Genomic DNA, 56,489 nt, shown 5'->3' on the forward strand with positions numbered 1-56,489 from the left:
GAAAAGCTTAATGCCTGAAATGCCGCACGTCCGTTACCACCATGGCGATGTCGTGTTCGTCCGCCGCATCGAAGACTTCCTGATCGCGCATCGAGCCTGCGGGATGGATGATGGCTTTGATGCCCTGTTCGGCAATCACGTCCACGCCGTCGCGGAAGGGGAAGAAGGCGTCGGAGGCGGCGCATGCGCCGTTTAAGTCTAGGCCTGCGTCCTGCGCTTTGCGGGCGGCGATGCGGGTGCTGTCCACGCGGCTCATTTGGCCTGCACCAATGCCGTAGGTTTGACCGCCTTTGCCGAATACAATGGCGTTGGATTTGACGTATTTGGCGACGTTCCAGACGAACAGCAAATCGTTCCATTCCTGCTCGGTCGGTTGGCGTTTGGAGACGACTTTCAAATCGGTGCGGCTGATGCGGTGAATGTCGGGCGTTTGTACCAGCAGTCCGCCGCCGACGCGTTTGAGTTCGAAGCGGTTCGCGCCTGCTTCGAGCGGGGTTGTTAGAGAAATTTGCAATACGCGCACGTTTTTCTTGGCGGCGGCGATTTCGAGGGCTTCGGCGGTGAACTTCGGCGCCATGAGGACTTCCATAAACTGGTTGTCGGTAATCTGTTTCACGGTTGCGCCGTCCACTTCGCGGTTGAAGGCGATGATGCCGCCGAACGCGCTGGTGGTGTCGGTGGCGTAGGCGAGTTTGTAGGCGGTCAATGTATCGGCTGCAACGGCAACACCGCACGGATTGGCGTGTTTCACAATCACGCAGGCGGGTGCGTCGAAGGATTTGACGGCTTCCCAAGCGGCATCGGCATCGGCGATGTTGTTATACGACAATTCTTTGCCTTGCAGTTGTTTGTAGGCGGCGAGGCTGCCTGCGGCGGGGTACACATCGCGGTAAAACGCGGCGCGTTGGTGCGGGTTTTCGCCGTAGCGCATGTCTTGAACTTTAATCCAGCTTTGGTTGAACTGGCTCGGGAATTCACCGATTTCGGGCGTGCCGCTCAACACGTCGTCTGAAAGCGAGGTTAAGTAGTTGGAAATTATGCTGTCGTATTGGGCGGTGTGGCTGAACGCCTTGCGCGACAGGTTAAAACGGGTTTTGTCGCTCAACGCGCCGCCGTTGGCTTCCATTTCGGCGGCGATGGCGGGGAAGTCGGCGGTGTCGGTAATGATGGCGACGTGTTTCCAGTTTTTCGCGGCGGAGCGCACCATGGTCGGGCCGCCGATGTCGATGTTTTCAATCGCATCTTCCAGCGTGCAGTCGGGCTTGGCGATGGTGGCGGCGAAAGGGTAGAGGTTCACGCACACCAGGTCGATATTGCCGATGTCATGTTCTTCCATGGTGGCAACGTGATCAAGCAAATCGCGTCGGCCGAGGATGCCGCCATGGATTTTCGGATGCAGGGTTTTCACGCGGCCATCGAGCATTTCGGGGAAACCGGTGTAGTCGGATACTTCGATCACGGGAATGCCCGCATCGGCAAGCAGCTTCGCTGTGCCGCCGGTGGAGAGGATTTCGACACTGAGTTTATGCAGGGCTTGGGCAAATTCGACTGCGCCGTTTTTATCGGACAGGCTGATGAGGGCACGTTTGATGGAAGGCATGGGGGAGTCCTTTTGTGGTAGCTGGTGGGAAGGGGAGAGGCTACCTGAAAACGGAGCTTCCGAAAGAAGTAAAGTTTCTGCGAAGCTAAATTTCAGGTAGCCTTTATGGCAGGCATTTCATGTAGTGGATTAACAAAAACCGGTATGGCGTTGGTTCGCCTTGTCGTACTGATTGTACTGTCCTCGGCTCGCCGCCTTGTCCCGATTTTTGTTAATCCACTATATGAGGAGGGCTGTTAATTTACACGCCGCAGCTGGCTTTTGTGGATATAGCCTTGGAATACGGCATCGTTGCCGTATTCGTCTTTTTCGGTGTATGCGCCCTGGTTGTCGTATAGCAGCCAGTTGTCTTTGCTCAAACCCGGAACAATTTGCACGCGTGTGCCGTTGGGTAGCGTTTTGATGATTGGGGCTCTGCTAGTTGGGTAGCCAGGGTGGATGCTGTGGACATTTGCCGAGCCGTTAGGGCTGGCGACAATGTAGTTTTGCACAATAAAGCCCTGGTTTTGGTGCACAAATCCGATGCGCCGGCCATCTAGGCGGATGTGGTACCAATTGCCCTGCCTGCTGAGGATTTCGCGTTGTGCGCTGCGGTAATCCAGCCTGGCGAGGATTCTGCTGTTGGCATTGGGCGCGGTGCGGACGTTTGCCGTGCCGTCGGCTTCGATGTGGGGCAGGAAGTAGTCTGCAGCTTGGGCAGACAGGCCGGCGGCGGTGAGTAGGGCGGCTAGGAAGGTTTTCATTTGGAAGGGCTTCTGTTTGGGCTTAAAAGCCCGGCGGGCAAGGGGTTACCTGAAATTTCAGGTAACCTCATTCATCAACGGTTGTTTTGGATACGTTGATTAGCGCGGCGGGCGGCTGGGCTATTGGGGTAGGTTTGCATCAGCTTGCGCCAGGTGGCGCGGGCGATGTCTCGCTGCTGCATGCCCCATTGGCAGTGGCCGACACTGTAAAGGGCCTCGGCGGCTTTGGGGTTGGCGGCGAAGCGGGCGGCGAAGCGTTGGCCGGTGAGGATGACGGATTCGCAGTTGCGCAGTTTTTCGTGGCTCTGCATGAGCAGGAAGAGGGCGTTTTGCTCGGTGCGGCCGCCGCTGCCGCTGCGTTCGGCGAAGCGCAGCTGCTGTAGGGCCTGGCTGTAGAGGCCGCTGCGATAGAGTTGCAGGGCTTGTTGATAGGCTTGCTCTTGCGGGTTTTCAGCAGGAGTGGTGACAGGCTCGGCACTGCTGTGGCTGGTGCTGCGGCGGGAGGCGGCTCGAGCATCGAGGAGCTGAGCGAGCTGCTGCTGGCGTTGTTGCAGTTCGCTAATTTGGCCGCGTAGTTCGACAATTTGTTGTTGCAGCTGGCTGATTTGCTGGTTGTGGGCGGTAAGTTCGGTTACGATGCGCTGCGAGGGTTGGGGGCTGCCGGTGGCGGATGGTCGTGTGGGGGGGGAGAGCGGTACAAGCAGCGAGGCCGCAGAGGGCGGCGGGGATGATTAGGCGCATGGGGTTTCCTCGGGATAACGTTTGCGCAGCAGGGTGAGGCCGTCGCCCAGGGGTAGGGTGAGGGCGGCTACGCGGGAGTCGGTTTGCAGGGATTGGTTGAAGGCGCGGATGCGCTCGATAGATTCGGGAGCGGACTCGGCGTTTGCCTGATACACGCGGCCGCCGAGCAGGAGGTTGTCGATGGCGATGAGGCCGCCGGGGCGCAGCAGGGTGAGGCAGCGTTCGTAGTAGTGGGCGGTGGGCGGTTTGTCGGCATCGATAAGGGCGAAATCGTAGCTGCCGCTGCGGCCTTGCTGGATGAGTTGGTCGAGTGTGATGAGGGCAGGCTGGAGGTGGAGCTCAATTTTGTGCTCCACGCCGGCTTCGCGCCAGAAGCGACGCGCGGTGTTGGTGTAGGTGATGTTGATGTCGCAGGCGGTGAGGCGGCCGTGTTCGGGCAGGGCGAGGGCGACGGCGGTGCTGCTGTAGCCGGTGAACACGCCGATTTCTAGGCAGCGTTCGGCGCGGATGAGCTGCACGAGAAAGGCGAGGAGCTGGGCTTGCTCGGCGGCCAGGTGCATTTTGCCAATACGGTGCTGCGCGGTGGTTTGGCGCAGGCGTTGCAACACTTCTGCTTCGGGCGGGTTGATGCTTTTCAGGTAGCCTGCAAGGCCGGGGGGCAGATGGTCGGTGGCTGCGGTCATGGCGCGGCGCGGGGTTTAGTAGGAATAGTAGGTGTAGGGTTTTTTGGCGACTTTGCCGGCGGCGAAATCGGCCTGCTCTTCGGGGTTGAGCTCCACATCCCACAACAGGCCGCGGTTTTGGAGGCGGCGTTCTTGCTCTTCGGGGTGTTCTTCGATGTATTTTTGCAGGAACTGGGTGGCGTCGGATTGGTAGTTATACATGGTGTGTTTTCCTGTGGTGCGGGGTAGCGGCGATTATAACGGAAAGCGCTTGGTTTGGCAGCCGTTGCGGCGAAAGGTTATACTGCGCACTTTATCTTAAGCACGCGCCTGCGCGCACGCCGCAGGCTACCTGAAAAACAAGAAGAGAATACCCCCTATGCTGACTAGATGGCTGCGCAAAATCCTGCCGGGCAAACCTGAAGCCGCCGCAACACATTCACACAAACAGGTGCTGCCGCAAAACGAACACGGCATCACGCCGAACGGGATCAGCTATGCGGCGGAAAAGGTGGTGTCGCGGTTGCAGCAGGCCGGGTTTGAGGCTTATGTGGTGGGCGGCGCGGTGCGCGATTTGCTCTTGGGCATCGAGCCGAAAGATTTCGACGTGGCCACCAACGCCCGCCCTGAAGAAGTGCGCAAAGTATTCCGCCGCAGCCGCATCATCGGCCGCCGCTTTCAGATTGTGCATGTGATGGTGGGGCCGGAAACGATTGAAGTCACCACCTTCCGCGGCGGCAGCCGCCCCGCGCGGCAAAACGAACACGGCCGTATCATGCAAGACAACAGCTACGGCAGCATGGAGCAAGACGCCGCCCGCCGCGATTTCACCTGCAACGCCCTGTATTACAACCCCGCACGTGGGGAAATCACCGATTTCCACCACGGCGTGGCCGACATCCGCGCCAAACGCCTGGTGATGATCGGCGACGCTTGCGCGCGCTATCAGGAAGACCCGGTACGCATGCTGCGCGCCGCCCGGCTTTCCGGCAAACTCGGTTTTCAGGTAGCCCCCGACACCGCCGCGCCGATTGCCGAATGCCTGCACCTGTTGCCCAAAGAACCGCTGGCGCGCCTGTTCGACGAAGTGATGAAACTCTTGTTTTCCGGCGCAGCCATCGACTGCCTCAAACAGATGCAGGCCCTGGGCATGGACGGCCAAAGCGTGCACCCCCTGCTTGCCTGCGCCTTGGAAAGGCTACCTGAAAACCAAGGGCGCGGCATCGTGGCGCTTGCCCTCAACAGCACCGACAGCCGCCTGCGTGCCGACCAAGGCGTATCGGTGGGCTTTGTGCTGGCCGCCGTATTGTGGCCGCAGGTGCGCGAGGCCTGGCAGCGCGCTCAGAATAGCGGGCTCAGAACCATGCCCGCACTCAGCGCCGCCGTAGCCGAAACCCGCGCCCACATGGAGAAAGGTTGGGGCGTGCCGCACCGCTTCACCGCCTCGATGCGCGAAATCTGGCAGCTCCAGCCCCAATTTGAATACCGGCGCGGCGCCCGTCCCTTCCGCCTGCTTGCCCAGCCCCGCTTCCGCGCCGCCTACGATTTCCTGCTGCTGCGCGCCCGCGCCGGCGAAGTGGAGCAGGGCATTGCCGACTGGTGGACAGCTTTCCAAGAAGCCGATGAAGAACAGCGCAAGCAGATGATTCAAGCCGCCGAACAACGCCCTGACAGCGGCGATGCCCCAGCCAAAAAACGCCGCCGCCGGCGCAAGAAGAAAACAGGCGCGGCAGATAAGGACATGGTTGAATAAGCGGCATTGGGTTGAAGCAGCCGTAGGTCGGATCCTCGAATCCGACACCTCATTCAAAGGCTACCTGAAAATCCCGACCACTCCGTTTTCAAGTAGCCTAAACTCCAATCACTCCATGATTAAAAACGCCAGATGAAGCAAGCCATTATTGCCTTGGGCAGCAACCTCGAACAGCCCGTTTCCCAGCTGCAAAACGCCCTGGCCGCGCTGGCCGCGCATCCGCAAGTGCAGGTGTTGGCCGCTTCCTCGTTTTACCGCACCGCGCCGGTGGACTATGCTGACCAGCCCGACTTCATCAACGCCGTGGCACTGCTGTCTACCGATTTGCCCGCTGCCGAACTGCTCGCGCTGTTACACCAAACCGAAGCCGCCGCCGGCCGCGTGCGCAGCTTCCGCAATGCCCCGCGCACGCTGGATTTGGACTTAATCGACTACGCCGGCCAAATGATCGACAGCCCCGCCTTGCAGCTGCCGCACCCGCGCGCCCATCAGCGCGGCTTCGTGATGATTCCCCTGGCCGAAATCGCCCCGCAGCACATCCTGCCCGGCCAAACCGCCACCGCTGCCGAGCTAGCCGCCACGCTGGGCAATGAAGGCGTGCAACGTTTAGATGAAACAGAGAGTTAAATTTTTCAGGTAGCCTTTGGAAGGCTGCCTGACCCCCGAAAGGCTACCTGAAACATTCCAAGGAGAAACCATGCAGGCAGACTACCGCTACATCGTTGTGGAAGGCCCCATCGGCAGCGGCAAATCCCCGCTCAGCCGCAAGCTGGCCGAGCATTTCGGCTGCACCCTCATCAGCGAGCAGCCCGAGCAGAACCAGTTTTTGGAGCAGTTCTACCTCAATGCCGCCAACCACGGCCTGGCCGCCGAGCTCTACTTCCTGCTGCGCCGCACCGAAACGCTCAACCTCATCGCCGCCGCCGACGAAATCGGCAATGCCAACCACAGTATGCAGCGTGTGGTGAGCGATTTCTTATTGGAAAAAGACCAGATTTTCGTGCCCACCATCCTGCGCGAAGACGAGCAGATGCTGTATTGGCAGCTCAAGCAAAAAATCATGCCCGAAATTCCCGTGCCAGATTTGGTGATTTACCTGCAAACCAGCGCCGGTGCCGCTGAAGCGCAGCTGCGCAGCCGTGGCGACAACCACATCAATTTGTTCCCGCCCGGCTACCTGCAGCAGGTGCACGAGGAATACCACCGCTATTTCTACCTCTACGACCGCGCCCCGCTGCTGATTGCCAATACCGAAGAGCTGGATTTTGTGAACAACCCCGACCACTTCCAACTGCTGCTGCACGCCATCGCCAATATGCGCGGCAGCCGGCATTATTTGAACTTGAGCGAACGCTAGGGCGGAATGGTAAAGGCTACCTGAAATGTTTCAGGTAGCCTTATTTTAAGACGGGGTGCGGCGGAAGCTCACGGCCTGCATTACGTGGCGTTGGTTTACGGTGTCGCTGCCGGCCAAGTCGGCCAGGGTACGGGCGATGCGCAGGATGCGGTGGTAACTGCGGGCGGAAAGTGAAAGTTTTTCCAGCACGGCAGAGAGGGCGGCTTTGGCTTTGGGCTCGATGGCGGACAGCTCATCCAGCTCGGTTACGTTGAGCAAGGCATTGCTTTTGCCTTGCCGCTGCTGTTGGCGTTCGCGCGCGGCCAGCACGCGTTCCCGTACGGCAGCGCTGGGTTCGCCGGGTGTGGCTTGAGTGAGCTCGGCGGCGGAGAGGGCGGGCACTTCAATAATCAAATCAATCCTGTCCAGAAGCGGGCCGGAAATTTTGCCGCGATAACGGGCAATACTTTCGGGCGTGCAGCGGCAGGGTTTGGCGGGGTGGCCGAGGTAGCCGCAGGGGCAGGGATTCATGGCAGCCACCAGCTGGAAGCGGGCGGGATAGGTGGCTTGGCGGCTGGCGCGGGAAATGTGGATAAGGCCGTTTTCCAGCGGTTCGCGCAGCATTTCCAGCACCTTGCGGTCGAATTCTGGCAATTCGTCGAGAAACAATACGCCGTTGTGCGCCAGGGAAATTTCGCCGGGCTTGGGGTCGGAACCGCCGCCCACCATGGCGGCGGCGCTGGCGCTGTGGTGCGGCGAACGGAAGGGGCGGCGGCGGGAGAAACTGTGCTGCTGGGGCAGCAGCGAGCGCAGCGCCCAGGTTTCGGTGATTTCGTCGTCGGAGAGCGGCGGCAGGATGCCGGGCAGGCGTTGCGCCAGCATGGATTTGCCGGTGCCGGGCGGGCCGCTCATCAGGATGCTGTGGCCGCCGGCAGCGGCAATTTCGAGCGCGAGCCGCGCGGTGTGCTGGCCTTTTACGTCTTGCAGGTCGGGATAGGGCGCTTCTTCGGCCGCTTCAGCACGGGCTTGGCAGCGGGGCAGGGCGGCGATGCCGTTGAGGTGGGCGGCCACGGCCACCAGGCTTTCGGCAGCCAATACTTCGGCGCGTTCAATCAGCGCGGCCTGCTCGGCGCTCTCTTGCGGCAAAATAAAACGACGCCGCGCCTGCGTGCTCTGCCACACCATGGCCAGCGCACCGCGCACCGGGCGCAGCAGGCTGGACAAGGCCAGCTCACCGGCCAGTTCGTATTGCGCCAATTCTTCGGGCGAAATGGCGATTTGGCCGGAGGCTACGAGGATGCCCACGGCAATCGGCAGATCGAAACGGCCGGATTCTTTGGGCAGATCTGCCGGGGCAAGGTTGACAGTGATTTTTTTGGCGGGGAAGTCGAAGCCGCTTTGGATGATGGCGGCGCGCACGCGGTCGCGGCTTTCTTTCACTTCGGTATCGGGCAGGCCGACAATATTGAATGCAGGCAGGCCGTTGGCCAAGTGGGCTTCCACTTCCACCAAGGGCGCGGCCATGCCGCTGAGCGCCCGGCTGTATACCACCGCCAAACTCATGCCGCGCTTCCTATTGCTGTTCAGAAGGGTTGGGCAGGGCGGCTGGAGCGGCGGCTTCTAGCTTGGCCAGGCGCGCTTCTAAGGCGGCCAGTTTTTCGCGGGTTTTGATGAGCATCTGCTGTTGGATGTCGAATTCTTCGCTCGTTACCAAATCGAGCTTGCTGAATGTGCTGCCGAGCAGGGTTTTCACATTTTTTTCCACGTCTTTCACCGGGCTTTCGGCAATGGCGCTGCCGATTTTCCCGGCGAGTTCGTCGAGGATTTGTTTGGCCAACATGGGGTTTCCTTTATTTTTGAAGGGTTGGGATGGGCGCATTGTATAAGTGCGGGAATAGGGCGGCAAGCAGTAAAGGCTACCTGAAACGCGGCTAAACTTTCAGGTAGCCTTTTCAGCCAGATTTATTGCCACTCGAAACGCAGCAGGCGCATGATTAAAAACAGGCCGAGCAGGCTGATGAGCACATACAGGCTGCTGGACATGCTGTGCCAGAAAGAGAGCTCTCCACCGAGCAGGTTGGAGAGCCAATGCGTCTGCCCGCCGCGGAGGGCACGGATAAGCGGCACCAGCGCAAATTGCGAGATGGCCAGCAGCAGCCAAGTGAGGGCGACGATGCGCGAGCTGAGTTTGCTGCGTTGGCCGTAGCTGCGCTGCTGCGCCGAGAGGCCGGCCAAATAAAGGATGGCCCACACAAACAACCCGATATAGTTTACCGCGCTAAACAGCGTACCGGCCAGGTTGCCGGCCTGCTCTTTGGGCAGAGATTGGAACAATAGCGGCGCCACGCCGTAGCCGGCCAAAAGATACGCGCCAAACCACACGGCGGCCAACAGGGCCAACACTCGATTTGCAAACATTCGTTTCCTTTCTCTGCTTTTTGTTTAAAACGAAACGCAGTGTACCGTATTCTTTGCATACTTTCAGCTGCCGGGCCGATACTTTACCTGCTATAAAATCAGCCTACATTGCGTTACAATCCCGCACTTTACGTTGCCGACACACCATTATGTCCAATAAGCCCAAACACGAACACGAAGCCAACAAACTGCACAAACGCCTGCGCCACGCCGTGGGCCAAGCGATTAACGATTTCAATATGATTGAAGAGGGCGACAAAGTCATGGTCTGCCTCTCCGGCGGCAAAGACAGCTACGCCCTTTTAGACATCCTGTGCCACCTGCAAGCCTCCGCGCCGATCAATTTCGAGCTGGTGGCGGTGAATCTCGACCAAAAACAGCCCGGCTTTCCCGAACATGTGTTGCCGGAGTATCTGACTTCTATAGGCGTGCCGTTCAAAATTGTGGAAGAAGACACCTATTCCACCGTGAAGCGCGTGCTCGATGAAGGCAAAACCACCTGCTCGTTGTGCAGCCGCCTGCGGCGCGGAATTTTGTACCGCACGGCCAAAGAGCTGGGCTGCACCAAAATCGCGCTCGGCCACCACCGAGACGACATCCTCGCCACCCTGTTTTTAAACATGTTCTACGGTGGCAAACTCAAAGCCATGCCGCCCAAGCTGGTGAGCGACAACGGTGAACACATCGTGATCCGCCCGCTGGCCTATGTGAAAGAAAAGGATTTGATCAAATACGCCGAAATCAAGCAGTTCCCCATTATTCCCTGCAACCTGTGCGGCTCGCAGCCCAATCTGCAGCGGCAGGTAGTGAGCGAAATGCTGAAAGACTGGGACAAACGTTTCCCCGGCCGCATCGAAAGTATGTTTTCCGCGCTGCAAAACGTGGTGCCCTCGCATTTGGCCGATACCGAACTGTTTGATTTTGCCGGTTTGCAACGTGGTCAGACCCTGAAACACGGCGGCGATTTGGCCTTCGACAGCGAAACCGTTTCCTTTAACGCCCCGCGCGACGACGAAGACGAAGGGCTACCTGAAAAACCCGCACGCAAAGTGATTAATATCTTGGGCAGCAAGCCGAAAACCGGAGGCTGCGGTGCGGGATAAATTCATTTCACTCTTACAGTTTATTCCCCTGCTGATGCTGACGCAGGTGCTGCCGATATTGGCCTGGCTGCTCGGCGGCCTGGGCAGGAGCATGGCTGCCCAAATTGTGGCCGCACTGCTGTTTACGGTTGCCGCCGTAGCCATGTGCGGGCTATACCTGCAGCTCTACCTTAAGCAGGCAGACGGTTATTTCCATAATTGGAAAAGCCGGTTTTCCGGCAAAAAACTGCTGTGGGCGGCGGGCTATATTGTGCTGATGCTGGCCATCAACCCGCTCTACGAAATGCTGATGGCCGCGCTGGGCGTAGAAAGCAGCGTGGACAACCTGCAAAACCAGCTCATCATTATGGAAATGCTGCAACGTGCCCCGCTGACGATGGCGGCCTATATCGTGCTGTTTGCGCCGGTTTTGGAAGAGCTGCTGCTGCGTGGCATTTTTTTCCAAAGCTTCGGCAGCGTAGAAAACCGCGGCAAACGCTGGCTGTTGCTGGTGCTGTCTGCCTTCATCTTCGGCAGCCTGCACAGCCCGCCGGTACATTACGATTTTCTGCTGTATTTCGCCATGGGCTTGGTACTCGGCACGGCCTATCTGCACACCAGAGATTTGAAATACCCGGTTTTGATTCATATGGCAAACAATGCATTGGGCTTGGCTGGGGTGTTGTTTGAGTAAGAATGGGGAAAGGCTACCTGAAAGCAGTTTGATTTTCGGGTAGCCTGATGGAGATGGCGATGCCAACAGACGAATGGGCGGAGCTCAAAAGCAAACAAGAACGCTACCGCCGCCGCGTGCGTGAATTTGTGCAGCAAAACAGACTGGTGGGCGCGATGAATAACACCAAATGGCGGGAGCTGTGTGAGGCAATGGATGAGTGGGAAAATGCGCCGGCCTATGAAATCAAGTATTTGTTTGACGAAATATCGGAAGTGGAGGTTGAGCAAGCCATAGCTGAAACGACGGTAGCGATAGGCGATTGGGGCAATGAGCATTTTTATTCGATGTTCGATATTGAATGGGTGAAAATTCGGAAATTGCGCTCGGTGTTTCGCGGGCACCTGATTGCGCGGGAAATCGTCGCGGGAAATCGTGGATAATAGCGAGGGTATCCGCGCGATATTGGATCGGTTTGCCATTCCATATGTGGAGGGCGAGTTTTGCTTCACGGTATATGGCTACCTGAAAGCTTGAGTGCCAGAAAAGCAAAGATACAGGCTACCTGAAAGTGTTTCAGGTAGCCTCACGCTACACCCAGCCACCCAGGTTTTCCTGTGCAATATCGGCCAGAGCCTCGATGAAGATGGGGTTGTCGTTGAGGCAGGGGATGAAGCGGAAGGTTTGGCCGCCGGCTTCGTGGAATTGTTCGCATCCTTTTATCGCGAGCTCTTCTAGGGATTCCGGGCAGTCGCTCACGAAGCCTGGGCAGAAAATGTCGAGCTCGCGGATGTTGTGTTTGGCAGGCAGTTCGGTGAGCAAATCGGTGGTGGCAGGACCTATCCAGCGGTTGCGGCCAAAGTGGCTTTGGAAGGCGATATACCATTCTTGGGTGGTGAGCTGCAGGGCTTTAGCCAGCATTTCTGCGCTGGCATGGCATTCGGCCTCGTAAGGGTCGCCCTGCTGCACGGCGGCTTTGGGGATGGCATTAAAGCTGAACAGGATGCGTTGGCCGCGGCCGTGCAGCCGCCAGTAAGCGCGGATATGTGCAGCCATGGCTTGGATGTAACTGGGGTGGTTGTAGAAGCGGCTGATGGTGCGCAGACTGATTTGGTTGCGCTGTTGGAGCAATACGCTCAACACCTTATCCAGCGCGGCGCCACTGCTGCTGGCAGCGTATTGCGGATAGAGGGGGATGGCGAGCAAGCGGTCTACCCCTTGGGCTTTCATGACGGCGATAGCATCGGCCACGGCAGGCACGCCGTAGGACATGGCGTGTCCCACCAGCACTTGCGGCAGCTCGGCTTGCAGGGCGGCAGCCTGTTTGGCTGTGAACACAGCCAGCGGAGAGCCTTCTCTTTGCCAGATCTGGCGGTAGCTATGTGCGCTTTTTTTTGCACGGAAGGGCAGGATGATGCCGTGCAGCAGCGGCTGCCACAACAAGCGTGGCAGCTCGACCACGCGCGGGTCGGACAAGAATTCGCGCAAGAAATGGCGCATGGCTTCGGGTGTGGGCGCAGCGGGCGTGCCGAGGTTGACCAGAAGAATGCCAACTCGAGCTTGCTGCCGGCCGCCGTGTGGCGGCTCGGGTTGGAAGTGGGGCATGGGGGCTCCTTGGGTGTTTTTATTGGAGGTTACCTGAAAACATCGGCTCCAATATTTCTATAAGTCATCCTTCCTTGCCAATATTTTACGCGCTCCACTCACATCGGCGGGGGAAACGATGCCCGCGTCTTCCAAAGCCTGCATCAGGTTGGCGGCTCGGTTGTAACCGATGCGCAGTTGGCGTTGCAGCGAGGAGATGGAGGTTTTGCGGCTTTCCAGAATAAAGGCGACGGCTTGGTCGAACATTTCGTCGCCGGCGGCATTGGGGCTGACGGCGTTTACGGTTTCCTGCGCGGCTTCGCCGGAAAGTAGGCCTTCGATGTAGTTGGCGCTTTGCTGGCGTTTGGCGAAGGAGGCCACTTCGTGCACTTCGTGGTCGCTTACAAACGCGCCTTGCAGGCGCACGGGCTCGGCGCTGCCAGGCTGGAGGAATAAAAGGTCGCCGTATTTGAGCAGGTCTTCCGCGCCCATTTGGTCGAGGATGGTGCGGCTGTCGATGCGGCTTTGCACAGTGAAGGCCATACGGGTGGGGATGTTGGCTTTAATCAGGCCGGTTACCACGTCTACGCTGGGTCGCTGGGTAGCCACAATCAGGTGCATACCTGCAGCGCGGGCTTTTTGTGCCAGGCGGGCGATTTGCGTTTCCACCGCCTTTTTCTCGGTCATCATCAAGTCGGCCAGTTCATCAATCACAATCACGATATAGGGCAGTTTTTGCAGCGGCTCGGGCTCGTCGGGATTGGGGCTGAAGGGATTGGGCAGGGGCTTGCCGGAAGCGGCGGCCTCGGCCACTTTTTGGTTGAAGCCGGCCAGGTTGCGCACGCCGGCATGGGCGAGCAGGCGGTAGCGTTTTTCCATTTCGGCCACACACCAATTGAGCGCCTGCCCGGCCTCGCGCATATCGGTTACCACCGGGCAGAGCAGGTGCGGAATGCCTTCATACACGGAAAGTTCCAGCATTTTCGGGTCGATCATGATAAAGCGCACCTCATCCGGCGCGGCCTTATACAGTATCGACATAATCATGGCGTTCACGCCCACTGATTTGCCCGAGCCGGTCATACCGCCCACCAGCAGGTGCGGCATTTTGCCCAAATCGGCCACCACCGGCTGCCCGGCAATATCTTTGCCCAAGGCCACGGTGAGCTTGGACAGTGCGGCGGCAAACACTGGCGAGGACAGGATTTCGCGCAGCAGCACTTCCTGCCGCTTCTCGTTCGGCACTTCGATGCCCATGGTGCTCTTGCCAGAAATGGTTTCCACCACGCGCACCGACTGCATGGAAAGCGAACGCGCCAAATCTTTGGCAAGGTTGGTAATCTGGCTGCCTTTCACACCCTGCGCCGGCTCGATTTCAAAACGCGTGATCACCGGCCCGGCGGTGGCGCTTACCACGGTTACCTGAATGCCGAACTCGGCCAGCTTGGCCTCGATGCGCTCGGCCATGTGCTGCAGGGCTTCGGGATTGATTTCCGGCTTGTGCTCCTGCGGGCGCGTGAGCAAATCCAATTCCGGCAGCAGATATTCGCCGTCTTCAGCCTGCCGTTTGGGGGCGAACAAATCTTTTTGCCGCTCGGGCGCGGGTTTTTCTTTTTCAGGTAGCCCTTGGCTGGCAGGCTGGTTAATCTGCACCGCCACCGGCTTGCGGTTGCTGCTGGCGCCTTCCACCGTTGCCACTTCTTCGGCGGTGATGGTTTTCGCCGCGCGCACCATACGGCGAGCAAACTTCGCATTCGGTATGTCGCGCACAAATTGGTGCGGCTGGCGGATCAGCCGATACCATAGCCATTCCAGCTGCGCCCCCGCTTTTTCCAGCAGCGTGAGCCACGATACTTGCAACAGCAGCGACAGCCCCGCCACAATCAGCACTGCCTGCACCAGCAGGCTACCTGAAACCCCCAGCAGCCGCATAAAGCCGCTGCCGAGCGATTGGCCGATTAAGCCGCCCGCGCCCATCGGCAGGCTGTCATACAATTCTGCCGACCAGGCCGCTGCCTCCAAAAGCGGGCTGCCAAATAGCAACAGCGCCGCTCCACCCAAGCCCATGCCCAAGTGATACGGCTTCTTGTTGCTCTGCTTCACGCTGCGGAAATTGCGGTAGAGCCACACCGCTGCCGCCAGCAGCAGCCACCACACCGACAGCCCGAACAGATAATAGGCCACATCCGCCGTGTATGCGCCCACGAGTCCGGCCAGATTGTGCGGCTCATTATCGGTGGGAATGCTGCGCGACCAAGCCGGGTCGTCCATGGTGAAGCTCGCCAGCGCCAAAGCCAGGCACACAGAAAACAGCAGCACCAACAGCCACAGCATATCCGCCAGCAGCGAAATGGATTGTGACGCCGCCGTAGCCGCCGAAGGCATATGGCTCCGGCGCGCGGATTTGGAAGGGGGATTATGCCGGTTTGGCTTCGGCTTGGCGGGTTTACGGGAAGGTTTCTTGCTCATATTTCACAACTGCCGGCAGCCTGATAGGGGCTACCTGAAAAACGGTGGATAACTGATTACAGCCTGGGATTACAGCCAGGGATGACGGCCGGGAGCGGCCATACAAAACGCCGCATTATAGCAGTATTGCCCAAGGCTCGGCGCGGCAAGGGCGGGCGGAAAAGGCTACCTGAGAATTTCAGGTAGCCTTTCGGGGTTGACTTGGCGCGGTAGGGTATGTGGCGCAGCCACGCACGCGGATAGGAACTTCAAGCAACGCGTGCGTGCGTTCCGCAACACCCTACCCATGCTGCCACTATGCGTTGCAGTACGGCGGCTCGGAATGGGCGTTATTGTGTCGAATTGTTGGCAGCAATCCGGCTGACTTTGCCGTTGCGCACGAAAATGGTTACGCCTTCGGTTCTTCTTGGCAGATATGTTCCGGCATTGGTCGCCACGGGGCTGAGCTCTCTGACTGCCACTTGACCTAGCGTCGGATTTTTGCTGGTAGTGCTCAAAATATTGAACTGAGATATAGCGAAGGTGCCGGCCGCGTTTACCATGCTGGTCGTTGTTTCATCCGCTTCCCGCGTAGTTACATAATTCAGTTGCAGCGAACCGCCGGCCCGCCTAGAGGAAGTGGGCTGGCCGCACAATTCGATAACTTCATTATGGGTGGTTTGCCCCGGCTTGATGTTTTGACGAACCCAGTTGATGTTGCTGCAACCGTTTGCGGAATTGCTGCCGGGCAGGCCGAGGGTTTCACATCCGGTGAGAGTGAAAGCAGCTATAGATAGATAGATAGATAGATAGGTTTTTTCATGTCCATCATAATTTCCTTAATTTACGAAATATTCGGTGCATTTCGGGCAATTTGCCTGCCTTCATGCCTTAAAACATCGGATACATCGCTCTGAAAATACTGCCTTCACAGCTTGCTGGGAATATAGCTGGTTTAATAATTTTTTGCAAGCAAATCTTTTTAAATTTGAATGCGATACATCAAATATCGGCATCAATCCGCTTCTCATCAGATTATTCCCGCTCTGAAAATTTTCAGGTAGCCTATAATCCGCGCCGTCCTATAAGCAAAGCACACACCATGAGCCACACCGAATCCCAAGCCAACACCTGTTTCCACTGCGGCCTGCCCGTGCCGCGCGGTTTGGATTTGCCGATTGAATTTGAAGGCGTGTGCCATCCGGCTTGCTGTGCGGGCTGCTAGGCGGTGGCGTAGCTGGGCAGCTACTACTCCCGACGCACGGCGGAGGCGGAGTGGGCGGTGCCGCCGCCGGAAGTGCTGGAGCAGCTCAAGCTGTATGAGCTGCCGGATATGCAGGCGGAATTTGTGGAAGAGAAAACAGAAAACGAACGTGAGGCGGTGCTGATGCTGGGCAGGATAACCTGTGCGGCCTGCGTGTGGCTGATTGGGCAGCAGCCTGAGCTCGCTCCTGGTTTCCGCCAACGCCCTGCGCCTGCTGCGGCGGGCGAAATAGGGGAAGGCTACCTGAAAATAGGTATGGCAGGGCGGCTAGGATAGAATGCTGAGTAAATCAGCAGTTCGCTGTTTTACCTGGTTGCTAATTCAGTACGACTAAAAATAAAGGAGAAACGCCATGGACATTAAACGGCTGAAATACTTCTGCACCGTGGTGGAATGCGGCAGCTTCACCAAGGCGGCGGAAATGCTGCATATTTCCCAGCCGCCGTTGAGCAAGCGGGTACAGGAGCTGGAGCAGGAAATCGGTACGCCGCTGCTGTTTCGCGACGGCGGGCGCATTCGGCCCACACCCACCGGTTTTTTCCTTTATGAGCGGGCGCTGGAGATTTTGGTGGGCATTGGCAATATTGAGCGTGATACGCTGATTTTTGCCCAACAGCAGCAGCATGTGTTGCGCATCGGGCTAACCCATCTGTATCAAAAATATTTCACGCCGCTGATTATGGCCATCCATAGCCAATATGCCGATACGGAAATTAATGTGTTGGTATCGGATTCCAGCCATTTAGAAACATTGCTGAATAATCAGCTGATAGATGTTGCGCTTATTCAGCAGCCGAAATGGTTGGAGCGCTACCGCTATGTTGCGCTGCCAGCGGTGCAGATGGCCGCAGTAGTACACCTCAGCCTGCTGCCGGAAGGGGTGCCCGACACGATGACGCTGAAACAGCTAGGCGGGCTGCCGCTGATTCTGTTACGCCGCAGCAGCGGGGTGGGCACGTTTGAGCAGTTGATGGATCAGCTGCACAAGAGCGGCACTACGCCGCAGGTGACTATGCACGTGTCGCAGCCGAGCGTGATTGTGGATTGGATTGAGTCGGGCATTGAGGCGGCGGTGCTGCTACCGGAATCGGAAATGTGCCCTTCGCAGCTGCGCAACAGCGTGTTGGTGCGGGTGTCGCCCGATCCGCAGGTGTTTTTCCCGGCATTGGTGAAGCTGACGACAACACCGGAAATCCGCGGGCTGGAGGAAGTGATGGCCAACGGCTATCCGTTTGTGGCGCCGAAGTGCCGCTGAGAATTTGCTTAGGAACACTTTCAGGTAGCCTTTCGGTGGGGATATATCCGCTGAAAGGCTACCTGAAAATATTTGGCTGGATGAGGATTGGGTTAGCCGTTTTCTTCATCGCGCCGCCAATGGGTTTTGTGGGCGAAGACGGGGCGGTTGCTGGTGTATTTGATGTATTCAAGCTGGAGCTGCCAGATATCGCTGGGAAAAACTTTGGCGATGGGGTGGGCTTGGGCGTAGAGATCGAGTGCGGCGCGGCGTTCGGCAGGGTGGGCAATGCATTCGGCGCGGGCGGCAAATTGGATGCCGCAGATATCGCGGATGCGTGCGGGCTGGCCGGCGATGGTGCCGGCAATATGTGGGTTGTGCAGCATCAGGCGGCCGTGTTGGGTGTTTTTGCCGGTGAGCACGATGAGACGGGCGGCAGCGGGATCGAATACGTAGAAGCAGCTGGCACTCCACAGCTCGCCTTCGTGGCAGGCGGCCAGGCTGACAACGTGGTGTTCGGTGAGGAAGGCGTGGATATTGGCGGGCAGGGGCGGCATGGTGTTGCTCGATTGGGAGCAGAGCTGGTTGAAAACAAAGCTTCTGCGAAACTAAAAGGTGGTGCCGGTAGGCAGGGAAACAGACGGCACTGGTTACGGTATGGCGAATGGTATCAGGCGGCAGGGCTGCGGTATATGAGGCTACCTGAAAATAATCATGTGTTCGGCCCGCCAACGGAAACGGCGTGGCAGGTTTCAGGTAGCCTGCCGCGCCGTTTTGTTTCGCTAGGAGTTTGACGTTGGATTGCAAAAACCGGGTTCAACTAAGCCCCTTGATGGAGGCGGTTAGTGTGCGGCTATATAGGTTGCCCACAAATAGGAGATGGGCATAATCAGCAGCAGCGAGGGCAGCATATTGGCCACGGGGAAGGATTTCATGCCGGTGATGCGGAAGCCGGTGGCCAGCATGATCAACCCGCCGGCGGCAGCGAAGTCGGCACGCATTTCGGGCGTGGTGAGCGGCACGATGAGGGTGGCGAGGAAGAACAGCGAAAGTTGGATGGCCAGCTGCGGCACGGCAATGGCGGATACGGCGTAGCCCAGTGTGATGGCGAAGATGCCGGCGGTAAAGAAATCCAAAATGGTTTTGATATAGAGAATGGAGGGGTCGCCGGTCATGCCTTCGTGCATGGAGCCGAACACACCGGTGCCGCTGGCGCAGAACAGGACGACGATGGCAACGTATTTGTCGAGGAATTCTTCCTGGCTGATGCCTTCTTTGGGCGGAAAGATTTTGTCGATCAGCCCGCGTGCGCTACCGGCGGCTTTGCCGATGCCTTTTTCCAGGTAGCACAATTCACCAATCACGAGGCCGAGCACGGCGGCCAGCACCACGGCGGCATAGTATTTCACGCCGGGGATGCTCATCACGCCCAGGCCGATGGAAGTCAGGCCGAATAGCGGATTGAGGCTGGTGCGCACGCGTTCGGGCAATTTCGCGCCCATCCATGCGCCGAGTAGGCCGCCGAGCACGACGGCGCTGCCGTTAACAAAAGGACCGATTGGCATAGTCATGATGTATCTCCTTGGTGGGTTGCAGGCCATTTTTAGGTAAAGCTCTCCCCAGCCTGGCGCCGGCAGGATACCATTGGCTTGCTTGGGAAACGGGAAATGCTGATGGCCTTGCGGGTGGGATTGGGTTTTAGCTGGCCTTCAATATGGTTTGGGCTACCTGAAAGCTTTATTTATCTTCCTTGCCGCCGCTCCAGCGCGGTAAGTGTTTCACCGAAATGCCGAACAAATCCAGCGCACGGCCCACGCTGTGGGTAAGGATGTCGTCCACAGTTTGCGGGCGGTGGTAGAGCGCGGGCACAGGCGGGAAGATGATGCCGCCCATTTCGGTTACGCGGCGCATATTGTCGATATGCGCGAGGTTCATCGGTGTTTCGCGCGCCATCAGCACCAGCCTGCGGCGGTCTTTGAGCACCACGTCGGCTGCACGGGTGAGCAGGTTATCGCTCAGGCCGTGGGCGATGGCGGCCAGGGAACGCATCGAGCAGGGGGCAACGAGCATGCCGAGGGTTTGGAACGAGCCGCTGGAAATGGATGCGCCCAAATCCTGAATCGGATGGGCTACGTCGGCCATGGCCAACACTTCTTCGCGGCTGTAGGGCGTTTCCAGTGTGCGGGTCATTTCCGCGCCTTTGGAGATAACGAGGTGTACTTCCAAGTCTTCCACGGCTTGCAAAAGCTGCAAGGCTTTATAGCCGTATTGGAAGCCGCTGGCACCGCTGATGCCGAGGATGATGCGTTGTTTGCCCATGATTGCTCCTTGAGTGGATGGTACGGGATGCGCTTTGGTTTTCAGGTAGCCTCTACGGCTTGGCCGTATAAGGCTGAGTGAGGCTACCTGAAACCTTTCTGCCTATGCTTCAAAGTCAGGCAGGAAGCGTTTTACGTCTACTTCCATAAACTTGCAGCGCTGGAAGTGTTCTTTCAGGTGCAGCGGCACGGTGCAATCGAAGATTGTTTTACACGATGTGCCTTCCTGGATTAGGCGGTTGCTGAACACTGGCGATTGTGATGGGTCGAGCGGGTGGCAGCGCACGCCGGGAATGAAGATGGTGTCGTTATCGCCCTGGTAGCGCGTTTGCATAGCCCACAAAACATCGTCGGTATCGAAAATATCCACGTCTTCGTCCACCAGAATCACGTGTTTCAATTCGGGGAAGGCGGAGAAGGCGAGCAGGGCGGCTTGGCGTTGGCGGCCTTCGTCGGCCGGCGTGATTTTCTTAAACTGCATCACAGCCAAAAGTTTCCCGCCACCGGAAGAGTGGGCAAACACGTTTTGCAGGCGGCCGGGCATGGCGCGCTCAACCATATCCAGAATGCTGGCTTCGGTGGGGATACCGGCCATGTTCACATGCTCTTCGCCCGGGCCCATGGTGGTGCGTAGAATCGGGTTTTTGCGGTGGGTAACCGCTTTCACTTTGATTACGGGCAGGGCGGGCTTGGCGTCGCCGGTGTAGCCGGGGAATTCTGGCATGGCCTTGCCGGTGTTGCTGTTTTGATCTTCGCGCACGCGTACATCGGGCAGCAGTTCGCCTTCAATCACCACTTCGGCATGGGCGATGGCGCGTTCGTTGATGGTGAGGCATTTGGCCATTTCCACTCCGTGGCCGCGCAGCGCGCCGGCAATGCTCAGTTCGTCGAAGCCCAGCGGCGTGGTGGGCGGCTCGAAGCAGGCGGCGATTTCAATGGCGGGATCCACGCCGATGCTGATGGAAATCGGCAGCGGTTTGCCGGCGGCTTCGGCTTTTTGGCGGAAGGCGTCGATGTGGCGGCCGGGGGTAAGCCACATGGAAAGCTCGTCTTTGCTCTGCACGCACAGGCGGTGGATGGTGATGTCGGATTTGCCGGTTTCTGGGTCGGAGGCATAGCACAAACCCATCGTGAAATAAGGGCCGGCGTCTTCCACGGTGTTGGTGGGTGCGGGCAGCAGGGTGCGCAGGTCGAAATCGGGATCGCTGGCTAGGTGCACCACTTCCTGACATTGCGGTTGCTGCCCTTCGCCAAGCAGCACCGGCGGAATGGGATTTTGTACGGAGTCTTTGAGCAGGAAGCCCAGGCGTTCGGGAGCACAATTGAGAAACTGGCCAACACGTTTGCGCGAGCCAACCAAGCCGATGGCTACCTGAATGCCGGGATAGCCTTTTACTTTGTTAAACAGCATGGCCGGACCGTTTTTACGGGTGGGGCGCTGACAGGTGCCGCCGGCACCAACGTAGCGGTATACGCCGGAGAGCTCGGCAATCGGATCAACTTCCACATCGGTGGACACCAATTCGCCGGGCAGGGTTTTTAAAAGCTCGAGGGCGGAGCGCAGGTCGTGAACGGGGGATTTTTGCGGGTTCGGCATTTTCTACACCTCTCTGTTGCGTTGGGGGAAAGTTTTGAATGCCGTTGCAGTATAGGTGGCGGGTAGCCAATAGAAAAATACCGTTTTATTTGATGGGGGATACCAAAAAGATATGGGGAGAAAAGGGGGTGGGATACAGGAGTTTCAGACTGCCCGAACTATTTGAGGCTACCTGAAAGCCAAACTGTAACCAAGTTAAAACACTCTCTTTGCTGCAAATGTGAATTTCGGTATATTGCCGCTGTGTTATTTGAAATATTTTCAGGTAGCCTTTGCTGCCGGATTGTGTTCAATCTATTACAAGGAACATCAGAAAAAATACCTGCTCGCCATCCTATTGGCATTGGCTGTCCCGCCACCTTGGCCGCGCCTTATCAGCCGCTGAACCTGCAAAGCTTGGTGAGTGGCAGCCCCGAGCATCCGCCGATTAATGTGAACATGCCTGCCGTGCAGCGTGCGTTCGACAATTTGGCTGCACATGCGGCGGAATATCCGGTGCAGTTCGACAACGATGCCGACCGCCGCCGCGCCATCGCCGATTTGCAGCCTTTGGGCGTGCTGCTCGACAGCTTCGTGCAAAACAACATGCCGCGTGCCGGTGCTGCGCCCAGCCAAGGGTATTTGGCGCTCCTGCAAATGCGCGCCCGCCTCAACTGGATGGGGCACAACCTCGACCAAGCAGGCTATGCCGAACGTGCCGAAGCCGACTACGCCCGCCTGCTTGCCCTCGCTCCTGCCGCCGCCAAACCCGCCGTGCAGGGCGAATTCGGCAACTTCCTCGCTTCCAGCGCCCGCATGGAACGCGCCATCCCCATGCTGCGCGCCGCCTACCAAGCCGGTCATCAAGAAAGCGGCCGGGATTTGGCCACCGCCCTGTTAACGCAAAACAAACGCAGCGAGGCCCTGGCGCTGCTGCGCGAATATGTGCGCAACTTCCCGCAAGACCAAAAAGGCCGAACCATCCTCAATGCAGTGGAACAGGGCAGGGTGGAAACGCACGCGGTTTATCCAAGCCATTTGCAGCGCATGCCTAAGCGGCATCGGCATTAAAATTGCATTGGGATTGCATGCCAAACAGGCTACCTGAGAATCTTCAGGTAGCCTGTTTGCCTGGAAGGGCATAGAATTTTGCCCACCCCAACACCGGAGAATCCTATGCCGCAAAATACCCCGAAAATCTATACCGCCGCCCAAATGCGCGAGCGCGAACAGGCCGCTGTGGAGGCCGGCACCAGCTTTTTGCAGCTGATGGAAAATGCCGGGCAGGCCGCTGCTGCCGATTTGTTGCGCCGGTTGCCCGAGCCCGGCCGCGCCCTCTTGGTGTGCGGCAAAGGCAATAACGGTGGCGATGCGCTGGTGATTGCCCGCGTGTTGCAGCAGCACGGCTGGCAGGCCGATATTGTGCTGCTCTTGGGCGCGATACTGTCGGATTTGGCCGAAACCAACCGCCAACGCCTTCAGGGCTTGGATGGTATCCGCTTCCTGCCGGCTGAGGCATTACCTGCCGAGCTGGAGCAAGGCTACAGCCTGATTATAGACGGCATTTTCGGCACCGGTTTTTCAGGTAGCCTGCCGCCCGAGGCCGCGGAATGTTGCCGCCAGATCAACCGCGCTGTTGGCTACAAAGTGGCGCTCGATATCCCCACCGGCCTCAACGGCGACACAGGAGAAGCCGCCGACGACACCTTCCGCGCCAACCTCACCTACGCCTTCGCCGCGCTCAAACCCGCCCACGCCGGCCCCACCGCGCAGCAGTGGTGCGGCGAGATTGTGTGTTTGGATATCGGGATTGATTAGGGCGAACGGCTGACTATAGCTAAAACACTGCTCTTCCTAGAGCGTTGGCCGCTTTGTCATACATGTGTATTGCCTGCGGCTTGCCGTCTGGTATGAGAAATGTGCTTCAGCTATAGCAAAGGCTATCTGAAAACGGAGTGTGGGTTTCAGGTAGCCTTTGATGTATTGGCGGCAATCTTGTCGGCTTGCGGTTTATTGCGTTCTCCCTATGGCTAGGGTTTTAATTTCTTCCTGCTGTGTTAGCTCGCTTTGCCGTATTATTTGTACTGTTTGCCGCCCGCCGCTTGGTATGAAGAAATAATGATTTCAGCTATATGAGAAAGGTGTTTCAGCCATAGCTCTCTTCCACGGTGGGAGTGGATGATTTTCAGGTAGCCTGCCGGAATGCAGGCTACCTGAAAAATGGGCGGATGCTTTGCCTGTTTAGGGTTTGTGGTAAATCAGGTGGATGGAGTCGCCTTCTTGTGGCTTCTGGAAGCTGGAGCAGCTTGGCGATGATTTGCCGGGTGTCTTCTTCGTTGTAACTGTGGTTCGACCAGTCGGCAAAAGTGTGGTTGGCAGCTTGGATAAAGCCCTGGTGGATACGGATGTCGGCACGGTATTACAGGTTTTGCACCAGGGTTTCTGGCCGGATGTTTTCGATATTGCCGTATTGGTCTGGGGGGCAGGGTGAGTTCGTTGTTTTCTTTGTGCAGGGTAACTTGGCCGTTGATGTCTTGCCAGGTGAGGGTGTTGTTGTCTTTCTGCACGGTGCGGCCAGGGAGGTGGAGGTTGGTTTGCACGTTGCCGCCCCAGCTGATGTGGCGGTAGGCGTTGAGGAGGAAGCCTTCGGGGAAATAGGTGTGGAGCTATGGGGAGTCGGATACGATGTGGATTTTGCTGTCGATGCGGTAGTTGGAGAGTGAACGATGGATGGTGTCGCTGCTCCGGATGGTAATTTTATTCCTAGGCTGGCAGGGGTCGAGAACGAGGTTGCCTTACCATTGGGCACTGCCGGATAGGACGCCCAGCTTGGTTTGGGTTTGGAAGTTGGCCAGGTCGGCAATGCCGACGATGAGGGCTTTGTTCATGATGGGCTTTCTGGATGGTGGGGGATAGGAAATTTTAGCATGCCTGCGGTTTGCCGCCTGATAGGGGAATCAATAATTGCTTTGGCTCTACTGAGGAAATGGTTGATTTAACTCTAGCCGAAAAATTTCAGGTAGCCTTTCGTGATGAAAAGGCTACCTGAAATTATTTTTGCATGGGCTTATTTAACGATTTTCACCGGGCCGTGGTCATCGCAGTGGTCGCTGTGTTGGTGGTGCAGCCGGCCGTTTACGATGTAGTCGATGTGGTCGCCGTGCGGTACGGCTTCGTGGCCGCAGCCTTCGCCGTGAACATGGCCGTTACAGGTTTGTACGGGGTGGCAGCCGTCGGGATTAGTAGCGTTTACATCGAGGCTGTGTTCATCATAGTGGTTGTTATGTTCGTGGTGCAGGTGGCCGTCGTGGATGTAGTCGATGTGGTCGCCGTGTTTGATGGCGGTGTGGCCGCAGCCTTGGCCGTGAACGTGTTGGTGGTTGGCATGGGTATGACAATTGTTCATTTCCTTTCCTTTCGTAAGAGTGTGTTTTGTAGATGCGGCGATGATAGTGGAAATGGATGCTGATTGCAAGTAATTTGTTGATTTATATAAATTTATAATCCAGTATAACGTAACGGGGTAGGGTATAACATTGGCGAGTGTGGCTGGGTTTGTTTGTGTTGAATCGAAAAAATTTCAGGTAGCCTGCTGGGAAAGGCTACCTGAAAAATATTGTGCAGCTTGCTTAGGCTTTGGCCAAGGCGGCTTTGAGCTGTTTGAGGCTATGCCAGGCTTGGGCTTTGAGCTCGGGCTGGCGCAGGAGGATGGCGGGGTGGGGGACTGTGAAAGCGGGGGTGCGGCCGATGAGTTGTTCGAGCAGCCAGCGGCGGGCGGGGTCGTAGAAGCTGTTGCCGAGCAGGAGGACGGCTTGCGGCTGCACCCAGGCGAATTCTTGGCGGATAAAGGCAGCACAGCGCACTTGTTCTTCGGGAGTGGTTTTGAGGGCGATGCGCGGTGTGCAGCGCAGCCAGGCGGTGCGAAACACTTGTTCGGGCGCCAAGCCGATAGCAGCGAGCATATTGTCAAGCAGCCGGCCGTGCTGGCCGCTGATAAGCTGGCCGGTTTCGTCGTCGCTGGGGGCGGGGTTGAGGCTGATCACCATGAGGCGAGCGGGCATGGCACCGTAGCCGCTGAGGGCTTGTTTGCGCTGGCTGTGTAGGGAGCAGGCGGCACAGGCAGCGGCTTGCCGTTGCAGCTCTTCTATGTTGGCGAAGGTGGCAGGGGGCAGTGCTGCCCAAAGCCGTTGCACGGCGGCGAGGGGGTCGCTTTCGTTTTCGGCTGGCGCGGGGGCGGGCTGGAAAGGCTGGGGGACGGCCATGGCAGCCAACACGTCGGCACGGTGGCCTTGCGGGGGCGACGCGGGACGGGCGGCGGCTTGGTTGGGCGCAAGGGTGTGGCTTGGATGTTGCTGAAGCCCGCCGGCCTCGTTTTGCCGAAGCCCGCTTTGTTCATTTTCAGGTAGCCTGGCTTGGGCTGCGGCGGAGTGGGGCGGGTTGGGTTGAAGCGCGTCGTGTCCGCTTGGGCGGGGTTTGTTATGCTCGTTTTCAGGTAGCCTTTGCGATTCGGGGTGGGCGTTCTCGGCAATGCGGGCGCTGCGTTTGAGCCACATAGGGCCGAGGCCGAGGGATTCGTGCAGGCGGGGATAGCGGCTGCTCAGCATGGTTTCTCCATCAGCAGGGCATCTTCGCGGCTGCCGTCGGGGCGGGGATAGTAGCCGGGGCGGCTGCCGCAGGGGATGAAGCCGTGTTGTTGATACAGGGCAATGGCAGCTTGGTTGCTGTGGCGCACTTCGAGGAAGATGCGGTGGATCTTTTGGGCATTGGCCTGTTTGAATAGGTGGCCGAGCAGCAGGCTGGCCACGCCTTGGCGGCGGTAGGCAGGAGCGGTGTCAATAAGGTGCAGCTCGGCTTCGTCGAGGATGGTTTGCCACACGATAAGCCCGGCCAGCTCGCGGCCTTGTTCGGCCAAGAGCACGGTTTCGTTGGCATGGCTGATGCAGGCGGCGAATTGCTTTTCCGACCAAGGGGAGGGGTTGCATTGCTCATCGAGCGCGGCCAGGGCGGCGCTGTCGTCTGGACGGGCGAGGCGGACGATCATGCTGCTCCTTTACGCGCGGCCTGTTCGGCAGCGGTAAGGGCGACTTTGTTGCGCACATAGAGCAGTTCGGCCTTGGCGGCGGAAACGGCGGGGTAGCGGCCAGAGGCGGCCAGCATCAAGTAGTGCTCGGCGGTGGGCATGTCGGATCGGCCGGGGAAGGGCGGGGGCTCGGGCAGAGCAAAAGCGTTGCCGATGCCGCTGATGCCATCAGGGTTGAGGCTACCTGAAAAGTTTTCAGGTAGCCTGATGTCGGCAGCTTTGCCCACTTGGTAATCGCTCAAGCGTTGAGGGGTTTGGGTGTTGAACCAGGCATAGAACACTTCGCCCATGCGTGCATCGGTGGCAGCCAGTACGGCAGTTTGGCTGGGGCAGAGCGAAGCGACTGCATCGAGGCAGGGTACGGGGATGAGCGGAATGCCAAACGGCGCAGCCAAGCCTTGTGCCACACCGGCGCCGATGCGCAGGCCGGTAAATGCGCCCGGGCCTTGGGCATAGGTGATGGCGGCCAGTTCGCGCACAGCCAGCCCGGCTTCATCCAGCAGGGTGGCAATCTGCGGCAGGATGAGTTCAGACTGCCGGTTGCCGGTCTCCTGATGGAATAGACGGGTATGGCCGTTGTGCCGCAGCGCCAACGACAACCACTGGGTGGAGGTGTCGATGGCGAGCAGCGGCTGTTCGGCAAAAATGGTGTGGCTCATGCTATGCAGCTTCAGTCTGCTGCCACGATTTTGGACAGATTACGTACCAACGCGGAGAGCATAGACAAGTCGGCTGGTTCGTAGTGCTGCATGTCGGCAATCTGGCTGCGGGCTGCGGCAATTTTGGCAGCGGCACGGCTGTTGCTACCGGCCTGCAGGAAGTCGCGCGTGAACGCCAAATAGATATTGGTGGCGTCTTCGTACATGGCCAAACCGGCTTGCGACTGCCATTGGTTGTCGCTCGGCAGTTTGGCGATAGCGCGGTAAATCCAGCTCATGTTCAGTTTTTCAGAGAGCATGAAGTAGGCCTTGGCAACGGTGGCGATGGGCTTGCCGATTTTGGCGGCCAAATCCACTACGGCCAACACATTGGTGGCAAAGGGCAGACGCGCGAGCATGGCCACATCCTGCTGGCTGAGCACATCGTAGCTGCTGAGCCAGGTTTCGCGTTCGGCGACGCTGGGGTGCTCTTCGGCCTGAATGCGCTCCGGCAGTTGTTGCATGAATTCGGTGGTGGGAGCGCGGTAGTGGCTGATGAGGCTGCCGATGTTGTCGAAGGGGCGTTTACTGCGCAGCAGCTGGCCGGCTACATGGCCGATAAGGTCGGCAATGTCGGCGCACAGACGCATTTGTGCTTCGGCAGGCAGGCGGTTGTCGAGAGCCTGCACGGCTTGGAAACGGGCTTCGCCATCGAGCAGGATATCGGCCACCCAGTAGGTACGCACCACATCGGCCACGGAAGCTTGGTTTTCTTCGCTACAACGCTGGATGAAGTGCATACCCATACGGTTGATGACGCGGTTGGCCAGCTGGTTGGCGATGATTTCGCGCCGCAGGTAGTGCTGCTGCATTTCGCTGCCGTATTGCTGATGGAGCGGGGCGGGGAAATAGCGGATAAGCGCGGGCAGGAAGTTGGGATCGTCGGGAAGGTCACTGCCCAAGAGGTTGTCTTGGCAGTGCATTTTGCTGTAGGACAGCAATACCGCAATTTCCGGGTTGCTCAGGCCTTTGCCGGCTTCGGCGCGGCGTTTGATTTCGGCTTCATCCGGCAGGAATTCCACAGCGCGGTCGAGGCCGGCGTTTTCTTCCAGATAACGGATGAGCGCGGCAGCGGTTTTCAGGTAGCCTGCCGGGTTGAGCTGAGCAACGGAGAGGGCTTGGGTTTGCAGATAGTTGTCTTGCAACACCAGTTGCGCCACTTCGCCGGTCATATCACGGAGCAATTCGTCGCGCTCTTCCAGCGTTAGGCGTTCGGCGCGCACGGCTTCGCCGAGCAGGATTTTGATGTTTACTTCGTGGTCGGAGCAGTCTACACCGGCGGAATTATCGATGGCGTCGGTGCAGCATCGGCCGCCGTTTTGCCAGTATTCGATACGGCCTAGCTGGGTGGCACCGAGGTTGCCGCCTTCGCCCAACACTTTGGCGCGCATTTCGCCGCCGTTCACGCGCACTTCGTCATTGGCTTTGTCGCGCACGTCGGCATGGCTTTCGGAAGCGGCTTTGATGTAGGTGCCGATACCGCCGTTGTAGATTAGTTCCACATCGGCTTTGAGCAGCTCGCGGATGAGCTCGTTGGGGGTGAGGCTGTCAGCTTCGATACCGAGCCAGGCTTTCACTTCGGGCGTAATTTCGATGGACTTGGCGCTGCGTTCATACACGCCGCCGCCCTGCGAAATCTGCGCACGGCTGTATTTTTCCCAACCGCCGCCGCTTTGGAACAGGCGTTTGCGCTCTTCAAAGCTCTTAGCGGCGCTGGGGTTCGGATCGATAAAGATGTGGCGGTGGTTGAAGGCGGCTTTGAGCAGGATATGCTCGGACAGCAGCATACCGTTGCCGAATACGTCGCCACCCATGTCGCCGATGCCGACTACGGTGAAGTCTTCATTTTGGATGTCTTTACCCAAATGGCGGAAATGGCGTTTTACCGACTCCCACGCCCCACGCGCGGTGATGCCCATGCCTTTGTGGTCGTAGCCGGCGCTGCCGCCGGAGGCGAAGGCGTCGTCCAGCCAGAAGCCGTGTTCGGCGGAGAGGGCGTTGGCGGTGTCGGAGAAGGAGGCGGTGCCTTTGTCGGCAGCCACTACCAAATAGGGATCATCACCATCGCGGCGGTGCACTTGCTGCGGCGGTTCGATGCCTTCGGCGGTGCGGTTGTCGGTAAGGTCGAGCAGGGCGTTGATGAAGATCTGATAGCAGGCGACACCTTCTTTCAGGTAGCCTTCACGGTCGGTAGCGGCATTGGGCAGTTGTTTGCACACGAAACCGCCTTTGGAGCCGCCGGGCACGATCACGGCGTTTTTCACCATTTGTGCTTTCACCAGGCCCAGTACTTCGGTGCGGAAGTCGTCGAACCGGTCGGACCAGCGCAGGCCGCCGCGAGCCACTTTGCCACCGCGCAGGTGGGTACCTTCTACGCGCGGGCTGTATACCCAAATTTCAAACAGCGGGAGCGGCTTGGGCAGGAAGGGGATGTCTTTGGATTTGATTTTCAGGCTGATTTCGGATTTCAGGCTGCCTTCTTTATCGGTTTGCCAGAAGTTGGTGCGGCACACGGCCAAAATCACGGAGCGGAAGGCATTGATGATGCGCTCTTCGTCCAGTGAGGGCACGTCGGCCAAGAGGCCGGTGAGTTCGCTGTTAATCATCAGTGCACGGTTATCGTCGGCTTCTTCAGGATGCAGACGGGCGGCAAACAGTTCCACCAGTTTGGCGACGATGGCGCCGTGGCGGAGGAGGGTTTGCTCGATGCGCTCTTGGGAGAACGGCAGGGTAGCCTGTTTCAGGTATTTGGCGATGGCGCGCAGCAGCACACTGTTGCGCCAAGTGATGCCGGCGGAGAGCACCAAGGCGTTGAAGCGGTCGTTTTCCACACGGCCTGCCCATACTTCGGCAAACAGCGCGGGCAGTTCGCTTCCCAAGGCATCGCAGCCATCGGCTTGAGCGTGAACAGGCACATTGGGTTTGAGGGAGAAGTGGTTCAGGCCGACGGCACTGTTCTCGGTGTGCAGGGTATAGGGCACAGCGGTATGCACGTCGAACCCCATGTTCCCAATAATGGACAGGGTTTGCGATAGCGGTGGGCTGATTTGCGGGGTGTAGAGGCGCAGCGCGTAGGGCGCGGCTGGATTTTCCTGCTCGGAGAAGACGGTAACCAGCACGCGGTTGTCGTTGAGGAGTTCGGCGTGTTTGAGGTCGGTAATGGCCTGGTCGGGGCTGAAAGCTTCGCGGTAGGCAGCGGAGAAGGCGGTATCGTCTTCGTGGGAGGCAGATGCGGATTTGGCCTTGGCTTTGTGTTTGGCTTCGGGCTGTTTTTTCTGTTCGGCTTTGGGTTGTGGCGCGGCAGCCTGCGGGGCGGCTTCGGCATTGGCTGCCAGGCCGGCAACGTGTTGTTCCAGCTCGCTGCGGGTAAAGGAAGGCAGTTTGCCGGCATTGGTGCGGCACAGGAATTGGACGCAGGCGAGCGGGTTGTCGTCGGTCAGTTGCACGGCGTATTCGCAGCTTTCAGCAGCCAGAGTGGTTTTCAGGTAGCCTGCAATGCGTTGGCATAGTTCGCTGCCAAATTGTTCTTTGGGCAGATAGCACAGTACGGAAACGTAGCGTTTGAATACATCGCTGCGGGCAAACAGGCGCACGCGCGGGCGCTGGCCCAGCGCAAGCAGGCCGGCAGCAGCTTTGGTCAGTTCTTCATTGCTGGATTCAAACAGCTCGTCGCGCGGGTAGGTTTGCAGCAGGTGGCGCAGGTTGTGCTCTTGGTGGCTGCCATCGGCAAAATCAAAGTGGTTCAGCACACGTTTGGCTTTGTCGCGCAGTACGGGGATGTTCCAGATGCTGTCTGTGTAGGCGGTGTCGGTGTAGAGACCGATGAAGCACCATTGGCCGACAACTTGGCCGTTGGCGTTGAGTTTTTGGATGCTGACTTGGTTAAGATAGGCCGGGCGGTGGATACGGCTGCGCTGCTGCGATTTGTTGAGCAGCAGGCGGTTGTGGCGCAGCCATTGTTTTTTGTCGGCATCGGAGAGGGCGGCAAAATTATCGGCAATCAGATTGCTGTTGCCAGCGAGGATGCCTTGCGCAGTGTTGGCTTTGGCCTGCAGGCGCGGGCTGCCGGAATGGTTGACCAAATCGTATTCGCAGAAGCCCATCAGGAGGAAATGGCGGTCGGCCAGCCAGCTGAGGAAGGAAACGATTTCCGCATCTTGGCTGCGGCCTTCGTTCAGAATCATCTGGTTAACCAGCAAAAGCTGGCCGCGCAGTTTGTGTTCGCTTTCCACAATTGTGCCCAATTCGGCTAAGAGGCTGCGGATTTGCTCGGCCAGTTTTTGATCCTGTGCGGCCTCGCCGCCTTCCAGATATACGGCCACCAAAGTTTCCTGTGCGCTGCTTTCTTTGGCAGCTTCTTCGAGAGTGGCAGCTTTGCCGTCTGCATTGCGTTTTACCTGCCATGCGCTGTGCAACACGGCCAAAGGCATACGCTGCTCGCGGTTGAGCAGCATCAACAGGGAATCGAGCAAGAAGGGGAGATGGTCGGCCACAATTTCTACCAGCGTGTGCTGCACAGTGTCACCAGTGGGCGAAACGCGCACCACGGCTTTGCCGGCGGCACGGGGCTCTTGGGCAAGCTTGCGGTGGGAATCGGCGGCAGATAATAGTTCGGTGTCGCTATAGCTGGCTAGGTCGGCAAAGTCGGCCTGGCGATAATAGCTGGCAAGGAAGGGGAGGAAATCTTCTGCAAAATTCTGTTGGCGGGCACTGTCTTGCAGGCGCAAAACGGGGGTCGGCAGGCTCATGCTGGGGCTCCTCTTGAGCTTCTTGGGTTGGTATGGCGGATTGCAATCTGAGCAACGCAGTTGGTCGCGTTTCTCTTTGCCGGTTTTAACCCATCATAATGAAAATTAAGACGGGCTAATGATACGCGAAATATGCCGTTTGAGGTAGGGTGTGGCGGGGTGGTGGTAGTAGGATGTGGCGGAGAGGTTTCAGGTAGCCTTAGATGTGGGAAAGGCAATAGCCGAAATACTTTGTTTTATAGAGTGTTATAGCGAAAGTGATTATTTTTAGGGGCAAGGTGGTAAGCCCGTAGGGGCGCAATAATCCATCGAGGGAACGTGTCTTGTTGTTTACTGTATAAAGAATGTAGTATTGCGATTGTTGCTTGTAATAAAGAAAAGGCTACCTGAAACACTTTTCAGGCAGCCTTCACTCTTAAATTACAATCGGTCTCAGGAAACCTGCTGCTGATACCACTCGATAAACGCTGCTGGCTCGGTAAAGCCGATGAGCGGGCTACTGCGGCGGCCATCGGGGTGGATAACGAAGATGCCGGGCGGACCGGGCAGACCGTATTCTTGTAATAGCGCGCGATGCTCGGGCGTGTTGTCGGTGAGGTCGATTTTAAATACACGATCGGGCGGCACAGCAGCCTGCACTTCGGGGCGGCTGAAGGTTTTATGTTCCATCTCTTTGCAGCTGGCGCACCAGTCAGCATAAAAATCCAGCACCACCGGCTTACCACTGGCCAAAGCCCTCTGCATGGCACTGTTGAGCTGCTGCGGCGTGGTAAATACTTGGTGTGCGGTTTGCTGCGGCGGGAACACGGTGAGCGCTTGGTGCAGGAAGGTGGGCTGCATGCGCACGCTCTGCACGGCAAAAAACACGCCGATGGTGAGCAAGAGGCTGCCCAGCCCTACAGCCAGTGGCTTGAGTTGCCGCGCACGCAGGTGTTTGCCCAATAGCAGGCCACCGGGAATCACCAGCAGCAGGGAATAGAGCGAAACGGTGAGTGCATAGGGCAGGAAGGGGGCAGCCAGATACACGGCCACGGCCAAAAGGATGATACCGAAGGCGTGTTTGATGCTGTTCATCCACGTACCAGCCTTGGGCAGGATATGCCCGCCGAAAGTACCTACCAACACCAAGGGTACACCAGTGCCCAGTGCCATGCTGTATAAGGCCAGGCCGCCTAGCGCAGCATCGCCGGTTTGGCCGATATAGCCCAAGGCCACGGCCAAGGGTGGCGCCACGCAGGGGCCAACAATTAGTGCTGAGAGCATACCCATCACAAATACGGAAGCCATTTTGCCGCCGGAAAGCTTGCTGCTTTGCTGCTGGAAATAACTCTGGATAAAGGAGGGCAGCTGGATGGTAAATACGTCAAACATGCCCAGCGCCAGCACTACAATCAGCGCGGCAGCGGAAAGCACTACCCATGACTGTTGCAGCCACACGGTGAGCAGCGAGCCGGTGAGTCCGGCCAATACGCCCACAGCGGCATAGGTGAGTGCCAGCCCCTGCACATAAACCGAAGACAAAATCAGCCCACGGCGTTTGCCGGCATTGGCACGGTCTCCCACGATAATGCCCGACACAATGGGCAGCAGGGGATACATGCAGGCGGTAAAGCTCAAGCCAATGCCAAAACTAAAAAAAGCCAGTAGGTTCGCCCCCAATGTATCGCGTGACAGACTGAATGGGCTTTTGCGTTGCTGCGGCACAGGGCTGGCAGCGGGCGTGCCATCCTGCGGTGCAGTAAGGCGGTTGCTGCCGCTGGCAGGCGGGGTGGACGTATCGCCATATACACCCGTACCTTTAATTTCCAGCGTTTTCGTTACTGGCGGATAGCATATGCCCACATCTGCACAGCCTTGGTAGGTGAGCGTGAGGCGGTAAGCGGCGGGTGCAGCGGATTGGAAGGGCAGTTTGACAACAGCTTGGCGGTAATGCACAGTTTGTTTGCCGAAGAACTCATCTTCCTTTTCTTTACCCGGCGAAAATTCAGCTGCGCCCAGCAGGCCGGAAGGCTCGGTTTCCACACGAATTTTCTCTTGATAGAGATAATAGCCATCGGCAATCTGGAACTGCACGGTCACATCTTGCTCACCCGCTGCCACCGTGGGGCGGAATGCTTGCTCCGACGGCAGCAGGTTGCTGGCATCCACCGCATGCGCGGCCATACCTGAGCATAACAGCACGGGCAGGATGAAAGATTGAATAAATTTTTTGAACATATAAGGTTACCTGAAAATTAAAAACACAGAAATCTGCGTATATTATAGGAAATAGTATCATGCCAGCTATGGGCTTAATTTAACAAAGCGATTGATGGGATTAACTTTGCCGCCTACAGCCGACCTGCTGAATAGACGGATGGTACACGCTGTTTCTGACAGCCACCGCAAAATAATTGCGCCCGCTGCCACCCTTTTGCTTGAAAAGCCGCCATCCCTCCCCATTTGGCAGATCAAATGCTCTCTATAAAGGAACTCCCATGTCTCATCACCATAACCACCAGCAACACCAAAGCCCAGAAACCGAATTCCCGCAGCAAGAAGCACAGGCTGAAGCTACCAAGGCGCAGGACAACGCTGAAGCCACTGCCGAGCTTACGCCCGAGCAGCTTGCTCAGCGTGTAGCCGAGCTTGAAGCCGAGCTGGCCGACATCAACAAATACCATCAGGCCGAGTTACAAAACCTGGGCCGCCGCCATCAAGAAGAAATTCAGGCCGCTCACAAATTTGCCACTAAGAAATTTGCCGGAGAGCTGTTGAAAGTAAAAGACTATTTGGAGATGGCACTACTTGATCAAAGCGGCAATTTCGACGCGCTGAAAATGGGCGTGGAGATGACCCTTACCGAGCTCAAACATGCCTTCGAGCAGGCTCAGATTAAAGAAATCCTGCCCCAGCCCGGCGACAAGCTCGACCCGCACCGCCACCAGGCCTTCCAAATCGTGGAAAGCGAGCAAGAGCCCAATACCATCGTGAACGTGATGCAGAAAGGCTATACCCTGCACGATCGCGTACTGCGCCCCGCCACGGTATCCGTAGCCAAGGCGCCGGAGGCGGAATAGCTTTCGGGCTGTAAACGGATTTTCAGGTAGCCTGCTATATCAAATGCAGGCTACCTGAAAACGCAGCGCAGCGAAGTTTCTGCGAAGCTAAAGTTTCAGGTAGCCTTTGTTGTATCCATTTTTAGTTAGCGCTGAACATTGGCCGTTTTGCCGAAACGCCGGATGCCGTTTTCGCACACCCACACGTCCATCTGCATATCGTGCTCTTCGGCGGGCAGGATGTCGGTTTCCTGGCAGGCGAAGCCGGCACCGATTTTGTGCGGGCAGAGGCGGTGGCGGGTGGCGGCGAGGGTAACGTCGTAGAAGCCGCCGCCTTGGCCGAGGCGGTAGCCGCGCCGGTCGATGCCGACTAGGGGAATGATGATGCTGTGCAGGTTGTGGATGCGGATTTTGCGGCCGGCAAATTGGGGGATGTTCAGTTTGCCTTGGCGGCGGCGTTCGGGGCGGCCTTGTTGCGGGAAAGGGGTAAACCACAGGCGCTGGCGGCGTGGTTCGATGTAGGGCAGGTAGAGCTCGGTGCCGCGTTGGCGGGCGGCAGCGGCGAGGCTGTCGAGCCGCAGCTCGCTGCCGATGGGCCAATAGATGGCCAGCCGTTTGCCACGTTTCAGGTAGCCTTTGAGCAGGTTGTTGATGCGCTTCTCGGCACGCTGACGTGCGGCAGGCGTCAGGCCTTGCCGTTGGCGGCGGAAGTGGCGGCGGAGGTCGGTTTTGCTTGGCATAGCGGGCTCAACGGCTTAGGTGAGGCCTTTTTTCAGGCGGGTCCAGCTTTCTGGGTCTTCTTGCCACTCTACGCTTTCACCGCGCAGTATAGCCTGCATCATTTGGGCGGTTTCGGTGTCGATTTTGCGGGCGGCTTGGAGCAGGGGCTCGTTGGCAAATATGGGCAGGTCGGGATTGTATTTTTCGGCCATTTTGTCCATCTGGTAGCGGTCGCGGGCGGCGTAGAATTCGCTGAGCTCTTGGGCTTTTTCGGAGTTGATGCCGAGTTTTTCCAGCGCGAGGCGGCCGCTTCGGATAGCTGCATCTACGGTTTCGCGGATGATGTAGTTGGCGCCGGCGTGGTGCAGGTGGTAGGCGTGGATACGGTCGTAGGCGCGGGTAATCACCGGCAAGTTGGGGTAGTGGCGGTGGACGAATTCCACGATTGAGGTGGCATGCTCGAGGTTGCTGATGCAGATAATGAGCAGCTTGGCGTGTGCCAGGCCGATGGAATTGAGCAGCTCGGGGCGGGTGGCGTCGCCGTAGTAGGTTTTGCTGCCGTATTTAGTGAGGCCTTCCACGGTGTCGGCCTGATAGTCGATCACGGTGGTGTGGAAGCCGCAGGCAGTGAGCATGCTGTTGATTTGCTGGCCGAAGCGGCCGTGTCCGAGTAGGATGATGGGGTTTTCTTCTTCAATTATGTCTTGCGGGCGCTCTTGGTTTTCTTCCACGATGCCGCGCGGGGCGATCACTTTGTCGTAGAAGATGAACAAAAGCGGGGTGAGCAGCATGGAAAGGGCGACCACCAGCGAGATGCGGTCGGCCATGGCGCGCGGCAGTACATGGCTCTGGCGGGCGATGGAAAGCAGCACAAAGCCGAATTCACCGGCCTGCGCCAGACTCAGCGCGAGTAGCTTGCTGCCCATGCGTGGCAGGCGGAACAGTAGGCCTAGGATAAAGAGAATGCTGCCTTTCACTGCCAGCGTGGCTAAGGTGATGGTGGATACTACCCAGAATTCTTTGGATAAAAGGGTGAAATTCATGCCTGCGCCCACGGTGATGAAAAACAGCCCCAAAAGCAGGCCTTTGAAGGGTTCGAGGTGGCTTTCCATTTCGTGTCGGTAGGAGTTGTTTGCCAGCGCCACGCCGGCCACGAACGCGCCCAGCGCGGGGGAGAGGCCGATGAGCGACATCAGTGTGGCGATACCCACCACTAAGGCCAGGGTGAACATGGTGAACATTTCGTTGAGGCGGACTTTGCTGATGAAGCAGAACATGCGCGGCACAAGGTAGCGCACGCTCACGGCAATCGCCAAGATGGCGGCAATACTCACGGTGGCAAGTACCCAGCCGGGTTGGTTCGCCAAAAGGTTGGTGGTATGCTGGTTGCTTTGGTGGTGGGTGGCGGCCAGGAGCGGTAAAAGTGCCAGCATCGGGATGGCAGCCACATCTTGAAACAGCAGGATGGCAAAGCCGGCCTGCCCGCCGGGTGACCGCATCAGGTTTTTTTCGTTGAAGGTTTGCAGCACGATGGCGGTGGAGGAGAGAGCCAGGATGCAGCCCACGGCTATGCCCATTTGCCAGCTTTTGCCAATGGTTACGGTGATACCGGCAATGACTGCTATTGAGAGCAGCACTTGTAATCCGCCTAGTCCTAAGAGCTTGTGCCGCAGCTGCCATAGCTTTTGCGGTGCCAGTTCCAAGCCGACCAGAAACAGCATCATCACTACGCCGAATTCGGCAACGTGTTGGATGGATTCGGTTTCTTTGCTGGTCAAGCCTAAAATTGGGCCGATGGCGATACCGGCCATCAAATAGCCCAACACCGAGCCCAAGCCCAGTTTTTTGGAGGTAAGCACAGCAGCCACAGCGAAGGCAAGATAGATGAAAGTGTAGGGTAAGATAGAAGTCATGGGCTTGTGGTGCTAGGTGAGTTGTCGTTATAACAAGGGCTTAGGGTTTCAGGTGGCCTATTTGACGGGCGAGAGGCTGCCTGAAAATAGATAGTGGTGTTTGCACCGTTCGTTTGGGCGAAACTTGTTGCACTCGTTTTAACTTTGTTGAAACTTACGTTTTCAGGTAGCCTTTCGGCAATTATTGCCGCGCGGCTTCGGCAATCAGTTTGTTCACCAGCTGCGGCACGCCGTCTTTGGCTTTGGCTTCGATGATGCTGATATCGGCCAAGCCCACCGGCGGGCGCGGATCGACCAGATAGCGTTCGGCTTCGTAGGGAGCATATTCCAACAGGCCAGCAGCGGGATACACCTGCATCGAGGTGCCTACTACCAGCACTTTGTCAGCCTGCGACACCCATCGTGCAGCGGTTTCAATCAGCGGCACGGCCTCGCCGAACCAAACGATGTACGGGCGCATGGGGTGGCCCTGGGGGTCGGTATCGGCAGTGGATTGGTCGCCCGTCCATTCGATCACGTAGTTTTCATCAGCGCTACTGCGGGCTTTGTTCAATTCGCCGTGCAGGTGCAGCACGGTGCTGCTGCCGGCACGTTCGTGCAGGTCGTCCACGTTCTGGGTAACGATTTGAACTTGGTAGTATTTTTCCAGTTCGGCCAGCGCATGGTGGGCGGCGTTGGGCTTGGCAGCCTGCGCTTGGCGGCGGCGCTCGTTGTAGAAATCGATCACGAGCTTGGGATTACGCGCGAAGGCTTTGGGGGTGCACACATCCTCCACTTTGTAGCCTTCCCACAGGCCGTCGGTGTCGCGGAAGGTGCGCAGGCCACTGTCGGCACTGATGCCGGCACCGGTAAGGACGACGATTTTTTGCATGGTTTGCTTTCTTTCAGGTTTTGTTTGAAATACTCGTTTTCAGGTAGCTTGAGTTGTTTGAAAGAGGCTGCCTGAAAAATAGGATATGGATTTTCAGGTAGCCTTTGCGTTTAAAACCGGCGGTGTTGCAGGGCGGGCAGTTGGTTGCGCACGGTGTGCAGGCGTTGTGGCTTGAGTTCGGCCATGATCCAGCCTTCGCCTTCTGGCCGCTCGGCAAGGATTTCGCCCCAGGGGTCGATAATCATGCTGTGGCCGTAGGTGCGACGGCCGCTGTCGTGTAGGCCGCCTTGGGCAGCGGCGATAACGTAGCATTGGTTTTCGATGGCGCGGGCCTGCAGCAGGGTTTGCCAGTGGGCTTTGCCGGTAGTGTAGGTGAAGGCGGCGGGCAGGAGGAGTACGTCGAACGGCTGCTGGGCGCGGAAGATTTCGGGGAAGCGCAGGTCGTAGCACACGCCTTGGCCGTAGCGCCAGCCGTCGATCTCCACAGACGGGGGGATGCTGTTGCCGGCTTCGATGGTGTCGGCTTCGCAGTAGCTTTCGCCGATGCCGGTGTAGCTGAAGAGGTGGGTTTTGTCGTAGCGGCTGAGGCATTGGCCGTCTCGGCCGTATACGAGCAGGCTGTTGATGATTTTGCCGCTTTCGTTGGCGAGCAGTGGAATGCTGCCGCCGAATAAGACGATGCGGTGGCGGGCGGCAAGCTCAGCCATGAAGATTTGCAGGGGGCCGCGGCCGAATTGTTCGGCCTGGGCGAGTTTGTCGGTGTCGTGCCGACCTATCAACGACCAGTATTCGGGCAGCAGCACCCAGTCGGCGCCGGCTTGGGCGGCAGCGGCCACTTGCTGTACGACGCTGCAGCGGTTTACGGCAGGGTCGGTGTGAGAAACGAGTTGGATGGCGGCGGCGCGGATAGTTTGCATAGTGTGTTCGATGTTAGATTGGAAAACTAAGGGGAGGCTACCTGAAAGCATCTGCTTCAACGGGGTTAAAGCAATATTTTGTTGCGGGCGGCTGTTTCGGCGAAGCCAAAATTATTTCAGGTAGCCCAAGGGTTTATTGTTGGTGCAACCGGGTGGCGTAATCCACTTCTTCGCGGCTGCCCATGATTACGGCCACGCGCTGGTGCAGGCCTTCGGGCTGGATATCGAGCATGTTTTCGCGGGCGTTGGTGGCCGCGCCGCCGGCTTGTTCGATGATGAGGCTCAAGGGATTGGCTTCATACATCAGGCGCAGTTTGCCGGGCTTGGCCGGGTCGCGCGCGTCTTTGTCTTTGGGATACATAAAGATGCCGCCGCGCATGAGGATGCGGTGGATTTCGGCCACCATGCTGGCCACCCAGCGCATATTGTAGTTTTTGCCGCGAGGGCCGGTTTCCCCGGCGAGCAGTTCGGCAATGTATTGCTGCATGGGTGGCTGCCAATGGCGCTGGTTGGACATATTAATGGCAAATTCGCGCGTGGCTTGTGGAATTTGCGGGTTGAGCTGGGTTTGGACAAATTGGCTGCCGGCATCCAGCGTAAATACGGCCACACCGTGGCGCAGACAGAGCACGAGCTGGGTTTGCGGCCCGTAGAGCGTATAACCGCTGGCTACTTGAGCACGGCCGCTTTGCAGGAAGGATTGGGTAGAAAGCGGGCCTGCTGGTTTTTCCAAGATGGAGAAAATAGTGCCGACCGAAATATTGATGTCGATATTGGACGAGCCGTCTAAAGGGTCGAACAGCACGAGATAGCGGCCTTGATCGTGGGCGGGCACAAACTGCTCTTCTTCCTCGCTGGCCAAGCCGGCCACAGTGGGGTTCGCGGAGAGGGCGTCAATCAAGATTTGGTTGGCGATCACATCCAGTTTTTTCTGGGCTTCGTCTTGCACATTGCTGCTGCCGGCTTCACCCAGCACGCCGGCGAGCGCACCTTGGCGCACTTGGCCGCTGATGGTTTGGCAGGCTTGGACGATGGTGGAAACCACGCTGCCTAATTCGGCGGGGAGGTGGTGTTCGGCGAGGTGTTGCTGGAGGAATTGGGATAGAGTGGGCATGGGGAAAACTCGATTAGGATGTTTTTGTGGGTTATCTGTAGTTAAAGGCTACCTGAAAAGTTTGGCATGGCAGCGCCGTTACGCTGGATTTGAACTGCGTAGGGACTTTATTTCCAGGTAGCCTGTTAGCATGGCCATATTTTACCCGCACAGCGGCTTGGCGGGGTAGGGTTTGCAGGGAGAAATTTGACGTGCAGCCATGTTTTGGCGTGGGAAGTTTAACGGCACTTATTACTGCCGACGCGGCTTGGCTGAACTGTGCATTCCGCTTCGCGCTGAATGCATTTTACTTTGTGCCGGAATGGCGGAGTGAGGTGTTGGCTTGTCTGTTCGTAGTGTTGGCTAATCAGGCGTATCATTGGTGGCATCATGGCTTTAGTTAATCACCCTGTTCAGCACGTTTTGTCTAATCGGCGTGCGGTAGAAGGTAATCATGATGTTCACCTCTTCCTGTGTATAGGTTTGGTTTATTGCATTGTGACTGATTCCATGCAATTGGTTCAGTACTTCTTCAGATTGGAATACTTCGCGGTTAATACCGGTAATATATTGCTCGGCAGCGTGTTGTTCGAGGTTCGGACAGGGGTTATTGTTGGTTCGGTGAGGCGATTTTCTGGTTGGTGAAATCGGAGGTGGTGGACACGGTGGTGCACAGGCAAGTGGAAAGATTTAGCGGATCAATCAGTTGGTCGAGCACTTAGTTCAGATGGGGTTTGTGTTGTAGCGGGAGGGGGGCAGGAGTGCGGCCAAGGCAAGGCTGCGCAGTAGGTGTGGGATATAAGCTTCTTTCTAGGCTGAGAGGCTACCACCTGAAAGCAGAAACGTACATTGGGCGGTTGCCACAGAACGGGCTATTGTTTGTCACGGTGATACTCGTGAGTAAAAAAACTGCAATCATCGTGCCCGTGGGCGGTGAGCGGCTTGCGCTGGCGGTGGTGGTGCTGTTTCAGCCGCACCAGCAGCCATAGCAGCAGTGCTAGCAATAAGAAAGAGAGAGATAAATCAAACATCGTTATTCTCCCGCAAGTAATAGCGCAAAACACCTTGCATCCTCAATTATTTTGTAATTTATCTAGTAAGGCAACAAGTCTTGGTTGTATGGGATGAAGTTGTCTGGTTGTAGGTATCAGAATTAGTATTTACTATTTGTTTGTTATCGCAGCGCAAGGGTAAGAGTTCAAAGCTTGCCGCTTTTAGCAGAATGCTGTTTACATATTATGTTTCAACGAGACTCTCTTTTTCGGAAACCCTCTGTATCTATTTTGAATTATAGCGATTTCTTTACATTTATGTCTAGTATAGTGACCAAAAAAGGTGAAAAAAGATAAAACATATGCACAACAAGTGAATGGTTGTGGGCAATAAGCATAAAAATTCACTCGTTTACACATTATTTGTAAAAATTGTGCTTGTTTTTATGTCTATAGAAATGTCTATATATGGCGGCATCTACTATATTCTCGGTTTAGATTGAAAGTCTATTATGAACTCGATATCGATCTCCTGATTGTTTATTTAGTCGGTGTAAATGCATTAGCCGAGGTACTGCGCCTACATGATCCCGAAGGAGTTACCTCCACGGCGGCAATTTACAAATGGCGCGCACGCGGCGCTCGCTGCCGCTGGCGCAGCTGCAAAGGCTGACTACTCTGGCTGAAGTGCAGGGCAGGTCGTTGGACTTGAATGCTTTTTTGGAGCAGTAGCCTACTTTGCAGCATGTCCCGGCACAGCCCGGTAGTAGCCGCATAGTGGTCGATACCACTCTACGCGATGGTGAGCAATCTCCGGGCGCCGCCATAACCAAGGAAGAAAAAGTACGCGTGGCACGACAGCTGGAGAGGCTGGGGGTGGATGTAATCGAGGCCGGCAACGTCAGCTTGGAAGAAATCGTGATGGTGCTGGAAGTGCGGCACGACTTGTTTGGCCGGGAAACCGGCATCGATACCACCCAAATCGTACCCGCGTCTAAGCTGGTGTCCAGCATCACCGGCTATCCGGTGCAGCCCAATAATGCCATTATGGGTGCCAATTTTTGCCCACGAATCCGGCATCTACCAAGATGGCATGCTTAAACATCGGGAAACCTATGAGGTCATGTCGGCCGAATCGGTGGGTTGGTCGGCCAACCGATTGAGTTTGGGTAAACTTTCCGGTCGCAATGCCTTCAAAACCAAATTGGCCGAGCTGGGCATTGAATTGGGTAGCGAGGAAGCGCTCAATGCTGCTTTTGCCCGCTTCAAAGAACTGGCCGATAAAAAACGCGAAATTTTTGACGAAGATTTGCATGTGCTGGTTTCAGACGAAATGTCTAATCTCACGCCTGATCGTTATAAATTCATCTCGCAGCGAATCGTTACCGAAACCGGTGAACTGCCGCGCGCCGAAATCGTGTTCAGCACCGATGGCGAAGAGCAGCACGCCGAAGCCACCGGCTCCGGCCCGGTAGATGCGATTTTCAAGGCCATTGAAAGCGTGGTGCAGAGTGGCGCCGAATTGCAGATTTATTCGGTGAATGCGGTAACCTTCGGCACGGAAAGCCAAGGCGAAACCGGTGTGCGCCTGGCCAGAAACGGCCGCGTGGCCAACGGCCAAGGTGCGGACACCGATATTCTGGCCGCTACCGCCAAAGCCTACCTTTCCGCGTTGAACAAGCTGGAAGGCGGTGAAAAAGTGAAGGCGCAAGGCGGGATTTAGCAGGATTTTGTTTTCAGTTTGCTTTTGAAGTACCGCCCTTCGGCATCATGCTGCAGGGCGGTTTGATTTTGCACGAAAGGCTACCTGAAATTATGTGGTATGGTTTTCAGGTAGCCTTTCTGTTGTGCAGGAGGCGGGAAGGTACACACTCAAACAATGCAGATATCCCTCGCCGGAGTTTTGCAGCGCCATACTGCTTTCAGGTAGCCTGAATCATTCTGTATGAGCAGGGCAGTTTGTGCACCAGATAGTTGATTCCTGCCGCATCGAATCTGATTAAGGCCTGTGTTTTTATATTTAAACTAGCTGGTTTTGCTGATTCGGTATTGCCCGGCTTGCTCCGAATAATATGGGCTGCGCCATGTGTGGCAAAGGTATAGTGAATTAAATTTAAACCAGTACAGCGTTGTCTCGCCTTGCCGTACTATTTGTACTGTCTGCGGCTCGCCGCCTTGTCCTGATTTAAATTTAATGCACTATAAATTGGCTGGAAACGTGTTGTCCGCATTTAAAAGGCTACCTGAAAATTTCAGGTAGCCTTTTATGGATTAGCTTAGGCATCTGGCAGGGCGGGTTCGGGGGCGCTGTCTTGAGTGAACCGCGTGCAGACTTCGAGAATATCGTTGCCGAATTTTTGGATTTTGGCTTCGCCCAAGCCGTAGACGTTTTGCAGTTCGGTGAGGCTGGCGGGGCGTTGCTGCACGATATCTTGCAGGGTGCGGTCGCCACACACAATGTAGGCGGGCACATTGTCGGCACGGGCGCGTTCGGTGCGCCATTGGCGCAGCGCCTGCCAGAGGCGCTCTTCGCGCTCGGTGCGCAGCCATTGTTCGCGCGGGGTGCGGGTGGCGGATTTTTCGCGTTTGAGCGGGCGCAGCATCACGGTCTGCTTGCCTTGCAGCACGGGGCGGGCGGCTTGGGTGAGCATGAGGGCGTGGTAGTTGTGCGGGTCGGTGGCGAGCAGGCCTTGGCCGATGCATTGGCGGATGATGCCGCGCCATTCTTTGTCGGACAGGGCGGCACCGATGCCGTAGGTGGAGAGCTGGTCGTGGTGGTTTTGCCGAATCCAGTCGTCGGCCTTGCCGCGCAATACGTGGATGACGTAGCCGGCGGCAAAGCGCTGGCCGACGCGGTAAACGCAGCTGAGGAGTTTCTGCACGTTTTCGGTGGCGTTGAAAAGGACGGGCGGGTGCAGGCAGTTGTCGCAGTGGCCGCAGGGGGGGATTGCTTCGCCGAAGTGGCTCAACAGGGCGGCGCGGCGGCAGCCGGAGGTTTCGCACACGGCAAACATGGCTTCGAGTTTCTGCTGTTCGATTTGCTTTTGGAAGTCGCTGCTGTTGCCGGTTTGGATGCGTTCGCGCAGCAGGGAGTAGTCGTTGAGGCCGTAGCACAGCCAGCTGGCGGCGGGCTGGCCGTCACGCCCGGCGCGGCCGCTTTCCTGGTAGAAGTGTTCGATGCTTTGCGGCATGTCGAGGTGGGCGACGAAGCGCACGTCGGGTTTGTCGATGCCCATGCCGAAGGCGACGGTGGCCACGATGATGAGGCCTTCTTCGCGGGTGAAGCGGTGCTGGTTTTCGTTGCGCTCGGTCATGGTGAGGCCGGCGTGATAAGGCAGGGCGCGGTAGCCGTGTTCGTTTAAAAAGGCGGCGGTGTCTTCCACTTTTTTGCGGCTTAGGCAGTAGACGATGCCGCTTTCGCCGTGGGGGCGGCTGTGCAGAAAATCGAGCAGCTGCTTTTTGCCGTTGTTTTTTTCGATGATTTGGTAGTAGATGTTGGGGCGGTCGAAGCTGGCGATGTATTCGGCGGCGTTTTCCAGCTTGAGGTAGTGTTTGATGTCGGCACGGGTTTCGGCGTCGGCGGTGGCGGTGAGGGCGATGCGGGGGATGGAGGGGTAGCGGTCGGCTAGGAGGCCGAGCTGGCGGTATTCGGGGCGGAAGTCGTGCCCCCATTGGCTCACGCAGTGGGCTTCGTCGATGGCGAACAGGCTGATTTCGGTGTGGTCGAGAAAGCGCAGGAAGCGTTCGCTTACCAAACGCTCGGGGGAAACGTAGAGCAGTTTCAGGTAGCCTGCCTCGATGGTGTCGGCAATCTGCTGCACCTGACTGCTGCTGATGCCGCTATGCACGCTGGCGGCGGCCACGCCTGCGGCCTGCAGGGCGGCCACTTGGTCGTCCATCAGGGCAATCAGCGGCGACACTACCACGGCCAGCCCGCGCCGCATCAGGGCGGGAATTTGATAGCACAGGGATTTGCCGCCGCCGGTGGGCATCAGCACCAGCAGGTTTTGCCCCTCTGCCAGCGCGTTCACAATTTCTTCCTGCCGCCCACGGAAGGCGTGATAGCCGAAAACTTCGCGCAGGATGCTGAGGGCGGAGGGTTGTGGCATGGGTGGTTTTCCGTTTGCGGGATTTGTTGGATATAATGGCGCGGATTTTATAGCGTTTGAAGGCTACCTGAAAGGATTTTTATGCAACTGAAGAGATGGGCCGGGCTGTGTGCAGTGTTGGTGTTGGCAGGATGTCCGAGCATGAGCAGCGGGCCGAGCCTGGGCGGCAGCTGGAGAGAAGTGGGCGTGAGCCAGAACGGCAATATGCGTTACGAAATAGACATTTCCAGCATTCGGAAAGAAGGCAGCCGGGTTAGCTTCCGCGAGCGGATTACCGTGTCAGATGTGGGGCGCGAGCATTATGTGAACACGCCGCATTTCAAAACGGCGGTCAACCAATGGCAGTTCGATTGCCAGGCGCGCACCCGCCGTTTGGCCGCGGTGGATATGTGGGATGCTTCCGGCAACAAACTGGCTGCCAACCAATATGAAACAGCCAGGCGGCCTGCCCAGCCGGTGGTGAAAGGTTCGGCCGGCGGTAAACAGTTTGAAATTGCCTGTGGCAAAACTTTGTGATTTTTGCAGAATTAAGGAGAGAAAATATGCGGATCAAGGGAATTGTGGCCGGCCTGTGTCTGCTGGCCGCCGCTACGCCAGCTTGGGCGGATGATGCGGCGCAAACCGAGCTTTTGAGTGCGCAGATGGCGTATCAGGAAGCATTGAAGGCGCAAACCGATAACGGCAGCCGTGTGAACACGCTGCGCACCCGTTTGGAAGCGGCAGAAACTGCCTTGCAGCAGAAACAGGCGGAAATCACGCAGTTGCAAACGCAATTGAATGAGGCGGATGTGGCCGCGCAGCAATCGAATACCACGCTGGAAGAGGCCGGCCGCCGGTTGGACGCGGCTTGGACGGCAGTACGCGGACAGCAGCCTTAGTCGGAGATTGATTGCAAGCAGACTTGTAACTTTGCAGAAACTGGTTTTGACTGGTTAAAACTGTGCTTTCAGGTAGCCTTTTCGTATGGAGAGGTTACCTGAAAGCACGGCGCAGCAGAGTTTCTGCGCAGTTAAAATTTCAGGTAGCCTTTGCTTGCCCAGCTATATCGTCATATAAAAAACCGGCCTGATTGTTCAGGCCGGTTGGTTTATGCTGCGAGGGCATAGAGCCCCATACCGCGTGGGTTAAGCTTTAACAATCTTAACTTTGTAGCGGCCGTCTTCTTGACGGTAAGCACCGTGGATGTCGGTTTCGAAGCCGGGGAAGTGGGCGCCGATTTCGCACAGCATCATCAGGAATTCCAAGATGGGCTTGCTCTCTTCGGTGATCATTTCACCAGGCATTACCAACGGTACGCCGGGAGGATAGGGCAGAATCATGTTGGCGTTGATCTTGCCTACCATGTCTTCCAAGTAGCAGTCTTCAATCTGACCTTTCAGCTCAAGCTGGAAGGCTTTGTGCGGGTTCATCACCATAGTCGGCAACACTTCGAATGCGCTGAACATGAGTTCAGGTAGGTTGTGTTTGCAGATCAGGCTGTGGATGCCTTGTGCCAATTCTTGAATCCGCATGTCTTTGTAGAAAGAGGGAGATTCGTTGAATACGCGCGGCAATACTTCTTCCACGGTGGCGTTGGCATCGTACAGGGACTTGAACTCGTTCAGTGAGCGCAGCAGGCTGAGGGCTTTGGTGTCGTCTACGCCGATGCTGAAGAGCACGAGGATGTTGTAGGGGCCGGTTTTCTCCACGATGATGCCGCGGTCTTCCAAGAATTTGGAAACGAGGGTGGCGGGGATACCGGTTTTTTCCAGCTGGCCGTTTTTATCTAAGCCTGGGGTGAGTAAGGTTACCTTGACCGGGTCGAGGTACATGTGCTGGGCGTCGATATTTTTGAAGCCGTGCCATTTGTCGGTTTGATGCAATTCCCAGCATTCGATGTTATCAACGTTTTCAGGTTGCCATACGTCGAAATACCATGAATCGGCATGGGCTTTGTGTTTCTTGATTTCCTTACGGAATTTAACGGCACGCTCCAGTGAATCCTGCATCAGGCGTTTACCGGCATTGCCGCGCATCATGGCTGCTGCCACTTCGGTAGAGGCTACCATGGGGTAGAACGGAGAAGTGGAGGTGTGCATCATGTAGGCTTCGCCGAAGGTGGCAGTGTTCAGGTTACCCTTAACGTGAATCATGGAAGCCTGTGAGAATGCAGCCAGCAGTTTGTGGGTGGAGTGGGTTTCAAAGATTACCTTGTCTTTAACCTGCTTACCGCCCATACCGGTTTTGCCGTTGTAGATCGGGCTGAAGTTGGTGTAGGGAACCCAAGCAGAGTCGAAGTGGATGGATTTCACATCCAGGGTGTCTTTGATCTTGTCGGTGTTGTAGAACAGGCCGTCATAAGTGGAGTTGGTAATCACAGCATGTACCGGCCAAGTGGCGCCCGGAACTTTGGCAAGTTTTTCGGTAATAACTTCTTTAGTGAATTCTTTTTGCGGAATACCACCCAAGATACCGTAGGCGTTACGGGTCGGTTTCAGATACACCGGAGTAATGTCGCTCATCATCAACAGGTGGGTTAATGATTTGTGGCAGTTACGGTCGATCAGCACGGTGCTGCCGGCCGGCACGGAGTACATACCCACGATTTTGTTGGCGGTGGAAGTACCGTTGGTTACGATGTAGCTATGGTCGGCATTGAAGGTTTTGGCGATGTATTCTTCGGCTTCTTTGTGCGGACCGGAGTGGTCGAGCAGAGAGCCTAGCTCGCCCATGGAAACGGAAATGTCGGATTTGAAAGTGTTTTCGCCGTAGAAGTCGTAGAACAGACTGCCTACGGGAGATTTCAAGAAAGCGGTACCGCTCATGTGGCCCGGAGTACAGAATGTGTATTTGTTTTTCTCAACGTAGTCAAACAGGGCTTTAGTGAAGGGCGGGGTGATATTGTCGATATAGTGACAGATTGCTTTTTCAATTTTATCAACAACGTCTTCGTTGCTGAACAGGTGGCAATCGATGAAGGTGGCATGGTCGCCTACAGCGCCGAAGTCCACGGGTTTGTCGCAGTCGGTGGGCTTCAGAATGAATACGGGCAACTCATCGTTGAGCGCAATAATTTTCTTGTCTAATTCTTGGTTGAAAATATCCAGTGTACAAAGCACGGAACCTATTCTGGCATCATGTTTCAAAAGCGTCAGTATTTCTTGCTGGTCATGGGCTATTCGGATGGCGTAACCACCCTTTTCCAAAGTTGCAATCAAGCTCTTCAGATAGTCACCAAGTTCCTTATGACCACAGCCTAATAATATATTCTTCATGATCTAAATCCTTTAAATAAATTAAAAAACAGCTGCTTTGCTAGCCGGATAAACCCGGCTTTTTGCTGCTGCTGCTGTGCCAGAATAGCACAGCAGCAGCGGCAACTTGTGTTTTGCCGTTTGCGAGCACAACGACAAAAATAAACCTGCATACGGTATATGCAGGCAAGGGGGATAGTGCGTTAATGATATCCTGAGACAAGCTGTCTGGCGGCGGGTAGAATATCTGTCTTACAGTTAAATACTGCTAAGGAAATTTAACAGTTGCTTTAGCTGTTGCGTTCAAGTGGACAAATGCTAAAATCATTTGCATCCTTGCATGCATATAGAGCCAGTTGATTTTAAAGAGCAATATCTTAATAATTGACTGAATTGGCAATTTATTTTGAATGTCTATCTATTTATTGATACATCATATCATAAAATATTGTGATATGGGTTGACTTTAGTCAGAAAATTTTAGAGTAAACATACTAACTAAAGGGAGCTGGTGGGAAGGTGCTGGCAGCAAGGGTTGAGTGTGAATTTGCGTAAATGGAGATGGTGGGTACTGGGGTATTTAATCGTTGAGAAAAATAAGTTTCCCGCAAATATATTGGGAGGGGGTATTATGTAGAGCACATTTTCCTACAGGGCGGCAAGCCACAGACAATACAGGAGTACGGTAAGGTGAGTTAACGCAATTAGGATATGAAGTGCCTTTGGCCATATTTTCAGGTAGCCTCTGCCCGCTGCCAAGCGGGGCATTGCCATTTGGGTACGTCTTGGAAGCGGTAGGCAGACATTTTATCCAGCAGGGCAGAGATGCCACTGTCCACACATACTAGGCCGGTATTGGCGGTGGGCATGAAACCTTGGTTGGCAGTGTGCTGCAACAGGGTGGTAATGGGATCGAAAAAGCCGTTGATATTGAGCAGGCCGATGGGTTTGCTGTGCAGCTTGAGTTGAGCGGCAGAGAGTACTTCAAACAGCTCTTCGTATGTACCCAGCCCGCCGGGCAGGGCGATGAAGGCATCGGCCTGCTCAATCATTTTGGTGCGCCGCTCGGCCATATTGTTGGTGATGATGAGCTCGGTGAGGCGGCCGTGCGCCATTTCTTCGTGGCGCAGGAAGGTGGGGATGATGCCGGTTACTTTGCCGCCGGCAGCCAGGGCGGCAGAAGCCACTTCGCCCATCAGGCCGATGCCGCCACCACCATACACCAGCCGGCTGCCACGTTCGGCAATAGCACGCCCCAGCTCGCGGGCGGCTTGGCTGTAGCTCGGGTCTTCGCCTAGGTTGGAGCCGCAATAAACGACGATGTTGTTCATAGCATTCATATTTATTCTTTCAGGTAGCCCGAGGTCTTGGCTAAATACTGCTCGAGGTATATTTCTTGGTTGCATGTACACGTCTTAAAACTGCATCTATATTCGGCAGCTTGGTGCAGGCCTTATCCTCTTGGAGGGTAGTGGTTTCGGCAATTAGCCGGTAAAGGTGAAAGGGTGAATTATAGCGAAATAGGAATTTTTGCGCACAAGCCGGAGGGTAGGGCGGGCAAAGGCTACCTGAAAATGCTACAACAGCTTTTCAGGTAGCCTGAAACTTGTATGGTGCAAAAAAAACAGGCTGCCGAAGTAATCGGCAGCCTGTTTGGCGTGTATCGTTAATGCCCGTGGTGGCAGCCGCCACCGCCGGCCGAGGCCATGGCTTCGGCCGCTTGTGCGTCGGCGTGGTAGCTGGAGCGCACCATGGCACCGATAGCAGCGTTGGTAAAACCTATGGCGTAGGCTTCATGTTCGAACTGCTTGAACATTTCGGGGGTAACGTAGCGCAATACGGGCAGGTGGCTGTTGCTGGGCTGCAGGTATTGCCCCACAGTGATCATTTCGATGTTGTTGGCACGCATATCGCGCATGATTTCGCGCACTTCATCGTCGGTTTCGCCCAAGCCTACCATGATGCCGGATTTGGTGGGGATGTGCGGCATCATTTCTTTATAGCGGCGCAGCAGCTCGAGCGAATGCTGGTAGTTGGCGCCGGGGCGGGCCTGTTTGTAGAGGCGCGGGTGGGTTTCTAGGTTGTGGTTCATCACATCGGGCGGGGTTTTGGCCAGAATTTCGAGGGCAATATCCATGCGGCCGCGGAAATCGGGTACGAGGATTTCGATTTTAGTATTGGGGCTGCGCTCGCGGATGGCAGTGATGCAGTCGGCAAAGTGCTGGGCGCCGCCATCGCGCAAATCGTCACGGTCTACCGAGGTGATAACAACGTAGCGCAAATTCATGGCGGCCACGCTGGAGGCGAGATGTTGCGGCTCTTCGGTATCGAGCGCGTTGGGGCGGCCGTGGCCGACATCGCAGAAGGGGCAGCGGCGAGTGCAGATATCACCCATAATCATGAAGGTGGCGGTGCCGCGGCTGAAGCATTCGCCGATATTGGGGCAGCTGGCTTCTTCGCACACGGTGTGCATTTTCTGATCGCGCAGGATATTTTTGATTTCAAAGAACTTCTTGCCGGTGGGCAGCTGGGCGCGAATCCATTCTGGTTTTTTCAGTTTCTGCTCCAGCGGCACAACCTTAATTGGGATACGGGCAACTTTGGCCGCACCTTTGTGTTTTACGCCGCGGCTGTTGTCTTGTTTGGCGGGGTTTTCTGTGGCCATGGCTTGTTCCTTTGCTGTGTTTTCAATGTGGTGTGTACTTTTCAGGTAGCCGGCGGGTGGTCAGTCGGCCTGTTTTTCAGGTAGCCTCAACTGCTGCTGCAAATGGTTGGTCAGTTTGGCGGCCACGTCGGCCACGGAGGGGACGGGCTGTACCAAGTCGGCGATTTGAGTCATTTCCAGCTCGGCGTAGCCGCAGGGGTTGATTTGGCGGAAGGGGCTTAAGTCCATATTTACGTTTAATGCCAAGCCGTGATATACCGCGCCGCGTTTGATGCGCAGGCCGAGCGAGGCGATTTTTTTGCCTTCCACATACACGCCGGGACGTTTCGGGTCGGCTGCGGCGAAGATGCCGTATTCAGCTAGGGTGGCGATGATGCTGTTTTCCAAACGGCTTACCAAGTCGCGCACGCTGATTTTGCGGCGTTTGAAGTCGATTAGGGTATATACCACCAGCTGGCCGGGGCCGTGGTAGGTAATTTGGCCGCCACGGTCGATCTGCACCACGGGGATGTTGCTGCGTGCCAAGAGATGCTCGGCTTTGCCGGCCATGCCTTGAGTGAACACGGGCGGATGTTCCACCACCCAAAGCTCGTCTTTCGTGCGCTCGCTGCGGGCATCGGTGAAGGCTTCCATGGCGTGGAAAATCGGGCTGTATTCGGCCAAGCCAAGCTGGATGACTTTCATCACAGCACCACTTTCACCAAGGGGTGTGAGGTGAGTGCTAGGTAAATATTATCGAGCTGCGACTTGCTGTGGGCGTTTATGGTAACGGTTATGCCCTGATAGTTGCCGTGACTACTTTCGCGGTGACGCATATCGTGTTCGGCGGTGTCTGGCGCGTGCAGGCGCACGGTTTCCAATATCTGCACAGCAAATTCGGGATGTTTGGCGCCCATGATTTTGATGGAGAAGCGGCAGGGGAATTCCAGCAGGGTTTCTTGGTTGGTTTCGCTCATGGTGGCCTTTCAAACGGCCGCCGTTCGGAGTGGCGGCGCGGTATAATCAAGGCGGCATTTTACTGGAAAACCGATGGCTTGAACAACACGCCGCGGTGTGGCGGAAATAGGGTTTCAGGTAGCCTTTGGCGCCGGATAAAGGCTACCTGAAAAGATTAAATGCCTGTTTTTTTATGTCTGCCTTAAATTAAGAATGATACGGGATTGGTTCGCTACTTTGTTTCATTCCGAAAGGGGAACCGCTATAGTGTGTCAGAAAACCGCTGCCTGTTCCGTCTAAGCTATGTCTTCCACTTTTTCGAAAGCTCAAACTATGCTACGCAAAATATTGCTATTCTTAGCCGCTATCATTCCAGCCGTTCTCATCCTCGGCTTTTTTGCCCCCAAATTCATCGCCCAAGCCAAACCTGGAGCCCATGCCATGCCCAGTAACCCCGCCTTTGCTCAACGCCTCGTTTCCTTGCACACTCCCGGCGGTCAGCCCGTACAAACCCTACTCAAAAGTAACCGCCCCACATTGGTTAAATTCTGGGCCAGCTGGTGCCCCTTGTGTTTGAGCGAGTTACAAACTACTGCCGAATGGCAGCAATCTGCCGAGTTTTCCGGCGAAAATGCCCGTGCTAACCTGATTACCATTGCCTCGCCTGGCTTCCTCGGCGAAAAGCCAGAAGCCGAATTTAAAGAATGGTTTGCTAAGCTAGACTACCCCGGCCTTCAGGTAGCCCTCGACGACGGCAGCCTAGCCAAAGCCGCCGGTGTTGGTGTGTATCCTAGCTGGGTATTACTCTCTGCCGACGGAGAAATCTTGCGCGTGCACAAAGGTAGTTTGCAGCATGAACAAGCCCTCGCCTTACTCGATAACCCTAATGCCGACCTCGCCGCCGTGCCCGTACAGCAGCACTACACCGCCGCCGACGGCAGCCGCCGCACCGCACAGACCAAAACCATCTACCTTGCCGGTGGCTGCTTCTGGGGTGTGGAAGCCTATATGCAGCGCCTGCCTGGCGTGGTGGATGCCGTATCCGGCTACGCTAACGGTCAAACTGCCAACCCCAGCTATGAAGATGTAATCCGCGGCAGCGGCCACGCTGAAACCGTGAAGGTGGATTACGACCCCGAGCGCATCAGCCTAGCAGACCTTCTACGCTACTACTTCCGCGTTATCGACCCCACCTCGCTCAATCAGCAAGGTAACGACCGAGGCCGCCAATACCGCACCGGCATCTACTACACCGACCCTGCCGAAGCTAAGACCGTACGCGCCGCCCTGGCTGCCGAACAGCGTAAACATCGCCGTCCCATCGTAGTGGAAGCCCTGCCCTTGCAACACTTCTATCCTGCCGAGGCCTATCACCAAGACTACCTCGCCAAAAACCCCAACGGCTACTGCCACATCGACATCGGCCTCGCTGACAAGCCGCTTGACCCTGCCGAGGGAAGCAGCCCTGCCCCCGCCAAAGGCTTCAACCCTGCCACCTACCGCAAGCCAGACGACGCCACCCTGCGCCGCACTCTCACCGACGAGCAATACCGCGTTACCCAAAAAGGTGACACTGAACGTGCCTTCAGTCACCAGTATGATGACCTGTTCGAGCCCGGCCTGTATGTTGATATTGTTAGCGGTCAGCCTCTGTTTAGTAGCCGCGACAAATTCAACTCCCACTGTGGCTGGCCCAGCTTCACCCGTCCCATCAGTCCTGATGCCATCACCGAACACGACGACTACAGCTACCATATGCACCGCACCGAAGTGCGCAGCAGCGCTGCCCACTCCCACCTCGGCCACGTCTTCCCCGACGGCCCAAAAGACCGCGGCGGCCTGCGCTACTGCATCAACGGTGCCAGCCTGCGCTTCATCCCCGAAAACCAAATGCAGCAGCAGGGCTACGGCAGCTACCTGAAAGATTTGCATTAAGTGTGGATAAATGCAGAAAAGGCTACCTGAAGGTTCAGGTAGCCTTTGTTTTGTATAGATAGCGGATAGGCTACCTGAAAAGGGATAGGAAGTTTTCAGGTAGCCTTTTTGTATGGCAGGCAGCCGTTTGGTTGTTTATCTTCAGTTAGCCTCTTAAATACTCAGTGTATCCATCTCAATTCTGTTTTATTTTAAAGCCAAGCTGCGTCCACGCAAATACTGCTAGAGCGGCAGCGGCTAGGGCGGTGCCCACCCAGCCTAGCGTACCCAGCCCCCAGTGGCGCGAGATGATGCCGCCCAAGAGCGCGCCGATGCCGATGCCGATGTTGTAGCTGCCAGAGTAAATCGCATTGGCCACATCGGTGGCATCCGGAGCGTAGCGGATCACATGGGCAACCATGCTCAAGCCCAATACCCCGATGCCAGTTCCCCAAACCAGCGAGAGTGCAAACATGGCTGCCGTGCTGCCGCCTAAAGGTCTCAACAGCAGTAATGAAACCAGCAGCAAGGCTGCCGAGCTGAGTAGAGTGGGATTCGGGTGTTTTGGATAGAAGCGCGAATACAGCCAGCTCGCCATCATGCCCGACAGGCCGAATACCAGCAGCAGCGCCGTGGCTGTATCCGGCGGCATATGGGTAATTTCCAGCACATAAGGCTCGATGTAGCTATAGGCTGTGGAATGGGCGCTCACAATGAGCACTGCCATCGCATACATCCCCAATAGGTGAGGGCGTTTGGCTAAGAGTGGCAGACTTTTCAGCGAGCCGGCGTTTTTGCTTTCCAAGTGCGGCAGGATTTTGGCTAAAAGCACCATCACGCCCAAAGCCAGCACGCCGATCAGTGCGAAGGTAACCCGCCAGCCCAGCCACTGCCCCACCAGCCGCCCCAACGGCAAACCCAACACCGTGGCCATAGATGTGCCCAATGAGAGCCAGCCCAAAGTTTGCTGCCGCCTGCCCACTGGTGCCAGACGCATCACTAGTGAAGCGGTGATGGCCCAAAACAGCGCGTGGGTAAAGGCAATCAGCACGCGCGAAGCCAAGAGCACGGGAAAGCTCCACGCCACAGCGGAAAGCCCGTGCCCGGCCACAAACACGGCAAACAGCGCAAGCAGCAGCCTGCGCCGTTCCGCGTTGGCTGCCAGCAGCATCAACGGCAACGAAGCCAGCGATACTACCCAGGCATACACGGTAATCATGATACCCGTGTCGGCGGCAGACATATTGAAGCCCTTGCCAATATCGGTGAGCATGGCGATGGGGATGAATTCGGTGGTGCATACCACAAAGGCCGCCACCGAAATCGCAAACACGCGCAGATAGGCCAGTAGGATGGGGGCATGGGGGTGATGTTTGAGCATGGGCGTATATGGAAAGCGAAGTAATGTTTTCAGGTAGCCTTTAAACTCTGATCCAGCAGGCGGTTTAAGGGTTCAATATTCTTGCAATCAGTGCCTTATCCCTGCCCACCATATTCGGAATCTGCACCTGAATGCCGTTGCCGGGGGCAACTTCCGCCGCTTCGCCCCTACGCTTCATGGCTTGCAGCACGATGGTTTGGTTGCCCTGCGGGTGAATGATTTCCAGTGTGTCGCCCACGGCGAAGCGGTTTTTCACTTCCACAGTGGCCCAGCCTTCGGTGTCGATTTCGGTAACGTGGCCGACATATTGGCTTTGCTTGGCCACGGAATGGCCGGTGAGGTAGTTTTGGTAGTCTTGCGTTTGGTGGCGCTCGAGGAAGCCGGTGGTGTAGCCGCGGTTGGCGAGGCCTTCCAGTTCGGCCAGCAGGCTGTAGTCGAAGGGGCGGCCGGCTACGGCATCGTCGATGGCTTTGCGGTAGGCCTGAGCCACGCGCGCCACGTAATACACAGATTTGGTGCGGCCTTCAACTTTGAGGCTGTCCACGCCGATGCGGGCGAGCTCGGCCACTTGTTCTACGGCGCGCAGGTCTTTGGAGTTCATGATGTAGGTGCCGTGTTCGTCTTCCATAATCGGCATCATTTCGCCGGGGCGGTTGCTCTCTTCTATGAGGAAGATTTTATTGGCGGCGGGGTGGCGCACTTGGCCGTTGATGCCTTCGAAGGCGGCGTTGGCTTCTTCTTGGGCTTTG

At 56.8% G+C, this 56,489-nt stretch carries 49 protein-coding genes and 3 pseudogenes (1 of these 52 cut by a window edge); 17 read left to right on the forward strand and 35 right to left on the reverse strand.

The features are described 5' to 3' along the window. Positions 1 to 7 precede the first annotated feature (7 nt). From purH to A7P99_RS00285, 5 genes are all read right to left on the reverse strand, one after another. The gene (purH, locus tag A7P99_RS00265) at positions 8 to 1,600 is read right to left on the reverse strand and encodes a bifunctional phosphoribosylaminoimidazolecarboxamide formyltransferase/IMP cyclohydrolase (protein ID WP_067446239.1); all 1,593 of its coding nucleotides are present in this window, start codon (positions 1,598 to 1,600) and stop codon (positions 8 to 10) included. Positions 1,601 to 1,836: 236 nt separating this feature from the next. Beyond that, positions 1,837 to 2,343, reverse strand: coding sequence for an SH3 domain-containing protein (locus A7P99_RS00270; protein ID WP_067446241.1), 507 nt, complete (start codon positions 2,341 to 2,343; stop codon positions 1,837 to 1,839). Positions 2,344 to 2,417: 74 nt separating this feature from the next. Beyond that, positions 2,418 to 3,047: a tol-pal system YbgF family protein gene (locus A7P99_RS10635; RefSeq protein WP_369799377.1), complete on the reverse strand. Its 630-nt coding sequence runs from the start codon at positions 3,045 to 3,047 to the stop codon at positions 2,418 to 2,420. A 27-nt stretch (positions 3,048 to 3,074) separates the two neighbouring features. After that, positions 3,075 to 3,767 (reverse strand): O-methyltransferase, encoded by a 693-nt coding sequence (locus tag A7P99_RS00280; protein WP_067686161.1) that lies wholly within the window; start codon positions 3,765 to 3,767, stop codon positions 3,075 to 3,077. Positions 3,768 to 3,782: 15 nt separating this feature from the next. Continuing rightward, complete coding sequence (locus A7P99_RS00285; protein ID WP_003823186.1) at positions 3,783 to 3,968, reverse strand: DUF3460 family protein; 186 nt, start codon at positions 3,966 to 3,968, stop codon at positions 3,783 to 3,785. A gap of 157 nt (positions 3,969 to 4,125) precedes the next feature. Between A7P99_RS00285 and pcnB the strand changes: the two genes are divergently transcribed. From pcnB to A7P99_RS00300, 3 genes are all read left to right on the forward strand, one after another. Further along, entirely contained in the window at positions 4,126 to 5,499 is a 1,374-nt protein-coding gene (gene pcnB / locus A7P99_RS00290) for a polynucleotide adenylyltransferase PcnB (RefSeq protein ID WP_067446250.1), read from the forward strand. A gap of 132 nt (positions 5,500 to 5,631) precedes the next feature. Beyond that, the gene (gene folK, locus A7P99_RS00295; protein ID WP_067446252.1) at positions 5,632 to 6,126 is read left to right on the forward strand and encodes a 2-amino-4-hydroxy-6-hydroxymethyldihydropteridine diphosphokinase; all 495 of its coding nucleotides are present in this window, start codon (positions 5,632 to 5,634) and stop codon (positions 6,124 to 6,126) included. 70 nt (positions 6,127 to 6,196) lie between these two features. After that, on the forward strand, positions 6,197 to 6,856 hold the full coding sequence (locus A7P99_RS00300; RefSeq protein ID WP_067686164.1) for a deoxynucleoside kinase: 660 nt from the start codon (positions 6,197 to 6,199) through the stop codon (positions 6,854 to 6,856). A gap of 45 nt (positions 6,857 to 6,901) precedes the next feature. Here A7P99_RS00300 and A7P99_RS00305 read toward each other — a convergent pair whose 3' ends face one another. The 3 genes from A7P99_RS00305 to A7P99_RS00315 all read right to left on the reverse strand — a co-directional run bounded on the left by A7P99_RS00305 (position 6,902) and on the right by A7P99_RS00315 (position 9,253). After that, the gene (locus tag A7P99_RS00305) at positions 6,902 to 8,398 is read right to left on the reverse strand and encodes a YifB family Mg chelatase-like AAA ATPase (protein WP_067686167.1); all 1,497 of its coding nucleotides are present in this window, start codon (positions 8,396 to 8,398) and stop codon (positions 6,902 to 6,904) included. A 10-nt stretch (positions 8,399 to 8,408) separates the two neighbouring features. Then, on the reverse strand, positions 8,409 to 8,675 hold the full coding sequence (locus tag A7P99_RS00310; protein WP_067686170.1) for an accessory factor UbiK family protein: 267 nt from the start codon (positions 8,673 to 8,675) through the stop codon (positions 8,409 to 8,411). A 122-nt stretch (positions 8,676 to 8,797) separates the two neighbouring features. Then, positions 8,798 to 9,253, reverse strand: a complete 456-nt coding sequence (locus A7P99_RS00315) for a DUF4149 domain-containing protein (RefSeq protein WP_067446265.1) — start codon at positions 9,251 to 9,253, stop codon at positions 8,798 to 8,800. Between the two features lie 149 nt (positions 9,254 to 9,402). Between A7P99_RS00315 and ttcA the strand changes: the two genes are divergently transcribed. Genes ttcA through A7P99_RS10640 form a run of 4 tightly spaced genes read left to right on the forward strand, consistent with a single transcriptional unit; the run spans position 9,403 to position 11,545 of the window. After that, a complete protein-coding gene (ttcA, locus tag A7P99_RS00320; RefSeq protein ID WP_067527523.1) occupies positions 9,403 to 10,356 on the forward strand; it encodes a tRNA 2-thiocytidine(32) synthetase TtcA in 954 nt (317 codons plus the stop codon). Continuing rightward, on the forward strand, positions 10,346 to 11,029 hold the full coding sequence (locus A7P99_RS00325) for a CPBP family intramembrane glutamic endopeptidase (protein ID WP_067527525.1): 684 nt from the start codon (positions 10,346 to 10,348) through the stop codon (positions 11,027 to 11,029). The genes ttcA and A7P99_RS00325 overlap by 11 nt, the downstream gene beginning before the upstream one ends. 59 nt (positions 11,030 to 11,088) lie before the next feature. Then, positions 11,089 to 11,451: a DUF6678 family protein gene (locus tag A7P99_RS00330; protein ID WP_153705629.1), complete on the forward strand. Its 363-nt coding sequence runs from the start codon at positions 11,089 to 11,091 to the stop codon at positions 11,449 to 11,451. Further along, positions 11,444 to 11,545 (forward strand): hypothetical protein, encoded by a 102-nt coding sequence (locus tag A7P99_RS10640; protein WP_369799374.1) that lies wholly within the window; start codon positions 11,444 to 11,446, stop codon positions 11,543 to 11,545. The genes A7P99_RS00330 and A7P99_RS10640 overlap by 8 nt, the downstream gene beginning before the upstream one ends. 54 nt (positions 11,546 to 11,599) lie before the next feature. Here A7P99_RS10640 and hemH read toward each other — a convergent pair whose 3' ends face one another. From hemH to A7P99_RS10520, 3 genes are all read right to left on the reverse strand, one after another. Then, the gene (gene hemH, locus A7P99_RS00335; protein ID WP_067446277.1) at positions 11,600 to 12,613 is read right to left on the reverse strand and encodes a ferrochelatase; all 1,014 of its coding nucleotides are present in this window, start codon (positions 12,611 to 12,613) and stop codon (positions 11,600 to 11,602) included. A gap of 57 nt (positions 12,614 to 12,670) precedes the next feature. After that, entirely contained in the window at positions 12,671 to 15,061 is a 2,391-nt protein-coding gene (locus tag A7P99_RS00340; protein WP_067446280.1) for a DNA translocase FtsK, read from the reverse strand. Positions 15,062 to 15,390: 329 nt separating this feature from the next. Further along, positions 15,391 to 15,522, reverse strand: coding sequence for a hypothetical protein (locus A7P99_RS10520; protein WP_255361174.1), 132 nt, complete (start codon positions 15,520 to 15,522; stop codon positions 15,391 to 15,393). 620 nt (positions 15,523 to 16,142) lie between these two features. Here A7P99_RS10520 and A7P99_RS10325 point away from each other — a divergent pair. Together A7P99_RS10325 and A7P99_RS00350 are read left to right on the forward strand one after the other, a co-directional pair. Next, positions 16,143 to 16,478, forward strand: a pseudogene (locus tag A7P99_RS10325) (heavy metal translocating P-type ATPase metal-binding domain-containing protein); the annotation flags it as partial. Between the two features lie 178 nt (positions 16,479 to 16,656). After that, the gene (locus A7P99_RS00350; RefSeq protein WP_067686173.1) at positions 16,657 to 17,559 is read left to right on the forward strand and encodes a LysR family transcriptional regulator; all 903 of its coding nucleotides are present in this window, start codon (positions 16,657 to 16,659) and stop codon (positions 17,557 to 17,559) included. A 92-nt stretch (positions 17,560 to 17,651) separates the two neighbouring features. On the opposite strand, the gene A7P99_RS00355 is transcribed toward A7P99_RS00350, so the two are convergent. The 4 genes from A7P99_RS00355 to A7P99_RS00370 all read right to left on the reverse strand — a co-directional run bounded on the left by A7P99_RS00355 (position 17,652) and on the right by A7P99_RS00370 (position 21,453). Next, positions 17,652 to 18,095: a pyridoxamine 5'-phosphate oxidase family protein gene (locus A7P99_RS00355; RefSeq protein WP_067446289.1), complete on the reverse strand. Its 444-nt coding sequence runs from the start codon at positions 18,093 to 18,095 to the stop codon at positions 17,652 to 17,654. Between the two features lie 285 nt (positions 18,096 to 18,380). Beyond that, positions 18,381 to 19,109, reverse strand: a complete 729-nt coding sequence (locus A7P99_RS00360) for a DUF554 domain-containing protein (RefSeq protein WP_023886910.1) — start codon at positions 19,107 to 19,109, stop codon at positions 18,381 to 18,383. A 166-nt stretch (positions 19,110 to 19,275) separates the two neighbouring features. Continuing rightward, entirely contained in the window at positions 19,276 to 19,857 is a 582-nt protein-coding gene (locus A7P99_RS00365) for a UbiX family flavin prenyltransferase (protein ID WP_067527529.1), read from the reverse strand. A 102-nt stretch (positions 19,858 to 19,959) separates the two neighbouring features. Then, complete coding sequence (locus tag A7P99_RS00370; protein ID WP_067446293.1) at positions 19,960 to 21,453, reverse strand: UbiD family decarboxylase; 1,494 nt, start codon at positions 21,451 to 21,453, stop codon at positions 19,960 to 19,962. 399 nt (positions 21,454 to 21,852) lie between these two features. Here A7P99_RS00370 and A7P99_RS00375 point away from each other — a divergent pair, with 399 nt between their 5' ends. The 3 genes from A7P99_RS00375 (at position 21,853) to A7P99_RS09885 (ending at position 23,923) form a co-directional block, all read left to right on the forward strand. After that, on the forward strand, positions 21,853 to 22,503 hold the full coding sequence (locus A7P99_RS00375) for a hypothetical protein (protein WP_197474734.1): 651 nt from the start codon (positions 21,853 to 21,855) through the stop codon (positions 22,501 to 22,503). 105 nt (positions 22,504 to 22,608) lie between these two features. Then, complete coding sequence (locus A7P99_RS00380; protein ID WP_067446296.1) at positions 22,609 to 23,250, forward strand: NAD(P)H-hydrate epimerase; 642 nt, start codon at positions 22,609 to 22,611, stop codon at positions 23,248 to 23,250. A gap of 448 nt (positions 23,251 to 23,698) precedes the next feature. Then, entirely contained in the window at positions 23,699 to 23,923 is a 225-nt protein-coding gene (locus A7P99_RS09885) for a hypothetical protein (protein ID WP_156499654.1), read from the forward strand. A gap of 576 nt (positions 23,924 to 24,499) precedes the next feature. On the opposite strand, the gene A7P99_RS00390 is transcribed toward A7P99_RS09885, so the two are convergent. The 6 genes from A7P99_RS00390 to dsbD form a co-directional block, all read right to left on the reverse strand. Continuing rightward, the gene (locus A7P99_RS00390) at positions 24,500 to 24,838 is read right to left on the reverse strand and encodes a hypothetical protein (protein ID WP_067446308.1); all 339 of its coding nucleotides are present in this window, start codon (positions 24,836 to 24,838) and stop codon (positions 24,500 to 24,502) included. A gap of 223 nt (positions 24,839 to 25,061) precedes the next feature. Beyond that, on the reverse strand, positions 25,062 to 26,036 hold the full coding sequence (locus A7P99_RS10180) for a uracil-DNA glycosylase (protein ID WP_067527535.1): 975 nt from the start codon (positions 26,034 to 26,036) through the stop codon (positions 25,062 to 25,064). Next, positions 26,030 to 26,473, reverse strand: a complete 444-nt coding sequence (gene rimI, locus A7P99_RS00400; RefSeq protein ID WP_067446314.1) for a ribosomal protein S18-alanine N-acetyltransferase — start codon at positions 26,471 to 26,473, stop codon at positions 26,030 to 26,032. Before rimI ends, A7P99_RS10180 begins: the two co-directional genes overlap by 7 nt. Then, positions 26,470 to 27,171, reverse strand: a complete 702-nt coding sequence (tsaB, locus tag A7P99_RS00405; RefSeq protein WP_153705690.1) for a tRNA (adenosine(37)-N6)-threonylcarbamoyltransferase complex dimerization subunit type 1 TsaB — start codon at positions 27,169 to 27,171, stop codon at positions 26,470 to 26,472. Before tsaB ends, rimI begins: the two co-directional genes overlap by 4 nt. An 11-nt stretch (positions 27,172 to 27,182) precedes the next feature. Beyond that, positions 27,183 to 31,958, reverse strand: coding sequence for an NAD-glutamate dehydrogenase (locus A7P99_RS00410; protein WP_067686176.1), 4,776 nt, complete (start codon positions 31,956 to 31,958; stop codon positions 27,183 to 27,185). A gap of 432 nt (positions 31,959 to 32,390) precedes the next feature. Continuing rightward, positions 32,391 to 34,175 (reverse strand): protein-disulfide reductase DsbD, encoded by a 1,785-nt coding sequence (gene dsbD / locus A7P99_RS00415; protein ID WP_067686179.1) that lies wholly within the window; start codon positions 34,173 to 34,175, stop codon positions 32,391 to 32,393. A gap of 260 nt (positions 34,176 to 34,435) precedes the next feature. On the opposite strand from dsbD, the gene grpE reads away from it, so the two are divergent. Next, on the forward strand, positions 34,436 to 35,017 hold the full coding sequence (gene grpE, locus A7P99_RS00420; protein ID WP_067446323.1) for a nucleotide exchange factor GrpE: 582 nt from the start codon (positions 34,436 to 34,438) through the stop codon (positions 35,015 to 35,017). A gap of 125 nt (positions 35,018 to 35,142) precedes the next feature. Here grpE and A7P99_RS00425 read toward each other — a convergent pair whose 3' ends face one another. The 5 genes from A7P99_RS00425 to A7P99_RS00445 all read right to left on the reverse strand — a co-directional run bounded on the left by A7P99_RS00425 (position 35,143) and on the right by A7P99_RS00445 (position 40,531). Then, the gene (locus A7P99_RS00425) at positions 35,143 to 35,736 is read right to left on the reverse strand and encodes a 5-formyltetrahydrofolate cyclo-ligase (RefSeq protein WP_067446326.1); all 594 of its coding nucleotides are present in this window, start codon (positions 35,734 to 35,736) and stop codon (positions 35,143 to 35,145) included. Positions 35,737 to 35,751: 15 nt separating this feature from the next. Beyond that, a complete protein-coding gene (locus A7P99_RS00430; protein ID WP_067446329.1) occupies positions 35,752 to 37,629 on the reverse strand; it encodes a monovalent cation:proton antiporter-2 (CPA2) family protein in 1,878 nt (625 codons plus the stop codon). A 181-nt stretch (positions 37,630 to 37,810) separates the two neighbouring features. Next, a complete protein-coding gene (locus A7P99_RS00435; RefSeq protein WP_067446331.1) occupies positions 37,811 to 38,500 on the reverse strand; it encodes an NAD-dependent deacylase in 690 nt (229 codons plus the stop codon). Between the two features lie 110 nt (positions 38,501 to 38,610). After that, the gene (locus A7P99_RS00440; protein WP_067446334.1) at positions 38,611 to 39,417 is read right to left on the reverse strand and encodes a carbon-nitrogen hydrolase family protein; all 807 of its coding nucleotides are present in this window, start codon (positions 39,415 to 39,417) and stop codon (positions 38,611 to 38,613) included. Between the two features lie 133 nt (positions 39,418 to 39,550). Beyond that, complete coding sequence (locus A7P99_RS00445; protein WP_067686182.1) at positions 39,551 to 40,531, reverse strand: class 1 fructose-bisphosphatase; 981 nt, start codon at positions 40,529 to 40,531, stop codon at positions 39,551 to 39,553. Positions 40,532 to 42,001: 1,470 nt separating this feature from the next. Between A7P99_RS00445 and A7P99_RS00450 the strand changes: the two are divergent. Then, positions 42,002 to 43,225 (forward strand): annotated as a pseudogene (locus tag A7P99_RS00450) (alpha-isopropylmalate synthase regulatory domain-containing protein). Between the two features lie 371 nt (positions 43,226 to 43,596). Here A7P99_RS00450 and A7P99_RS09895 read toward each other — a convergent pair. Next, positions 43,597 to 43,706, reverse strand: a pseudogene (locus A7P99_RS09895) (IS5/IS1182 family transposase); the annotation flags it as partial. A gap of 72 nt (positions 43,707 to 43,778) precedes the next feature. Next, on the reverse strand, positions 43,779 to 45,611 hold the full coding sequence (gene recQ / locus A7P99_RS00455; RefSeq protein WP_067527541.1) for a DNA helicase RecQ: 1,833 nt from the start codon (positions 45,609 to 45,611) through the stop codon (positions 43,779 to 43,781). Between the two features lie 81 nt (positions 45,612 to 45,692). Between recQ and A7P99_RS00460 the strand changes: the two genes are divergently transcribed. Beyond that, positions 45,693 to 46,127, forward strand: a complete 435-nt coding sequence (locus A7P99_RS00460; protein ID WP_067686185.1) for a surface-adhesin E family protein — start codon at positions 45,693 to 45,695, stop codon at positions 46,125 to 46,127. Positions 46,128 to 46,153: 26 nt separating this feature from the next. Then, positions 46,154 to 46,489 carry a hypothetical protein gene (locus A7P99_RS00465; protein ID WP_064106214.1) on the forward strand — a complete coding sequence of 112 codons (336 nt, stop codon included), beginning with the start codon at positions 46,154 to 46,156 and terminating at the stop codon, positions 46,487 to 46,489. Between the two features lie 246 nt (positions 46,490 to 46,735). Here A7P99_RS00465 and A7P99_RS00470 read toward each other — a convergent pair whose 3' ends face one another. From A7P99_RS00470 to A7P99_RS00490, 5 genes are all read right to left on the reverse strand, one after another. Further along, the gene (locus A7P99_RS00470; RefSeq protein ID WP_067527545.1) at positions 46,736 to 48,865 is read right to left on the reverse strand and encodes a lysine decarboxylase LdcC; all 2,130 of its coding nucleotides are present in this window, start codon (positions 48,863 to 48,865) and stop codon (positions 46,736 to 46,738) included. A gap of 713 nt (positions 48,866 to 49,578) precedes the next feature. After that, positions 49,579 to 50,175 carry a TIGR00730 family Rossman fold protein gene (locus A7P99_RS00475; protein ID WP_067527936.1) on the reverse strand — a complete coding sequence of 199 codons (597 nt, stop codon included), beginning with the start codon at positions 50,173 to 50,175 and terminating at the stop codon, positions 49,579 to 49,581. A 335-nt stretch (positions 50,176 to 50,510) separates the two neighbouring features. Then, the gene (lipA, locus tag A7P99_RS00480; RefSeq protein ID WP_067438633.1) at positions 50,511 to 51,509 is read right to left on the reverse strand and encodes a lipoyl synthase; all 999 of its coding nucleotides are present in this window, start codon (positions 51,507 to 51,509) and stop codon (positions 50,511 to 50,513) included. Positions 51,510 to 51,569: 60 nt separating this feature from the next. Next, positions 51,570 to 52,193 (reverse strand): lipoyl(octanoyl) transferase LipB, encoded by a 624-nt coding sequence (lipB, locus tag A7P99_RS00485; RefSeq protein WP_067438637.1) that lies wholly within the window; start codon positions 52,191 to 52,193, stop codon positions 51,570 to 51,572. Beyond that, positions 52,193 to 52,465: a YbeD family protein gene (locus A7P99_RS00490; protein ID WP_067438640.1), complete on the reverse strand. Its 273-nt coding sequence runs from the start codon at positions 52,463 to 52,465 to the stop codon at positions 52,193 to 52,195. The genes lipB and A7P99_RS00490 overlap by 1 nt, the downstream gene beginning before the upstream one ends. A 313-nt stretch (positions 52,466 to 52,778) precedes the next feature. Between A7P99_RS00490 and msrAB the strand changes: the two genes are divergently transcribed. Next, the gene (msrAB, locus tag A7P99_RS00495; RefSeq protein WP_231863690.1) at positions 52,779 to 54,380 is read left to right on the forward strand and encodes a bifunctional peptide-methionine (S)-S-oxide reductase MsrA/peptide-methionine (R)-S-oxide reductase MsrB; all 1,602 of its coding nucleotides are present in this window, start codon (positions 52,779 to 52,781) and stop codon (positions 54,378 to 54,380) included. 175 nt (positions 54,381 to 54,555) lie between these two features. Here the strand turns inward: msrAB and A7P99_RS00500 are convergent, their stop codons facing one another. Both A7P99_RS00500 and yegQ read right to left on the reverse strand, forming a co-directional pair. After that, a complete protein-coding gene (locus tag A7P99_RS00500; protein WP_067686188.1) occupies positions 54,556 to 55,740 on the reverse strand; it encodes a sugar transporter in 1,185 nt (394 codons plus the stop codon). Between the two features lie 64 nt (positions 55,741 to 55,804). Beyond that, positions 55,805 to 56,489, reverse strand: the 3' portion of a protein-coding gene (yegQ, locus tag A7P99_RS00505; protein WP_067527551.1) for a tRNA 5-hydroxyuridine modification protein YegQ. The gene runs 671 nt beyond the window's last position; the window shows 685 of its 1,356 coding nt (coding positions 672-1,356); its start codon lies off the right edge, out of view; the stop codon is at positions 55,805 to 55,807.

The organism is Eikenella sp. NML120348, assembly GCF_001648435.1.
Taxonomy (GTDB): Bacteria; Pseudomonadota; Gammaproteobacteria; order Burkholderiales; family Neisseriaceae; genus Eikenella; species Eikenella exigua.

Bases quoted from the DNA above. Each gene is read 5' to 3' on its own strand.
- ttcA (WP_067527523.1), top strand. From the start codon at position 9,403: ATGTCCAATAAGCCCAAACACGAACACGAAGCCAACAAACTGCACAAA.
- grpE (WP_067446323.1), top strand. From the start codon at position 34,436: ATGTCTCATCACCATAACCACCAGCAACACCAAAGCCCAGAAACCGAA.
- A7P99_RS00315 (WP_067446265.1), bottom strand. From the start codon at position 9,253: ATGTTTGCAAATCGAGTGTTGGCCCTGTTGGCCGCCGTGTGGTTTGGC.
- recQ (WP_067527541.1), bottom strand. From the start codon at position 45,611: ATGCCACAACCCTCCGCCCTCAGCATCCTGCGCGAAGTTTTCGGCTAT.
- A7P99_RS00330 (WP_153705629.1), top strand. From the start codon at position 11,089: ATGCCAACAGACGAATGGGCGGAGCTCAAAAGCAAACAAGAACGCTAC.
- A7P99_RS00490 (WP_067438640.1), bottom strand. From the start codon at position 52,465: ATGAGCGAAACCAACCAAGAAACCCTGCTGGAATTCCCCTGCCGCTTC.
- pcnB (WP_067446250.1), top strand. From the start codon at position 4,126: ATGCTGACTAGATGGCTGCGCAAAATCCTGCCGGGCAAACCTGAAGCC.
- A7P99_RS00285 (WP_003823186.1), bottom strand. From the start codon at position 3,968: ATGTATAACTACCAATCCGACGCCACCCAGTTCCTGCAAAAATACATC.
- A7P99_RS00270 (WP_067446241.1), bottom strand. From the start codon at position 2,343: ATGAAAACCTTCCTAGCCGCCCTACTCACCGCCGCCGGCCTGTCTGCC.
- A7P99_RS00475 (WP_067527936.1), bottom strand. From the start codon at position 50,175: ATGAACAACATCGTCGTTTATTGCGGCTCCAACCTAGGCGAAGACCCG.
- purH (WP_067446239.1), bottom strand. From the start codon at position 1,600: ATGCCTTCCATCAAACGTGCCCTCATCAGCCTGTCCGATAAAAACGGC.
- A7P99_RS00410 (WP_067686176.1), bottom strand. From the start codon at position 31,958: ATGAGCCTGCCGACCCCCGTTTTGCGCCTGCAAGACAGTGCCCGCCAA.
- A7P99_RS00445 (WP_067686182.1), bottom strand. From the start codon at position 40,531: ATGCCCACTCTATCCCAATTCCTCCAGCAACACCTCGCCGAACACCAC.
- A7P99_RS10180 (WP_067527535.1), bottom strand. From the start codon at position 26,036: ATGCTGAGCAGCCGCTATCCCCGCCTGCACGAATCCCTCGGCCTCGGC.
- A7P99_RS00360 (WP_023886910.1), bottom strand. From the start codon at position 19,109: ATGACTATGCCAATCGGTCCTTTTGTTAACGGCAGCGCCGTCGTGCTC.
- A7P99_RS00500 (WP_067686188.1), bottom strand. From the start codon at position 55,740: ATGCTCAAACATCACCCCCATGCCCCCATCCTACTGGCCTATCTGCGC.
- A7P99_RS00470 (WP_067527545.1), bottom strand. From the start codon at position 48,865: ATGAAGAATATATTATTAGGCTGTGGTCATAAGGAACTTGGTGACTAT.
- folK (WP_067446252.1), top strand. From the start codon at position 5,632: ATGAAGCAAGCCATTATTGCCTTGGGCAGCAACCTCGAACAGCCCGTT.
- A7P99_RS09885 (WP_156499654.1), top strand. From the start codon at position 23,699: ATGGAGTCGCCTTCTTGTGGCTTCTGGAAGCTGGAGCAGCTTGGCGAT.
- A7P99_RS00340 (WP_067446280.1), bottom strand. From the start codon at position 15,061: ATGAGCAAGAAACCTTCCCGTAAACCCGCCAAGCCGAAGCCAAACCGG.
- tsaB (WP_153705690.1), bottom strand. From the start codon at position 27,171: ATGAGCCACACCATTTTTGCCGAACAGCCGCTGCTCGCCATCGACACC.
- A7P99_RS00355 (WP_067446289.1), bottom strand. From the start codon at position 18,095: ATGCCGCCCCTGCCCGCCAATATCCACGCCTTCCTCACCGAACACCAC.
- A7P99_RS00435 (WP_067446331.1), bottom strand. From the start codon at position 38,500: ATGCAAAAAATCGTCGTCCTTACCGGTGCCGGCATCAGTGCCGACAGT.
- dsbD (WP_067686179.1), bottom strand. From the start codon at position 34,175: ATGTTCAAAAAATTTATTCAATCTTTCATCCTGCCCGTGCTGTTATGC.
- A7P99_RS00300 (WP_067686164.1), top strand. From the start codon at position 6,197: ATGCAGGCAGACTACCGCTACATCGTTGTGGAAGGCCCCATCGGCAGC.
- A7P99_RS00370 (WP_067446293.1), bottom strand. From the start codon at position 21,453: ATGCCGAACCCGCAAAAATCCCCCGTTCACGACCTGCGCTCCGCCCTC.
- A7P99_RS00310 (WP_067686170.1), bottom strand. From the start codon at position 8,675: ATGTTGGCCAAACAAATCCTCGACGAACTCGCCGGGAAAATCGGCAGC.
- hemH (WP_067446277.1), bottom strand. From the start codon at position 12,613: ATGCCCCACTTCCAACCCGAGCCGCCACACGGCGGCCGGCAGCAAGCT.
- A7P99_RS00440 (WP_067446334.1), bottom strand. From the start codon at position 39,417: ATGCAAACTATCCGCGCCGCCGCCATCCAACTCGTTTCTCACACCGAC.
- A7P99_RS00430 (WP_067446329.1), bottom strand. From the start codon at position 37,629: ATGACTTCTATCTTACCCTACACTTTCATCTATCTTGCCTTCGCTGTG.
- A7P99_RS00380 (WP_067446296.1), top strand. From the start codon at position 22,609: ATGCCGCAAAATACCCCGAAAATCTATACCGCCGCCCAAATGCGCGAG.
- A7P99_RS00460 (WP_067686185.1), top strand. From the start codon at position 45,693: ATGCAACTGAAGAGATGGGCCGGGCTGTGTGCAGTGTTGGTGTTGGCA.
- A7P99_RS00390 (WP_067446308.1), bottom strand. From the start codon at position 24,838: ATGAACAATTGTCATACCCATGCCAACCACCAACACGTTCACGGCCAA.
- rimI (WP_067446314.1), bottom strand. From the start codon at position 26,473: ATGATCGTCCGCCTCGCCCGTCCAGACGACAGCGCCGCCCTGGCCGCG.
- A7P99_RS00365 (WP_067527529.1), bottom strand. From the start codon at position 19,857: ATGGGCAAACAACGCATCATCCTCGGCATCAGCGGTGCCAGCGGCTTC.
- A7P99_RS00350 (WP_067686173.1), top strand. From the start codon at position 16,657: ATGGACATTAAACGGCTGAAATACTTCTGCACCGTGGTGGAATGCGGC.
- A7P99_RS00425 (WP_067446326.1), bottom strand. From the start codon at position 35,736: ATGCCAAGCAAAACCGACCTCCGCCGCCACTTCCGCCGCCAACGGCAA.
- msrAB (WP_231863690.1), top strand. From the start codon at position 52,779: ATGCTACGCAAAATATTGCTATTCTTAGCCGCTATCATTCCAGCCGTT.
- A7P99_RS00305 (WP_067686167.1), bottom strand. From the start codon at position 8,398: ATGAGTTTGGCGGTGGTATACAGCCGGGCGCTCAGCGGCATGGCCGCG.
- lipB (WP_067438637.1), bottom strand. From the start codon at position 52,193: ATGAAAGTCATCCAGCTTGGCTTGGCCGAATACAGCCCGATTTTCCAC.
- lipA (WP_067438633.1), bottom strand. From the start codon at position 51,509: ATGGCCACAGAAAACCCCGCCAAACAAGACAACAGCCGCGGCGTAAAA.
- A7P99_RS00280 (WP_067686161.1), bottom strand. From the start codon at position 3,767: ATGACCGCAGCCACCGACCATCTGCCCCCCGGCCTTGCAGGCTACCTG.
- A7P99_RS00465 (WP_064106214.1), top strand. From the start codon at position 46,154: ATGCGGATCAAGGGAATTGTGGCCGGCCTGTGTCTGCTGGCCGCCGCT.